Origin of the sequence: Kitasatospora sp. NPDC086791 (assembly GCF_040685975.1) — a bacterium.
Lineage (GTDB): Bacteria > Actinomycetota > Actinomycetes > Streptomycetales > Streptomycetaceae > Kitasatospora.
On sequence record NZ_JBFBOC010000048.1, the window covers coordinates 1 to 42,513 of the forward strand.

At 73.8% G+C, this 42,513-nt stretch carries 31 protein-coding genes and 3 tRNA genes; 3 read left to right on the top strand and 31 right to left on the bottom strand.

Going from position 1 to position 42,513, the window contains the following annotated elements; all coding sequences use genetic code 11:
* Positions 1-168 precede the first annotated feature (168 nt).
* The 8 genes from AB0Q99_RS32720 to AB0Q99_RS32755 form a co-directional block, all read right to left on the bottom strand.
* Positions 169-2,805, bottom strand: coding sequence for a ComEC/Rec2 family competence protein (locus tag AB0Q99_RS32720; RefSeq protein ID WP_363577621.1), 2,637 nt, complete (start codon positions 2,803-2,805; stop codon positions 169-171).
* Positions 2,806-2,877: 72 nt separating this feature from the next.
* The gene (locus AB0Q99_RS32725; RefSeq protein WP_363577623.1) at positions 2,878-3,951 is read right to left on the bottom strand and encodes a helix-hairpin-helix domain-containing protein; all 1,074 of its coding nucleotides are present in this window, start codon (positions 3,949-3,951) and stop codon (positions 2,878-2,880) included.
* Between the two features lie 269 nt (positions 3,952-4,220).
* A complete protein-coding gene (locus AB0Q99_RS32730) occupies positions 4,221-5,066 on the bottom strand; it encodes a DegV family protein (protein ID WP_363577625.1) in 846 nt (281 codons plus the stop codon).
* A 193-nt stretch (positions 5,067-5,259) separates the two neighbouring features.
* A complete protein-coding gene (locus AB0Q99_RS32735) occupies positions 5,260-6,006 on the bottom strand; it encodes a hypothetical protein (protein ID WP_363577627.1) in 747 nt (248 codons plus the stop codon).
* A gap of 349 nt (positions 6,007-6,355) precedes the next feature.
* Positions 6,356-9,244 carry a leucine--tRNA ligase gene (gene leuS / locus AB0Q99_RS32740; RefSeq protein WP_363577629.1) on the bottom strand — a complete coding sequence of 963 codons (2,889 nt, stop codon included), beginning with the start codon at positions 9,242-9,244 and terminating at the stop codon, positions 6,356-6,358.
* Between the two features lie 336 nt (positions 9,245-9,580).
* A complete protein-coding gene (locus AB0Q99_RS32745; RefSeq protein ID WP_363577631.1) occupies positions 9,581-10,879 on the bottom strand; it encodes a hypothetical protein in 1,299 nt (432 codons plus the stop codon).
* A 98-nt stretch (positions 10,880-10,977) separates the two neighbouring features.
* Positions 10,978-11,050: transfer RNA gene (locus tag AB0Q99_RS32750), tRNA-Ala, on the bottom strand.
* A 297-nt stretch (positions 11,051-11,347) separates the two neighbouring features.
* Positions 11,348-12,787, bottom strand: a complete 1,440-nt coding sequence (locus AB0Q99_RS32755; RefSeq protein ID WP_363577633.1) for an MFS transporter — start codon at positions 12,785-12,787, stop codon at positions 11,348-11,350.
* Positions 12,788-12,890: 103 nt separating this feature from the next.
* On the opposite strand from AB0Q99_RS32755, the gene AB0Q99_RS32760 reads away from it, so the two are divergent.
* Positions 12,891-13,790: a helix-turn-helix transcriptional regulator gene (locus AB0Q99_RS32760; RefSeq protein ID WP_363577635.1), complete on the top strand. Its 900-nt coding sequence runs from the start codon at positions 12,891-12,893 to the stop codon at positions 13,788-13,790.
* 63 nt (positions 13,791-13,853) lie between these two features.
* Here AB0Q99_RS32760 and AB0Q99_RS32765 read toward each other — a convergent pair.
* The 8 genes from AB0Q99_RS32765 to AB0Q99_RS32800 all read right to left on the bottom strand — a co-directional run bounded on the left by AB0Q99_RS32765 (position 13,854) and on the right by AB0Q99_RS32800 (position 18,882).
* Positions 13,854-13,926 (bottom strand) — tRNA-Ala (locus tag AB0Q99_RS32765).
* A 43-nt stretch (positions 13,927-13,969) separates the two neighbouring features.
* A tRNA-Ala gene (locus AB0Q99_RS32770) sits at positions 13,970-14,042 on the bottom strand.
* A 256-nt stretch (positions 14,043-14,298) separates the two neighbouring features.
* Complete coding sequence (locus tag AB0Q99_RS32775) at positions 14,299-14,949, bottom strand: histidine phosphatase family protein (RefSeq protein WP_363577673.1); 651 nt, start codon at positions 14,947-14,949, stop codon at positions 14,299-14,301.
* Positions 14,946-15,404, bottom strand: coding sequence for a ribosome silencing factor (rsfS, locus tag AB0Q99_RS32780; RefSeq protein ID WP_363577637.1), 459 nt, complete (start codon positions 15,402-15,404; stop codon positions 14,946-14,948). Before rsfS ends, AB0Q99_RS32775 begins: the two co-directional genes overlap by 4 nt.
* A 217-nt stretch (positions 15,405-15,621) precedes the next feature.
* Positions 15,622-17,514: a LytR C-terminal domain-containing protein gene (locus AB0Q99_RS32785; protein ID WP_363577639.1), complete on the bottom strand. Its 1,893-nt coding sequence runs from the start codon at positions 17,512-17,514 to the stop codon at positions 15,622-15,624.
* A gap of 14 nt (positions 17,515-17,528) precedes the next feature.
* Positions 17,529-18,161 carry a nicotinate-nucleotide adenylyltransferase gene (gene nadD / locus AB0Q99_RS32790; protein WP_363577641.1) on the bottom strand — a complete coding sequence of 211 codons (633 nt, stop codon included), beginning with the start codon at positions 18,159-18,161 and terminating at the stop codon, positions 17,529-17,531.
* A gap of 167 nt (positions 18,162-18,328) precedes the next feature.
* Positions 18,329-18,484, bottom strand: coding sequence for a hypothetical protein (locus AB0Q99_RS32795; RefSeq protein ID WP_363577643.1), 156 nt, complete (start codon positions 18,482-18,484; stop codon positions 18,329-18,331).
* Between the two features lie 251 nt (positions 18,485-18,735).
* Positions 18,736-18,882 carry a hypothetical protein gene (locus AB0Q99_RS32800; RefSeq protein ID WP_363577644.1) on the bottom strand — a complete coding sequence of 49 codons (147 nt, stop codon included), beginning with the start codon at positions 18,880-18,882 and terminating at the stop codon, positions 18,736-18,738.
* A gap of 268 nt (positions 18,883-19,150) precedes the next feature.
* Here AB0Q99_RS32800 and AB0Q99_RS32805 point away from each other — a divergent pair, with 268 nt between their 5' ends.
* Positions 19,151-20,257 carry a M48 family metallopeptidase gene (locus AB0Q99_RS32805; protein ID WP_363577646.1) on the top strand — a complete coding sequence of 369 codons (1,107 nt, stop codon included), beginning with the start codon at positions 19,151-19,153 and terminating at the stop codon, positions 20,255-20,257.
* Positions 20,258-20,391: 134 nt separating this feature from the next.
* On the opposite strand, the gene AB0Q99_RS32810 is transcribed toward AB0Q99_RS32805, so the two are convergent.
* The 11 genes from AB0Q99_RS32810 to AB0Q99_RS32860 form a co-directional block, all read right to left on the bottom strand.
* Complete coding sequence (locus AB0Q99_RS32810) at positions 20,392-21,453, bottom strand: hypothetical protein (protein WP_363577648.1); 1,062 nt, start codon at positions 21,451-21,453, stop codon at positions 20,392-20,394.
* Positions 21,454-21,668: 215 nt separating this feature from the next.
* Positions 21,669-22,229, bottom strand: coding sequence for a hypothetical protein (locus tag AB0Q99_RS32815; protein ID WP_363577650.1), 561 nt, complete (start codon positions 22,227-22,229; stop codon positions 21,669-21,671).
* 132 nt (positions 22,230-22,361) lie between these two features.
* On the bottom strand, positions 22,362-23,699 hold the full coding sequence (locus tag AB0Q99_RS32820) for a glutamate-5-semialdehyde dehydrogenase (protein ID WP_363577652.1): 1,338 nt from the start codon (positions 23,697-23,699) through the stop codon (positions 22,362-22,364).
* An 83-nt stretch (positions 23,700-23,782) separates the two neighbouring features.
* Positions 23,783-24,298, bottom strand: a complete 516-nt coding sequence (locus AB0Q99_RS32825; protein WP_363577675.1) for a hypothetical protein — start codon at positions 24,296-24,298, stop codon at positions 23,783-23,785.
* A 182-nt stretch (positions 24,299-24,480) separates the two neighbouring features.
* Positions 24,481-25,617, bottom strand: coding sequence for a glutamate 5-kinase (proB, locus tag AB0Q99_RS32830; protein WP_363577654.1), 1,137 nt, complete (start codon positions 25,615-25,617; stop codon positions 24,481-24,483).
* A gap of 342 nt (positions 25,618-25,959) precedes the next feature.
* Positions 25,960-27,438 carry a GTPase ObgE gene (gene obgE / locus AB0Q99_RS32835; protein WP_363577656.1) on the bottom strand — a complete coding sequence of 493 codons (1,479 nt, stop codon included), beginning with the start codon at positions 27,436-27,438 and terminating at the stop codon, positions 25,960-25,962.
* 118 nt (positions 27,439-27,556) lie between these two features.
* Positions 27,557-27,814 carry a 50S ribosomal protein L27 gene (gene rpmA / locus AB0Q99_RS32840; protein WP_030058248.1) on the bottom strand — a complete coding sequence of 86 codons (258 nt, stop codon included), beginning with the start codon at positions 27,812-27,814 and terminating at the stop codon, positions 27,557-27,559.
* A 14-nt stretch (positions 27,815-27,828) separates the two neighbouring features.
* The gene (gene rplU / locus AB0Q99_RS32845) at positions 27,829-28,146 is read right to left on the bottom strand and encodes a 50S ribosomal protein L21 (protein WP_045696828.1); all 318 of its coding nucleotides are present in this window, start codon (positions 28,144-28,146) and stop codon (positions 27,829-27,831) included.
* Positions 28,147-28,374: 228 nt separating this feature from the next.
* Positions 28,375-31,980: an Rne/Rng family ribonuclease gene (locus tag AB0Q99_RS32850; RefSeq protein ID WP_363577657.1), complete on the bottom strand. Its 3,606-nt coding sequence runs from the start codon at positions 31,978-31,980 to the stop codon at positions 28,375-28,377.
* 396 nt (positions 31,981-32,376) lie between these two features.
* Positions 32,377-33,177: a TIGR03936 family radical SAM-associated protein gene (locus AB0Q99_RS32855; RefSeq protein WP_363577659.1), complete on the bottom strand. Its 801-nt coding sequence runs from the start codon at positions 33,175-33,177 to the stop codon at positions 32,377-32,379.
* 235 nt (positions 33,178-33,412) lie between these two features.
* Positions 33,413-35,341: a TIGR03960 family B12-binding radical SAM protein gene (locus tag AB0Q99_RS32860; RefSeq protein WP_363577661.1), complete on the bottom strand. Its 1,929-nt coding sequence runs from the start codon at positions 35,339-35,341 to the stop codon at positions 33,413-33,415.
* 499 nt (positions 35,342-35,840) lie between these two features.
* Here AB0Q99_RS32860 and AB0Q99_RS32865 point away from each other — a divergent pair, with 499 nt between their 5' ends.
* Positions 35,841-37,142, top strand: a complete 1,302-nt coding sequence (locus AB0Q99_RS32865; protein WP_363577663.1) for a M14 family zinc carboxypeptidase — start codon at positions 35,841-35,843, stop codon at positions 37,140-37,142.
* 101 nt (positions 37,143-37,243) lie between these two features.
* Here the strand turns inward: AB0Q99_RS32865 and rodA are convergent, their stop codons facing one another.
* Genes rodA through mreC form a run of 4 tightly spaced genes read right to left on the bottom strand, consistent with a single transcriptional unit; the run spans position 37,244 to position 42,396 of the window.
* Complete coding sequence (rodA, locus tag AB0Q99_RS32870) at positions 37,244-38,443, bottom strand: rod shape-determining protein RodA (protein ID WP_363577665.1); 1,200 nt, start codon at positions 38,441-38,443, stop codon at positions 37,244-37,246.
* Positions 38,440-40,788, bottom strand: coding sequence for a penicillin-binding protein 2 (gene mrdA, locus AB0Q99_RS32875; protein ID WP_363577667.1), 2,349 nt, complete (start codon positions 40,786-40,788; stop codon positions 38,440-38,442). The genes rodA and mrdA overlap by 4 nt, the downstream gene beginning before the upstream one ends.
* A gap of 51 nt (positions 40,789-40,839) precedes the next feature.
* Entirely contained in the window at positions 40,840-41,478 is a 639-nt protein-coding gene (mreD, locus tag AB0Q99_RS32880) for a rod shape-determining protein MreD (RefSeq protein ID WP_363577669.1), read from the bottom strand.
* Positions 41,479-41,481: 3 nt separating this feature from the next.
* Complete coding sequence (gene mreC / locus AB0Q99_RS32885) at positions 41,482-42,396, bottom strand: rod shape-determining protein MreC (protein ID WP_363577671.1); 915 nt, start codon at positions 42,394-42,396, stop codon at positions 41,482-41,484.
* Positions 42,397-42,513 lie beyond the last annotated feature (117 nt).

Consider the following 42,513-nt stretch of genomic DNA (forward strand, 5'->3'; position numbering starts at 1 on the left):
TTTTGCCAACAATTTTCCTCGTGTTGTACGCGGCCCGCCCGGGGCCGGGCCCGGAGCGCGCCGAAACGTTTCTGCTGGGCCTGCCCCCGCTCCGCCACTCCTCCTCCCAACCCCCAACCCCAACCCCTTCCCTTCCCCACTTGGTGGTTGGGAGGAGGAGAGCGGGGGTCACGCGGGCGGGGCCCGCGGTGTGCCTGGAGCCTGTCCGGGGCGGGTGGGGGTCGTGGAGTCGGCCGAGCCGCGGGGGCGCGGCTTGTGAGCCGCGTGGGCGGGCTGCGGGTGGACGGACACACCGAGGGTGGCCGGGGAATCGCCGGTCACGGCGATGTCGCCCGCCAGGTCGGTCCGCAGCACCGCCGCACCGAGCGCGCGCAGCCGGTCGACCGTCCTCGGCGACGGGTGTCTGTACGCGTTGCCCTCACCGCAGGAGATGAGCGCGAGCCGAGGACGCAGAGCACCGGTCAGGTCCCAGTCCTGGTGCGCCGAACCGTGGTGCGCGACCTTCAGGACGTCGACCCTCCCCACGCGCCCCAACAGGGCCGCTTGGGCCGGCGGTTCGAGATCTCCGAGCAGTGCCATCCGTAGTCCTCCTGTCAGTGTCACCATCAGTGCGACGCTCGCGTTGTTCGCGCCGGGCGCCTCGATGCCCGCCCCGGGAACGGGCCACACCACGTCCCAGGCCAACTCCGCGCCGATCGAGCGTCGTTCGCCGCGGCCGGCCCGCAGCAGCGGAACACCGGCCCCGGCGGCCCAGCCCGCCACCCGGGCCGCCTCGCCCGGTGGCTCCTCCAGCGTCGTCCCCTCGACCGCGCCGACCGTGCGGCCCCGCAACACCCCTGGCACGCCCTCGACATGGTCGGCGTGGAAGTGCGTCAGCAGCAGGAGGGGCACCGTCGTGATGCCGAGGTCGCGCAGGCACCTGTCGGCGGCGTTCGGATCCGGACCGGCGTCGATCACCACCGCGCTGTCCGGCGCACCGGCCGCGAGGGCCAACATGTCCCCCTGGCCCACGTCGCACATCGCCAGCCGCCACCCCGGCGGTGGCCAGCCGGTGGCGATCCGGGTGAGCTGCGGCGGGCGCAGCAGCACGGTCAGCAGGACCGCCAAGAGCGCCCCCGTCAGCAGCGCCCGCACCGCCCGGCGTCGGGGGCGGGCGGGTGCCCGGATTCCGGGCGCCGCGCGCCGGGGCAGCAGGAGCGGTGCCACCCAGCAGACGGCCAGGACCGCTACTGCGACCGTCACCGTCCCGAACCAGCCTCCCGGCCAAGACAGTTGGCCGCCCGGCAGCTCGGCGCCGCGTCGCGCGACCAGGGCGAGCCAGCCGGCCGGCACCCCGGCCGGCACCGCCAGCAGGCAGGCCAGGCCCGGAAGGAACGGTTGCAGAGCCAGCACCCCGAAGCCGAGCAGCGTCGCCGGGGCCACCGCCGGCTCGGCCAGCAGGTTGCACGGGATGCCGACCAGGCTGATGTGCCCGGACAGCACCACCGTCACCGGCGCGCACAGTGCCTGCGCGGCCGCCGTCGCGGCGAGGGCGCCCGCCAGGTGGTGCGGCCAGCGCCGGGCCCGCAGTGCCTCGGCCCAGTGCGGCCCGAGGACGAGCAGTCCGGCTGTGGCGAGCACCGAGAGCAGGAAGCCGAACGAGCGGGCCAGGAACGGATCCAGCAGGACCAGCACCAGTACGGCTCCGGCGAGCGCGGGCACCGCCTGGCGGGGACGGCCGGTGGCCAGGGCCAGCATGCTGATCAGTCCCGTCCCGGCCGCCCGCAGCACACTGGGCTCCGGTCGGCAGACGGTCACGAAGGCCAGCGTCAGCCCCGTGCCGAGCAGGGCGCCGGTGCGCAGCGACAGCCCCAGCACCGCGGCCAGACCGCGCCGTTCCGGGGTGCCGGCCCGGCCGGGCGCGCCCAGCAGCGCGCCGAGGACGATGGCCAGGTTGGCTCCGCTGACCGCCACCAGGTGGACCAGGTCGGTGGCCCGGAAGGCGTCCTGGAGGTCGTCGGGCAGCCGCGAAGTGTCGCCGACGGTCAGGCCCGGAAGCAGCCCACGCGCGTCCGGCGGGAGCCCGTCGGTGGCCGTGCGCAGTCCGGCGCGCAGCCGCCCGGCGATCCGCTGCGGCAGGCTCGGCGGTGCCAGCTGCCGGGGTGGGCCGTGGACGACCAGGAGTGCCGCGGACTCGGTGTCGTGGCCCTCGCCCGCGGGCTGCACCTCGGCCTCCACGGCCAGTCGCTCGGACGGGAGCAGCCGCTGCCAGGCCTCGCTGTCCGCCCCTCGGGCCATGACGGTCACGGGTGTGCGCGTCCGGGTGGTCGGCCCGTCGGGGAGCAGGACGACGTGGTCGGCCACCGCGTCCACGGTGAGCAGTGTCTGCCCGCCGGTGGTGCCGCCCCGGGAGGTGCGGACCTTGGGGTCCCCCGCGATGGTCAGCTCCGCCTCCACCACCCTGGCGGGCGCGTCCGGCGACCGTGGCACGGCGTGCTCGGCCGCGCGGGCGAGTTCGGGCAGCGGGCCCCGGTGCAGGTCGGCGGTGTGCAGCGGGGTCGCGATCGCGGCCGCCGCTCCGGTGAGCAGGACGGCGGCCAGCGTCACCGTGGCCCCGCGCCGGCGCAGGACGCCCGGCCGGATGAGTAGCAGGAGGCCCACGAGTGCGGCGGCACCCGCCACCGCGAGGACGAGGGCCGTGTACCCCGCCTCCAGGCGCAGGAGCGCCGCCGTGACCACCCAGGCCGAGACGGCGGGCAGCAGCAGACGGAAGTCGGCGCCCGAGGAGCGGGCGTGCGGGATCGATGCGGTGGCGGCGGCGGACACGGCGGCACCTCCCTTCGTAGCAAGGGGGACGGAGGGGAACGTGCGGAGACGAACGGAGGAACGGAGGGAGCGTCAGAGGGTGAGCAGCGGACGGAGTTCCTCGTACGTACGGGCGCCGATGCCGCTGACCTGCCGGAGCTGGTCGAGGGAGCGGAAGGAGCCGTGCGAGGTGCGGTAGGCGAGGATGCGCTGGGCGAGGGTCGGGCCGACGCCGGGAAGTGTGTCGAGCTGTTCGAGGGTGGCGCGGTTGAGGCTGACGGCTGGTCGGGGTCCGGAGGGGCCCGGCGGTCCGTTGCCGGTTCCGACCGCCGGAGCGGGGGCGAGGGCGGCGGACTGCTCACCGACCAGGAGCTGTTCACCGTCCGTCAGGACGCGGGCCAGGTTGAGGTTCCGGGTATCCGTCTCCGGCAGCACACCGCCGGCGGCCCGCAGGGCGTCGGCCACCCGCGCGCCGCCGGGCAGGGTGTGCAGTCCGGGGGTGTGGACCCGCCCGCCGATGTCGACCACGACGGCCGCACCGACGCCGGTGCCGGCAGCAGCGCCGACACCGCCTCCAGGTCCGCTGCCAGCACCAGCACCGACGGTGCCGCCTACGGTCGTGCCGCCCCCGGCCCCTGAGGCCGTAGCGCCCGGCGCCGCCACGTCCTGCCCCGACAGCGCCGGGGCAGCCGCCAGCGTGGGAACGGCGACCGTCTCCGGTCTGGCCACCCAGAAGTGCTGGACGGCGTAGCCGACCGCGAACAGCAGCAGGATGACCAGCCCGGCCACCGCACGCCGGTCGAGCACCAGCCTCGAAGCGAAGGAACCGAACCACGGACGCGCCCCGGCACCCGGTGGGTCAAGGGCAGTGCCCGGATCAATGACGGCGTCAGGACCCACGCCGCCGTTCACAGCGGGCGGCAAGGGCGCCGCGCCCGTCGGCGGCCCGGTCGCGGGCCACTCCCCCAGCGCGGTCGAGGCGGCGCCCGCGGTCACCCCCGGGGAACCGCCCCCGCCTCCCCCGGCGCCCCGGCCGCCCACCGGCTCGTGGCCCACCGGCTCGTCGTCCATCGGCTCGTCGTCCATCGGCAGCAGCGCCGACATCCGCAGCCGCACCGTCTCGTTGATCGTTTGGCGCTTCGCCGCGCCCAGGCCCATGGTCGTCATGCCGAGGACGGTAGGAGTTCGCCGGAGAACGCGCGGAAATTACCGAAACCCTGTGGATAACCCGGGGGTTGTGGACAAAAGATGTCACTCACACGAGTGAGCGAGGCCTACGGACGTTGACCAGGCGGCGCCCGGCCACCCTCACCCCAGCCCCGCCCGCCCGACCAGCCGCCCGACCGGCCGACCGACCGACCGCCCGCCCGCCCGCCCGCCCGCAGCCGCACCCGACCACCCGCAGCCCCACCCGACCGGCCCGCCCCCGGTAGCACTCAGCGCGGCGCGACCACCACCGCGAGCAGCCCCGGCCCGACGTGCGCGCCGATCACCGCCCCCACCTCGCCGACGTACAGCTCCCGCAACCCCGGCACCCGCGCCCGCAACCGCTCCGCGAGCGGCTCGGCCCGGTCCTCGGCGGCCAGGTGGTGCACGGTGATGTCGACGTCCCGCTCCCCCGACCGCTCGACCGCGATCTCCTCCAGCCGCGCGATCGCCCGCGACGCCGTCCGCACCTTCTCCAGCGGCTCGATCCGTCCCCCGTCCAGGTGCAGCAGCGGCTTGACCGCCAGCGCCGACCCGAGCAGTGCCCGTGCCGCCCCGATCCGCCCGCCCCGGCGCAGGTACTCAAGCGTGTCGACGTAGAAGAAGCCGCTGGTCTCCGAAGCCCGCCGCCCCGCCGCCTCGGCCGCCTCCGCCAGGCCCTGCCCGGCCGCGATCGCCTCGGCCGCCGCCAGCACCCCGTACCCGAGCGCCATCCCGACCAGCCTGCTGTCCACCACGCGCACCGGTACGGGCGCCTCGGCGGCCGCCAGCCGGGCGGCCTCCACGGTGCCGGACAGCTCGCCCGAGATGTGCACCGAGACGATCCCCTCCGCCCCGGCTTCGGCGGCCGCCCGGTAGGTGGCGGCGAAGGTCTCCGGGTTCGGCCGGGAGGTGGTCACCCGCTGCTTGCCGCGCAGCGCCTCGGCGACGTCCTTCGGGGAGATCTCGACGCCCTCGCTCAGCACCGAGTCACCGACCGCGACGCTCAGCGGGACCACCGTGATCCCGTGCCGGTCGAGGGCTTCCTGGGGCAGATAGGCCGTGGAATCGGTGACAAGTGCGAGGTCGGAGGGCATGAGGCGGAGGTTACTCCCCGTTGGTGCGCGAGGACAGCGCCCGCCGGCGGCGGCCCGCGCCTCGGCCACGAGGTGCCCGCGAGGCAGCCGAGAATCCGGGCGGAACCCGCACGGAGCCCGGAGGGACCGGGCCCGGCGAGCCCCCGTCGTGCCCCTCGGTGTTCCCCGACAAGCCCCCGCCGGGCCCTGGGGGTCAGCCCGCCGAGGACCCCGTCGACGGCTTCCGCAGCCGCTGCGCCAGCTTGGCCAGCGGGTCGGCGAGCCCCAGCAGCTCCTCCGCGCTCGGACGCCCCTTCCCGTCCGTCAGCCCGGCCCGAGCCGACACCCCGGCCGATCCCCCGGTACCCGCACCGCCCCCCGCACCCGCAGAGCCAGAACCGGACCCCTCGACGTCCCAGTGCCGCAGCGCCCCCGCCTCGCTCTCGCACTCCTGGCTGAGCCGGCTCAGCTCGTCGTCCGCGAACCGCTGCATCCGGTCCTGCGCGGCCCAGCGCATGGTCTCCGCCGCGTGCGTGATCCGCTCCGCCCGCTCGCGCAGTTCCGGCAGCTTGGCGGCGATCCGCGCGGTGTCCGGCTCGCGTTCGAGCATCCGCAGCTCGCCGTCGAGCTCCGCCGCGTGGGAGTCGAGCCGGGTCAGCAGGGCAAGCGACTCGCCGAGCTGGCCGTCCTGCTCCAGTCCTCCTTCCAGCACCTGCCGGGTGCCGTCGAGCGAGGTCCGCAGGCCGAGCCGGACAGTGGCGATCTGCGCGGGCGGGCCGATCTTGGTGTAGGTCTTCGCCTTGAGGGTGGCGGTCTCGACGGCGCGGCGGGCGTTGGCCTCGTGCTTCCCGATCGTCGCGCCGACGGCCCTGGCCGCCTTGACCGTGCCGACCACCGCCAGGGCGACCATCGCGATCCCGATGAGCAGGGCCAAGCCGATCATCACGCCGAACACGTCCATCGCGCGCCACCTTCCGCCGCCGTTTCGGCCCCCGCCGGACCCTACGCGGGCCGCATCGCCGTGAGTTCCAAGGTAGCGCCGGATCCCTCCCCGGGGCGGCCCGAACGGGCCCCACCGCCGGAGATCAGGGTCAGATCCGGGATCTCCCCGAGGGCCCTGAGCCCGTCCCCCCGGGCCGCTTTCCCCGCAGAACGCCGAAGCAGGGCACCACGCCAGAACGCCACGCCCAACCGCTGCACCGAACCGCCGCGCCGAACCACCGCAGCAAAAAACCGGGCGGGCGCCCCGAAGGACACCCGCCCGGTCAGCCCGGCCGGCCCGGTCAACCGGGGTCGGCCCCGGCCCGCCATCAGCCCGTGACGATGTTCACCAGCTTCGGAGCCCGCGCGATCACCTTGCGCACCTCCGCGCCGCCGATCGCCGCGACGACCGCCGGCTCCGCCAGCGCCAGCGCCTCCAGCTCGGCGTCCGAGATGCTCGGCGCGACCTCCAGCCGGGCCTTCACCTTGCCCTTGATCTGCACCACGCAGGTCACCGTCTCGTCCACCACGTACGCCGGGTCGGCGACCGGGTAGTCGGTGTGCGCCAGCGACTCGGCGTGGCCCAGGCGGCGCCACAGCTCCTCGGCGATGTGCGGCGCCAGCGGCGCGACCATCAGCACCAGCTGCTCGGCCACCGCCCGCGGCGTCGAGCCGCGCTTGACCAGGTAGTTGTTCAGCTCGATCGCCTTGGCGACGGCCGTGTTGAAGCGCAGCCCGGCCATGTCGCCGCGGATGCCGTCGATCGCCTTGTGCAGGGCACGCAGCGTCGCCTCGTCCGGCACCTCCTCGGTGACGACCAGCTCGCCGGTGGCCTCCGAGACGACGTTGCGCCACAGCCGCTGCAGGAAGCGGTACGAGCCGACGACGGCGCGGGTGTCCCACGGGCGGGAGACGTCCAGCGGGCCCATCGACATCTCGTACAGGCGCAGCGTGTCGGCGCCGTACTCGTCGGCGATGTCGTCCGGCGCGACGGCGTTCTTCAGGGACTTGCCCATCTTCCCGGCTTCGCGCTTGACCGGCTCGCCCTGCCAGGAGTACTTCCCGTCGACCTCCTCGACCTCGGCGGCGGGCACCGGGAAGCCGCGCTCGTCGCGGTAGACGTCGGCGGTGATCATGCCCTGGTTGAACAGCTTGTGGAACGGCTCGACGGACGAGACGTGGCCCAGGTCGTGCAGCACCTTGTGCCAGAAGCGCGCGTACAGCAGGTGCAGCACGGCGTGCTCGGCACCGCCGACGTACAGGTCGGCGCCGCCGGCCGGCTTGGTCTCGGTGGGGCCCAGCCAGTACCGCTCGTTGGCCGGGTCGACGACCGCCGAGGAGTTCGCCGGGTCGACGTAGCGCAGCTCGTACCAGCACGAACCCGCCCAGTTGGGCATGGTGTTGGTCTCGCGGCGGTACTTCTTCGGCCCGTCGCCCAGGTCCAGCTCGACGTGGACCCAGGCGTCGTTGCGCGACAGCGGGGTCTCGGGCGAGGAGGTGGAGTCGTACGCGTCGAAGGTGCGCGGCGAGTAGTCGTCGACCTCGGGGACCTCGACCGGCAGCATCGACTCGGGCAGCGCGTGCATGACGCCGTCCTCGTCGTAGACGATCGGGAAGGGCTCGCCCCAGTACCGCTGGCGGCTGAACAGCCAGTCGCGCAGGCGGTAGTTGACGGTGCCCTCGCCGATGCCGCGCTCGGCCAGCCAGGCGGTGACGTGCGCCTTGGCGTCGACGACGCTCAGCCCGTCCAGGGACAGGTCACCCTGCTCCCGCGCGGAGTTGACGATGACGGAGTCGTACGTGTCGAACGCGTCGTCCCACTGCGCCGGGTCCTCGCCGCGCCCGTCCGTCGGCTCGACGACGCAGCGCATCGGCAGGGCGAAGGCGCGGGCGAAGGCGAAGTCGCGGTGGTCGTGGGCGGGGACGGCCATGATGGCGCCGGTGCCGTAGCCCATCAGGACGTAGTCGGCGATGAAGACGGGGACGGACGCGCCGCTGACCGGGTTGACGGCGTAGGCGCCGGTGAAGACACCGGTCTTGACCTTGGCCTCGACCTGGCGCTCGACGTCCGACTTGGCGGCGGCCGCGGCCCGGTAGGCGGCGACGGCCTCGGCGGGGGTGGCGGCGCCGCCGGTCCACTCGGCGGGCACGTCCTGCGGCCAGGCGGCGGGGACGATCGAGTCGACCAGGCCGTGTTCGGGGGCCAGCACCATGTAGGTGGCGCCGAACAGGGTGTCGGGCCGGGTGGTGAAGACGGTGATCCGCTCGCCGGAGCCGACCGCGAAGTCCACCCGGGCGCCCTCGGAGCGCCCGATCCAGTTGCGCTGCTGCAGCTTGATGGCCTCGGGCCAGTCCAGCAGGTCCAGGTCCTCGATCAGGCGGTCGGAGTACGCGGTGATGCGCATCATCCACTGGCGCAGGTTGGACTTGAACACCGGGAAGTTGCCGCGCTCGGAGCGGCCGTCCGCGGTGACCTCCTCGTTGGCCAGCACGGTGCCCAGGCCGGGGCACCAGTTGACCGGCACCTCCTTGGCGTACGCCAGGCGGTACTCGCCCAGCGTCTCGTCGCGCTCCGCGGCGGACAGCGACGCCCACGGGCGCCCGTCCGGGGTCTGCCGCTCACCGGACGCGAACTCGGCGATCAGCTCGGCGATCGGCCGGGCCTTGCGGGCGGTCTCGTCGTACCAGGAGTCGAAGATCTGCAGGAAGATCCACTGGGTCCAGCGGTAGTAGTCCGGGTCGATCGTGGAGATCGAGCGGCGCGGGTCGTGGCCCAGGCCCAGCCGGCGCAGCTGCTGGCGCATGTTGGCGATGTTGGCCTCGGTGGAGACCCGCGGGTGGGTGCCGGTCTGCACCGCGTACTGCTCGGCGGGCAGGCCGAAGGCGTCGTAGCCCAGCGTGTGCAGCACGTTGTGGCCGGTCATCCGCTGGTAGCGGGCGAAGACGTCGGTGGCGATGTAGCCCAGCGGGTGGCCGACGTGCAGGCCCGCGCCCGAGGGGTACGGGAACATGTCCATGATGAAGCTGTGCGGCTTCGCGGCGACGTCACCGGCCGACGGGTCGGCCAGCGCACCGGTGGGGTTGGGGGCGTGGAAGGTGCCCTCCTTCTCCCAGAGGTCCTGCCAGCGGGACTCGATCTCGGCCGCCAGCGCGGCGCTGTACCGGAACGGCTCGGTCACGGTCTCGGCCGCGCCGGACGCAGGGGTCGTCTCGCTCATGGTCCTTCAAGCTCCATCGATGTCGGTGGGCGAACCGCGCAGGCGCCCGGCCGGTGGACCCCGCCCGGGACGGGGCCGGGGGCGGAAAACAAAAAAGCCCCTCGCAGGAGGGGACGCCACGCCGACTCCGGCACCGCCCGAGGGCGCAGCCGGTCCTGGTCAGCGCGGCCGGCTAAGGAGCAGGCGCACGGTTCGCATGGGCTCAGGGTACCGCAAGCGCATCCGCGCGCTCCCGGGTATACCGCCGGGGCGACCGCGGCCCGACCGGCCCGACGCGCCCGACCGCAGCAGCGGCAGCAGTACCACCACCGTCACGACGACCTCACCGCGACGGCCTCAGCGCGCCGCCCCCGCCCGCCCCGCCGCGTCGAAGTCCCGCAGCGCCTTCGCCAGCCGCTCGGACTGCATCCCCGCCGCGAGCGAGCGCGCCAGCGCCGCGGTGCGGGCCGCCTCCCGCTGGTCGCCGAGCCGCCGGTGGGTCTCGGCGAGGCGCACCATCAGCAGCGCCTTGGAGCGTGCCCGCCCGGGCCCGAGCCCGGCCACGGCCTCGGCGAGCAGGACCTTCGCGGGCCGGTGGCGGCCGAGTGCCAGCCGCGCCTCCCCCACCATCCCGGCGAGGGAGGCGCGGGCCTCCTCGGTGCCGGGCACGCCGTCCAGTTCGGCGAAGGCCCGGGCGGCGGCGGCCTCGGCCCGTTCCGGTTCGTCCCGGCGGCCGTAGGCACGGGCGAGTCTGCCGAGCTGGCGGGCGCGCCCGGTGGGGCCGAGCACGGCGCCGTGGGCCTCCAGGGCGGTCTCCAGCGCGGAGACGGCGTCCAGGCCGCGCCCGCCCGGGCCCTGGGTGGCGAGCACCACCAGCGCGCCGAGCACGGCGACCCCGAGCCGGGGGTCGCCGCTGACGTGGGCGGCGCGCAGCGCGGCGACGAAGGCGCGCTGGGCGGCCGCGTCGTGGCCGAGGTCGTACGCGGCCCAGCCGGCCAGCCGGGCGAGCCGGCTGGCGGTGCCGTACAGCTCGCGACCCAGCCGCTCGTCGTACGCGCCGAGCTCCAACAGCTTGGCCAGCATGGCGAGTTCGGCCCGAGTGGGGCCGAGGACGAGGCCGCCGCCGCAGGCGCGTTCGAGGCGTTGCTTGCTGCGGTAGGACAGGCCGAGCTCGCCGACCAGTGCGGCCTCGACGCGCAGCGCGCCCTCGCCGCCCCCGACGGGCGGTGGCGGCGAGGCGAGCCGGGCGGCGGCCTGGTCGAGGTCGGCGTTGCGGAAGAGGTCGGTGAGGCGGACCGGCCCGGCGTCGGTGGCGGCCTCGCGCAGCGCGGTCTGGGCGGTGTCGGCGGTCCACGGGTCGGTGAGCAGCCGGGGGGAGAGGATCTTGGCGCCGCGGTGGCCGCCCATCCGGCCCCAGAGCTGCTCGTAGGTGACGGCGATGCCGAGGGTGCGGCTGAGCACTTCGCAGACCGCCTGGTCGTGCGGGCTGCGCGGCACCATGCCGCGGTCGCGCCACTTGTACGGGGCGGTGGAGCTGATGGCCAGGCCCGGCGGCAGCGCGAGGCTCACCTCGCGGGCGAGCCGTTCCGGACTCCAGCCGAGCTGGTGGAGTATCCGGGCCAGCTCCTCGTTCCGCCTTCGCTCCAGATCGGCCATGACACGACGGTAGCGGGATTCCGGCCCCTCCGGCCGGTGCCGACGGGTAAACGACGGAGAGCCGCCTCCCGTTTCCGGGAGGCGACTCTCGACTGCTGTGGAGCTATGGGGAATTGAACCCCAGACCTCTTGCATGCCATGCAAGCGCTCTACCAACTGAGCTATAGCCCCTTGACCTGCGATGCCACCGGGTCTTTCGGCCGTTTCCGTCCGGTTTCCCTCGGCGACATCGATTACTTTACACGGTCCGGGGCGTGCTCCCGAAATCCGTTCCGGGGCCCGCGGCGGGGCGCCGGAGGCGGGCCCGCGACGGCACGGGACGGCCGGGGACGGCCGGGGACGGCCGGGGACGGCCGGGGACGGCCGGGGACGGCCGGGGACGGCACGAGAGCCTCCACCGAACCGCCCCCGCCGCCGAACCGCCCCCGCCATCGAACCGCCGCCGGACCCCCACCACCGACCCCTCCGCTACCGCGCCGCCCGCCGGCTGCGCGCGGCGAAGCCCGCGGCGGCCAGCACCGCACCGGCGTCGACCAGCAACGTGATCCACAGCGCGTGCCCGGACCCGGCGGCCGGCGCCGGCAGGTCGACCTGCCCGAGGAACACCGAGCCGAGCACCGCGACCCCGATCACCTGCCCGAGCTGGATGACGGTCACCATCACCCCGCTGGCGTCGGCCGCGTCCCCGGGCGCCACCCCCGCGAGCGCCCGGGCGAACAGCGGTGCGTACGCGCAGCCGGCGACCAGGCCGAGCACGGCCATCTCCGCCAGTGGCCCCGCGCCGATCCCGGCGCCCCCACCGAGGAGCACGCCCAACAGCAGGTAGCCGCCGCCGAGGAACACCCCGGCGAGCATCGGCAGGGCCCCGTGCAGCCGCCCCGGCAGCCGGTGCCAGTACATGCTGGACAGACCGAAGCCGATCGCGACGGGCGCCGAGCAGAGCCCGGCCTTCAGGGCGGTGTGGCCGAGCGCGGCCTGCTGGTGCAGGGCGAAGGCGAACATGAAGCCGGCGAAGGCCGCCATGATCGCGAACAGTCCGGCCGCCGCCGGCCGCAGTCCGGGGGCGTTCAGCACCCGTCCGGAGATCAGCGGCTGCCCGCCGTTCCGGGCGATCCGCCGCTCGACCGCCACGAACAGGCCGAACAGCAGCACGCCACCCGCGATCATCGCCCAGCCCCAGGCGGGCCAGCCGAGTTCGTGGCCGAGGACGAGCGGCACCACCAGCAGGCCGAGCGCCGCGCCGAGCACCACCAGGCCGGGGACGTCGAAGCGGCGTGAGGCGTCGCCGGGCAGCCGGGGCAGCAGCCGGGCGCCGGCCGCCAGCAACAGCACCCCGATCGGCACGTTGACCAGGAAGACCGGCCGCCACCCGCTGCCGAACAGGTCGGCGCTGACCAGCACGCCGCCGAGCACCTGGCCGAGCGCCATGCCGCCGGCCAGCACCGCCGAGTAGAGGCCGAGCGCCCGGGTGCGGGCGGTGCCGGTGAAGGTGCGCTGCAGCAGGCTCATCACCTGGGGCACCATCAGCGCCGAGCCGGCGCCCTGGAGCAGCCGGAAGGCGATCAGCCAGCCGGTGGTCGGGGCGAGGCCGCAGGCCAGCGAGGTGGCGGTGAAGGCGGCCAGGCCGAGCTGGAACAGCCGGCTGTAGCCGTACCGGGCGCCCAGCCGGGCCCCGGTGATGAGCAGCACGGCGTACGCGATGGTGTAGCCGGCGATCACCAGTTGCAGGGCGGCGCCCGAGGCGCCGAGGTCGGTGCGGATGGTGGGGACCGCGACGTTGACGATGGAGACGTCGAGCACGGCCATGAACTGCCCGCACAGGACGAGCGCGAGGAGCAGCCCGGGCCGTACGGCCGGGGCTCCGGTGGTGCGTGCGGCCACCCCGGGCCGGATCTGGAGGTCCGTCATGGCCACCAGCCTGCGGCGGTACCGGTACTGGTGGTTAGAGCCTGCCGATCCTGGTACCGGCAGCACCTGTATCGCCCGCCGGGGCTGCGGCACGATGGTGGCCATGACCGTCCTGGAGGAACTTCCCACGGCCTCGGGCGGGCGCGACCGCCGCCGCACCGAGCTGGCCCGCTTCCTGAAGGCCTGCCGGGCGCGGGTGGCCCCCGAGGAGGTCGGGCTGCCGCCCGGGCTGCGCCGCCGGACGCCGGGGCTGCGGCGGGAGGAGGTCGCGCAGCTGGCCGGGGTGGGGGTCACCTGGTACACGTGGCTGGAGCAGGGGCGGCCGATCAACGCGAGCGAGCAGGTGCTGCTGGCGGTGGCCCGGGCGCTGCGGCTGGACGGCACCGAGCGCGAGCACCTGTTCCGGCTGGCCGGGCTGTCCCCGTCGCCGCACGCGCAGCCGGCCCCGCCGGAGCTGAGCCCGTCGATCCAGGTGATCCTGGACGCGCTCGCCCCGCTGCCGGCGGCGGTCTCCAACACCCGGTTCGACGTGCTGAGCTACAACGGGCCGTACCGGTCGCTGTTCGGTGCCGAGCGGATCCGCCCGTCCCGCGGGGTGGTCTTCAACAGCCTGTGGTGCATGCTGACGGCCCCGCTGTGCTGCAACCCGTGCGAGAACCGCGACGAGGCGCTGCCGCGGATGGTGGCGGTGCTGCGCTCGGCCTACGGCAAGCACGTGGGCGAGCCGGTCTGGGAGGAGCACGTGCAGCGGCTGTCGGCGCGCAGCGAGCTGTTCCGGGAGTTGTGGGACCGGCAGGAGGTGGCGCCGCCGGAGACCTGGCTGCGGATGTTCCGGCACCCGCGGCTCGGGGTGCTGCGGCTGAACGCCACCTACCTGACGATGCCGGGCGTGCCGGAGTGCTACATCGTGGTGTACGTGCCGGCGAGCCCGGAGGACCGGGAGCGGGTGGAGCAGCTCAACTCGCTGCCGCCGGGCGGCTGGACGCACGCCTGCGAGCCGTGAGCGAGACCGGCGCGAAATGCCGCAAGGCCGCCACCCGTTGGGTGACGGCCTTCCGAACTGCTGTGGAGCTATGGGGAATTGAACCCCAGACCTCTTGCATGCCATGCAAGCGCTCTACCAACTGAGCTATAGCCCCGCGACACGGACGACCCTGGCTGACCACGACCGCCGATGCGGAGTGGAGCTATGGGGAATTGAACCCCAGACCTCTTGCATGCCATGCAAGCGCTCTACCAACTGAGCTATAGCCCCGCACTCACCGGATCTCCCGCTTCCCTTCCGGGCCGCGTTCCTTCCCTGCGAACGAGGAAGACTCTAGCTGGTCAGGGCCGGAACTGCGAAATCCGCTCCTTCGGGCCCCCCCGCACGCCCGCACCGCGCCCCCGTCACGCCCCCGCCACACCCCGCGCCGGACGCCCGCACCCGGGCACCCGAGCCGAACGCCCGCACCCGGGCACCCGGGCACCCGAGCCGGCTGCCCGCACCCGGACGCCCGTGCCGGAACCGCTCAGGTGTCGTCGCCGATGACCGGCTGCGGGAGCGTGCCCGCGTTGTGCTCCAGCAGCCGCCAGCCGCGCGTGCCGTGGCCGAGCACCGACCAGCAGCAGTTGGACAGCCCGCCGAAGCGCTCCCACTGGGCCGGCTCCAGGTCGAGCAGCCGCCCCAGCATCGTGCGGATCGTCCCGCCGTGACTGACCACGACCAGGGTGCCGTCGTCCGGCAGCTTGCCGGCGGCCTCCAGCACCACGGGCACCGAGCGGTCGGCGACCTCGGTGGCCAGCTCGCCGCCACCGCCGCGCCGCACCGGCTCGCCGGCCGCCCAGGCCTCGTACTCCTCCGGGAAGCGCGCGCGGATCTCGGCGTTGGTCAGGCCCTGCCAGGAGCCCGCGTAGGTCTCCCGCAGGCCCTCGTGGAGCGTCACGTCGAGCCCGGTGACCTTGACGAGCTCCTCGGCGGTGCGCCGGGCGCGCTTGAGGTCCGAGGAGATGAGCAGGTCGGGGCGGAGCCCGGAGAGCAGCCGGGCCGCCCGCTGGGCCTGCAGGACGCCCTGGCCGGTCAGCTCGATGTCCGTGGTGCCCTGGAAGCGCGATTCGAGGTTCCAGGAGGTCTGGCCGTGCCTCCAGAAGACGATGCGCGGGCCCCGCGCGCCGCGGCTCAGTGCAGGTCCTCGGGCTTGCCGAAGTCGTCGGCCGGGGCGACGGCGTTGCCGGCCGTGTCGGTGTGCGCGTCGGGGCGGTTGCGGGAGGCCAGGGCGTCCTCGGGCAGCGGCAGCTCGGGGCAGTCCTTCCAGAGGCGGTCCAGCGAGTAGAAGGAGCGCTCCTCGGAGTGCTGGACGTGCACGACGATGTCCAGGTAGTCGAGCAGGATCCAGCGGCCCTCGCGCTCGCCCTCGCGGCGCACCGGCTTGATGTCCAGCTGCTCGCGCAGCTGGTCCTCGATCTCCTCGGCGATCGCGCGGACCTGGCGGTCGTTGTTCGCGGAGGCGATCAGGAAGGCGTCGGTGATCGACAGCACCTCGCTGACGTCGAAGGCGATGATGTTGTGCGCGAGCTTGTCGGCCGCCGCCTGCGCGGCGACGTTGATGAGCTGCTGGCTGTGGTCGGTGACGGTCACGGTGTTCTTCCGGCTCGGCGGCTTGGGGCGCGCCCCGGCGCACGGCCGGGGTCGCCTTCCAGGATCTCACGCCGCCGGGGCGGGCCCGGAACGGTTTCCCGGGCCCGCCCCGGCCTCCGGGCCGCCGCGGAGCGGGCCGATCGGCGGGACGGCCCGACCGTCCCGCCGCTCCGGGCCGTCCACCGGCCCGGAGCGGCGCCCCGGCCACCGACCCGGCCTACTGGCTCTTCGGCAGCTGGTAGTCCTTGCCGAGCACGACCAGCAGGTCCGCGTTCTGGGTGTCCCCGGTCACCTTCTTCACCGCCGTGTCCGGCAGACCGAGGCTGGTCGCCAGCGACTTCGCCGCGGCCTGCCGGGCGTCGTCGGTGTAGCGGATCTCACTGGTGGGCTGCGCGGCGGCCTTCGCCCCGCCCGGGATGAAGGTCAGGCCCGAGTTGACGATCTGGACCTGCGCGGCGGCGGCCGCCGCGTCGTTGCCGCTGGCGTCCTGCAGCGCGACCCGGGCCGGGGCGTTACCGGCGGCCGCGGACTTCACGGTGCCGCCGAGCACGTCCTTGACCTGCTTGCCCGCGGTCGCCTCGTCCAGGCTGCCGTCCGGCTTGACGGTCAGCGCGGTGGTGCCGACGTGGCCGTCCTTCGCCTGCTGGGCGAGCTGGGCGAGCACCCCGGCGAGGGCGTCCTCGGGCAGCGAGGGGTCGAGCACCGCGTTCATCCGGTGCACGTCGTCCTTGGCGTCCTTGAACTCGGTCGGCATGGTGCGCACCACCGCCTCCAGGACCTGCCCGAACCGGGCCAGCTGGGTGTCCCGGTTCTCGCCGGCGTTCTGCAGGGTGGCGTACGCGACCGCGGCCTTCCCGCTGAGCATGGTGTTCTTCCCGGCCCCGGACAGCAGCTTGCCGTCCGGCTTGCCACCCTCGTGGGTCTCGGCGTTGGTGTCCACCCGGACGCCGCCGAGCTGGGAGACCAGCAGTTCCAGGTACGGGGTGTCCAACCGCCAGGTGCCGGCCACCGGGGCGCCAAGCACGGTGGCCAGGCCATCCCGGGTCGCCGAGGCACCGATGGTGTCCATGGCCTGGCCGACGGTGGTGACCGGCGGGTCGGCGGGGCCGGGCAGCCGCAGGTTGTCGGGCAGCAGCAGCACGGTGGCCTTCTTGCCGGAGGCGTCGTCGACGAGCAGCGCGCTGGACACCTTGCCCTGCAGGTCGCGCAGGTGGACGACGTTGACCTTGCGCCCGCCGGCCGCGGCGGCCGCGGTCGGCTTGTCGCCGGTGAACCACAGGTAGCCGCCGACGCCGCCCGCCGCGAGTGCCGCCACCACGCCGAGGCCGATCAGCCGGTTGCGCAGCTTGCGGCGGCGCTCGGCGCGCACCTCGCTGCGGGACTCGGCGAACTTCAGCCAGTCGATGACGTCCTCGGTCTCCTCCGCCTCCTCGTCGACGAAGGTGAACTCACCCGTGGTGTAGCCGTCCTTGGGCGCCTTGCCCCCGGCCTTGCCACCGGCCTTGCCACCGCGGGCCCCGGCGACCTGCTCGGACGGCGCCGCGGCCTTGGCCGGCGCCGCCTCGGCGGGCCGGGACACCCGCGGGCGCGGCGTCACGGGAGCGGTCGCGGCGGGCGTGGCGGGCGCAGCGGTCTCGGGCTGTGCCTGCGGCTCGGCGACGACCTGGGCGGCGGCCTGGTACGGCTGCTGGTACCCCTGGTGCCCCTGCTGCTGGTAGCCGTACGGGTCCTGGGAGTACACCGGCTGCCCGTACTGGTCGTACTGCGGCTGCTCGTACGACTGCTGCTGCGGGAACCGCCCGGTCTGCGCGGCCTGCCCGGCCTGCTGGTACCCCTCGTACCCCTGCTGTCCCTGCTGTCCCTGCTGCCCCTGCTGCCCCTGGTACCCCTGCTGCTGGTAGCCGTACGGGTCCTGGGAGTACACCGGCTGCCCGTACTGGTCGTACTGCGGCTGCTCGTACGACTCGTACGGCTCGTACGACTGCTGCTGCGGGTGCTGCGGGTGCTGATACCCCTGGCCCTGGCCCTGGCCCTGCCCCTGGTACGTCTGCTGGTACTGCCCGGTGGACCAGTCCTCCGGCCGCTGCTGGCCGCCGCTGCGATCGGTCATGCGCCGCTCCTGGCTCAGGTCCCGCGCGGCGCGTACAGCGCCCGCTTGTCGATGTAGCGGACCACGCCGTCCGGGACGAGATACCAGACCGGCTCGCCCTTGGCGACCCGGTTGCGGCAGTCCGTGGAGGAGATGGCCAGCGCCGGGACCTCCACCAGGGAGACCCCGCCCACCGGAAGCCCGGCGTCCGAGAGAGTGTGCCCCGGGCGGGTGCATCCGATGAAGTGGGCCAGCGAGAAGAGTTCGTCGGAGTCGCGCCAGGACAGGATCTGGGCGAGCGCGTCGGCGCCGGTGATGAAGAAGAGGTCGGCGTCCGGGTGCAGGGCGTGCAGGTCGCGCAGGGTGTCCACGGTGTAGGTGGGGCCCTCGCGGTCGATGTCGATCCGGCTGACGGAGAACTGCGGGTTCTCGGCGGTGGCGATGACCGTCATCAGGTAACGGTCCTCGGCCGGGGTGACCTGGCGGTCGCTCTTCTGCCACGGCTGCCCGGTCGGCACGAAGATCACCTCGTCCAGGTGGAACGCGCTCGCGACCTCACTGGCGGCGACGAGGTGGCCGTGGTGGATCGGGTCGAAGGTGCCGCCCATCACGCCGAGGCGCTTCTTCACCGGTTCCGGTCCGCCGGGATTCCCGGCCTGCTCTCCCATGCCGCCACACCTTACGCGACGCCCGTTACGGTGCGGGAACGCCCGGGTGGGGGTTGCCCGCGGACCCCGTGAGGGTCGCCCGGGGACGCGTGCGGAAGCGGCCGCAGATGCGTGAGGGAGCGTCCGGCCGACGGCCGGACACTCCCCTGGCGGTCCGCGGAGCGGGCTCAGCGGTCCCGGTTGAAGCGGGTGGTGACGAAGAGCAGGAGCAGCAGGATCACCAGGGCGGAGCCACCCGTCAGGAGCGGGTTCAGGCTGTCGTGGTTGCCCCCCTCGCCCTCGGCGAGCAGGTTCAGAACGGGGAGTGCGGCGGCAGTGCTCATGGTCGGCGGGACCTTCTCGGCTCGGTGAACGGACCTGGGGGTGGTGCCGGGCCGGTGAGGGCCCACCCGTCATCGTACGGGGGGTTACACGGCAACCGCTCGGCGGCCCACCGCCACTGACCGGCCGTGAGCCCGCACGGGCCCGGCCCGGCCCGGGGCCGGGTCGGAGGCCTGATCAGCGGCCTGCCGGGGCCGGACCGGGGTCCGATCGGCGGCCTGGCCGAAGGCGCGGTCAGCGGCCGGACCGGGGCCTAGTTGCCGCGGAAGGCGCGAGCCATCAGCCAGACCAGCAGGCCGACGCCCACGAAGGACGCGACCACGATGATCCGCAGGAAGAGGCCCGGGCCGGCCTCGTCCGAGATGGGTGCGGCCAGGCTGACAAGCGTGTCGGTGGACATCTGCGGGGCTCCTCGAACTGCTCGGTACCGCGGCCGGGTCCGGTCTCGGTGGTCCAGGGCATTCAGGGTAAACCGGCCTCACACCGGCGCCGCCCACCGGCCCCTACGGCGCGGCCGGCCCCTACGACGCCGCCGGGCCCGCGCGTACGCTGCTCCCCGGGGACGAGTACGCAACCACGGACGTTGCACAGGCAGTCGTTTCAGGCGAAGACCAGCGGGGGGCCGGCCAGCGGGCCGCAGCCGCCGTCGACCAGGAGGTACTCAGACCATGACCGACACGACCGCGAAGACCCCGAGCCGCCGCCGCGAGCGCTTCCCCGGGATCTCCACCCGGGCCTGGGAGCACCCGGCGGACCGCTCGGCGCTGGTCGCCCTGCGCAAGCTGACGGGCTTCGACGACGTCCTGAAGAAGCTCGCCGGGCTGGTCTCCGAGCGCGCGATCCGGCTGATGTTCCTGGCCACCGCGGTCAAGACGTCCGAGCGGCAGTTCCCCGAGCTGTACGACATGGTGCGCGACACCGCCTACGTGCTGGACCTGCAGCAGGTCCCCGACCTGTACGTCACCCAGGACCCGACGGTCAACGCGTACACCATCGGCATCGACACCCCGATCATCGTGGTCACCAGCGGCCTGGTCGAGCTGCTCGACGAGGAGGAGCTGCGCTCGGTCATCGGCCACGAGGTCGGCCACGCGATGTCCGGCCACGCCGTCTACCGGACGATGCTGATGGTCCTCACCAACATCGCCTCCCGGATCACCTGGGTGCCGCTCGGCAACCTGGCGATCATGGCCATCATCACGGCGCTCAAGGAGTGGTTCCGCAAGGCGGAACTGTCCAGCGACCGGGCCGGTCTGCTCGCCGGGCAGGACCTCCAGGCGTCCATGCGGGCCCTGATGAAGCTGGCCGGCGGGCACAACCTGGCCGAGATGAACGTCGACGCCTTCCTGGAGCAGGCCGAGGAGTACGAGAAGGCCGGCGACCTGCGCGACGGCGTGCTCAAGCTGCTCCAGGTGCTGCCGCAGACCCACCCCTTCGCGGTGGTCCGGGTCGCCCAGCTGAAGAAGTGGGCCGAGGGCGACGAGTACCGCTCGATCATGACGGGCGCCTACCCCCGCCGCACGGACGACCCGGACACCTCGGTCGGCGAGCAGTGGAAGGCCGCCGCCGACCACTACACGACCTCGGTGAAGGAGAGCAAGGACCCGCTGATGGGCCTGATCCGGGACGTCGCCGGCGGCGCCGCGACCGTGGGCGGCAAGCTCCGCGACACCTTCACCGGCGCCACCCGCGGCAGCTCCAACGGGTCCAGCGGCTCGAACGGCTCGAACGGCTCCAACGCCTCCACCGGCTCGACCGATCGCGGCGACAGCTGAGCCCCGGGCCCTGACCACCGGACCCTGAGCCCCGCAACACCGCAACACCGCAACACCGAGCACCGAGCACCGAGCACCGCCGACGGCCGGCGACCCACCCGGGTCACCGGCCGTCCGCCTGCCGCCCGCGGGCCTCAGCTTCCCGCCAGCACCCCGCACACCTGCCACGCCGGCCTGGCGTGGTTGCCCGGGTCGACCGCCGTCGGCGGCGTGACCGCCGTGCCCTGCGCGGTGGCCAGCACCGGCTGCAGGAAGCCCGCCATCGAGGTGCCGCAGGGCTCCGGCCCGGCCTGCAGCACCGAGTCCACCAGCCGCAGCTGCGCCGAGGCCAGGTCGACCCGGTCGAACTGGAAGGTCAGCTGCCGCCGCACGCTCTCCAGGGTGACCGGCGCTCCGGCCGGGGCGCCGGCCGGCTTCAGCGCGTAGACGAAGGTGTGGTCGGTGGTGATCTCCAGCGTCCCGCTGTCCGCCTCGTCGATCCGCATCGCGCCGACCACCTTCACGGTGTCCGAGGCCAGCGCGACCTGCGCCGGGTCGAAACGGACCATCCAACCGGTCACCGCGTGGTGCCGGTCGTCCACCGGCTGGGTCACGCTCGCGTCGAACTCCGCCTGCTCACCGGGCGTGACGAAGGCCCGGACGTCCGCGGTGGCGCCCTGGACCAGGGCGTTCGGAGCCAGCGAGGAGGCGACCAGGTAACGCTGGACGGTGTCGAGCGCCTTGGTGACCTCGACCCGGCTGAAGTTCTCGGTGGCCGCCCCGGTCGGGGTGTTCAGCCCGATCGTGCCGTCCCCGTACCCGCCCGGCAGCGCGGCGAACGGGTTCGTCGGGTCGGCCACCGGGTGGACGGCCGAGACCGGGCTCAACGCAACCAGGCTGACGGTCAGTTGACTGCCCTCCGGCCGGGCCGGGATGCCCCGCGGCGAGGTGACCCCGAAGTACACCGCGGCGCCGAAGGCGACCAGGATGAGCAGCAGCAGGGCGAGCGCCTGGCGCGGTACGGAGCCCAGCGGGCCGAGCCGCACCCGCTGCCGGGTGGCCTTGCCGAAGGTGCCCGCCAGCCGCTCCCGGGCGGACAGTTCCTGGATCCGGGCAGCCCGGATGAACGATTCGTCGAAGACGACGGACCGGAATTCGTCCTCATTGCCGGAACCGCCCTCGGGCGGACCCTCAGGAGGCTCTCGCGGGTCACCCATAACAACAAGGGTAGGCGGACACCCGCGCCGCCACGAGGGCCCCTGCGCAGATTCCCGGGGACGCTCCGTGATCACCGCCCCGGGGCGTGCGCCGCCCCGGCCGCGGCGCCCGAACAGCGGCCTCCCGGCCGACGACGGCGCGGCCGACGAGGCCCCGGTCGACGACCTCCCGGCCGACGGCGCCCCGGCCGCCGACGCTCCGACCGGCCGCCCGACTAGCCCGCAGGCGCGGTGACCACCAGCGACGGCTCGGCCGGCGCGGGTCGCGGCTCCACGCCCGCGCTGCTACTCCCGGACTCCGGCCTGCGCGGCGTGCCCGACGACCCCGTGCCCTGGTAGATCGCCGCGACCGCCACCGCGACCAGGCTCACGCCCATGATCACGGCGAGCACCCAGGCCACCGGCCGGTGCCAGCGCTGCTGGGCCACGTACCGGCCGCGGGCGCGCACCGGGTCGTAGCCGCGCCGCCACCGGCGCCGGCCCCGGCGGTCGGCCGCCCGGCCCGGCCCCGACCAGGGGTCGGGGTAGAGGTGGTCCGCGTCGAGTCCACTCGGGTACGGGCGCAGCTCCAGTGGGAGCCCGTCTCCGGCCGAAACGTCATAGCCCCAGCCCGAGCCCGCGGTGTCCGGCTCGAACCGGGCCTCGGCAGCGGCGAGTTGCCGCTCCTTGGCGGTCGGCTCGTGCACGGCGGCGGACCGGACGAAGGCCTCATCGAAGACCACGGTGGCGAACTCGTCGTCCGCACCACCGTGGTCGGCGCCGTCGGGGTACGGCAAGCCCCCCACATCCTCAGCCACGGATTCAGCGTATTACCGGGCGGGCGTTTTGTCTGTGGCTCCCGGCAGTTGGTCCGTCACACGTGTGACGGCCACCGCCCGTGCACCGCCCGTGCCACGCCCGCGCCCCGCTCAGCGGGCGCCCGCGACCCCACCGACGGCCTGCCCGCCGACGGTCTGCGTCGCCTCGCCCCGGACGTGCCCGTCACCGGTGACGATGTACTTGGTGCTGGTCAGCTCGGGCAGGCCCATCGGACCGCGGGCGTGCAGCTTCTGGGTGGAGATGCCGATCTCCGCACCGAAGCCGAACTCGCCGCCGTCGGTGAAGCGGGTGGAGGCGTTGACGGCCACCGTGGTCGAGTCGACCAGCTGGGTGAAGCGCCGGGCGGCGGCCTGCGAGGTGGTGACGATCGCCTCGGTGTGGCCGGAGGACCAGCGGCGGATGTGCTCGACGGCGGCCTCCAGCGAGGGCACCACGGCCGCGGCCAGGTCCAGCGAGAGGTACTCGGCGCCCCAGTCCTCGTCGGTCGCGGGCACCGCGGTGGCCGGGCCGCCCTCGGCGGCCTTGAGCACCGCCTCGTCGCCGTGCACGGTCACCCCGGCCTCGGCCAGCGCGGCCAGCGCGAGCGGCAGGAAGGCGTCCGCGACGTCCTGGTGGACCAGCAGCGTCTCGGCCGAGTTGCAGACGCTGACCCGCTGTGCCTTGGAGTTCAGCAGGATGCCGACGGCCATCGCCAGGTCGGTCTCGGCGTCCACGTAGACGTGGCAGTTGCCGGTGCCGGTCTCGATCACGGGCACGGTCGAGTTCTCGACGACGGTCCGGATCAGCGAGGCGCCGCCGCGCGGGATCAGCACGTCGACCAGGCCGCGGGCGCGCATCAGCTCCTGCACGGAGTCCCGGCTCTCCCCCGGCACCAGCTGGATCACGTCGGCGGGCAGCCCGGCCGCGACGACGGCGTCGCGCAGGACGGCGACCAGCGCGGTGTTGGAGCGGTAGGCCGAGGCCGAGCCGCGCAGCAGCACCGCGTTGCCCGACTTGAGGCAGAGCGCGGCGGCGTCGGCGGTGACGTTCGGACGGGCCTCGTAGATGATGCCGACCACGCCGAGCGGCACCCGCACCTGCCGCACGTCCAGGCCGTTCGGCAAGGTGTAGCCGCGCACCACCTCGCCGACCGGGTCGGGCAGGCCGGCCACGTCGCGCACGTCGGAGGCGATCGCGGCGATCCGCTCGTCGGTCAGGGTCAGCCGGTCGACGACCGACTCGGCCGTCCCGGCCTCCCGGGCCCGGGCGACGTCCTCGGCGTTGGCCGCGACGATCTCCGCGCTGCGGGCCACCAGCGCGTCCGCGATCGCCAGCAGCGCCGTGTCCTTGGCCCGGCGCGGCAGCGGGGCGAGCGCGGCGGCGGCCTCCCGGGCTCGGCGCGCTACGGCGAGGACGGGGCTGTCGGCGGTGGCGAGGTCGCTGGTCATGCCGCCAAGGGTAGCGACTGCGCCCGCCCCGCCCGCCCGAATTTCGCCCGGTGAGACGCCGGCCGGTGACCCGGCCGGGAACCTCAGTACGGGTGGACGCCGCCCAGGTGCGGCGACGGTTCGCCGAAGCCCTCCGCGACCCGCTTGTGGTACGTCGTCCGGTCGACCACCTCCAGCCCGACGATCTCCCACGGCGGGAGGTTCGCGGTGACCTTGTGCTCCCCCCAGAGCCGCAGCGCGATCGCCGCCGCGTCGTGCAGGTCCCGGGCCTGCTCCCAGTACCGGATCTCGGCGTGATCCGCCGCGTAGCGGGCGGTCAGGAAGAAGGCGTGGTCGTGCGCCAGCCGCTCCAGCGAGACCCGCAGCGAGGACAGCGGGGTGACCTGCCCGGCCACGCTCAGCACCACGTGCCACAACCGCGCCTGCTCGGGCACGGCGGGCGGCTCCGCCGCGTCGGTGCGCTGGGGCCGCAGCCCGCGCATCCCGCCGGGCCCCTGCGGCGGCGGACCGGCCGGCTCGGCGGGGCCGTCCCCGCGTCCGCCGTCGATGCTGGTCAGCCGTCGGCCCGCCGCCCCTCCGGTCAGCGCTGCCTCACGCATGCGTTCCACCGGCGGCCTCCTGTTCGGCGATCTCGTGTCGTCCCCACCGGCCCCGTCGGCCTTCGGCCGACCGGTACGGCTGCGCCCCTCCTCGCCCGCGGCCGGGCCGCTCCCGGTACGGAGCGGCCCTCCGTCCGCACTGCGCCGATCGGCCGGCGGGCCGGTGCCGGCCCGCCGACCGGTCAGCCGCGCAGAACGACCAGGTCGTCGCGGTGGACGACCTCGCGCTCGTACGCGGCGCCGAACTCCTGGGCCAGGTCGCGGGTGGACCGGCCGAGCAGGCGGGGCAACTCCCTCGCATCAAAGTTGACCAGTCCGCGAGCCACGATGTGGCCGTTTTCGGCAAGAAGGTCCACCGGATCACCCGCGGCGAACTCCCCGTCGACCTTGGTGACCCCGGCCGGCAGCAACGACGCACCGGCGGAGAGGACCGCCTCGACGGCGCCGGCGTCCAGGTGCAGGGCACCGCGCGGGCTGCTCGCGTGGGCCAGCCAGAGCATCCGGTCGGAGGTGCGGGCGCCGGTGCGCAGGAAGAGCGTGCCGGTGGGGCGCCCGGCCAGCGCGTCGGCGGCGTGGCTGGCCGCGGTGAGCACGACCGGGATGCCCGCGCCGGTGGCGATCCGGGCCGCCTCGACCTTGGTGACCATGCCGCCGGTGCCGACGCCGGCCTTGCCCGCGCTGCCGATCTCGATGCCGTCGAGGTCGTGCGGGCCGCCCACCCGGGCGATCCGGCTGGTGCCGGGGCGGGACGGGTCGCCGTCGTAGAGGCCGTCCACGTCGGAGAGCAGCACCAGCAGGTCGGCCCGGACCAGGTGGGCGACCAGCGCGGCCAGCCGGTCGTTGTCGCCGAACTTGATTTCGGCGGTGGCGACGGTGTCGTTCTCGTTGACGATCGGCATCGCGCCCATCGCCAGCAACTGGTCCAGGGTGCGGTAGGCGTTGCGGTAGTGGGCGCGACGGCTGGCGTCCTCGGCGGTGAGCAGCACCTGGCCGACCCGGATGCCGTACCGGGCGAAGGAGGCGGTGTAGCGGGCGACCAGGAGTCCCTGGCCGACGCTGGCGGCGGCCTGCTGGCGGGCCAGGTCCTTGGGCCGCTTGTCCAGGCCGAGCGGGGCGAGTCCGGCGGCGATGGCGCCGGAGGAGACGAGGACGACCTCCGGGGCGTCCGGGCGGCTGCGCGCCTTGGCGAGCGCGTCCACCAGGGCGTCGACGCGGTCGGCGTCCAGGCCGCCGGCCGCCGTGGTGAGTGAGGAGGAGCCGACCTTGACCACGATCCGCCGTGCGGTCAGCACCTCCTCCCGCAGAGAGTCCTCGCTCATCTCGCTGTACGCCCTTCCGGTGTGGTGCGGGTACGGCGGGCCCGGGCCCGGCCGTCACCCCCGAAATCTACGCGATTCGCGCAGGTCCCCCGCCCGCTGTTCCACCGGCTGGACCCGGCCCGGCCACGGGCCCGCCACAGCCCGTTCGCCGATCCGGGCGGCCGGTAAGGCCCCTGACCAACGGTCAGATCGGCGGACGGTTCCTTGCCCGCTGTACCCATTCGCCTTCGTCCCTTCCTCGTCACGACAGGGCGGTGACGCCGCGCCACCCGTGCGCACGGGAGCGGCCCCCGCCACCTCGACAGGTGGCGGGGGCCGCTCGCGTCAGCCGGTCGGACCGGCTCAGGACTCGTCGTCGCCCTCGTCGATGGCGGCCTGGCGGCCGCTGGACAGCGCCTCGAAGGCGAGGAACTCGGCCTCGGCCGCGTCGCGGCCCTTCTGCTTCTCGCGGCGGCGGTCGACCGCCGGGCGCTGGGTCTCCATCCGGTGGTCCTCACCGCGGCGGCCGAGCATCTCGGCGCCGGCGGCCATGGTCGGCTCCCAGTCGAAGACGACGGCGTTCTCGTCCGGGCCGATGATGACGGTGTCGCCCTCGTGCGCCCCGACCTTCCAGAGCTTCTCCTCGACGCCGAGGCGGGCCAGCCGGTCGGCGAGGTAGCCGACGGCCTCGTCGTTGCTGAAGTCGGTCTGGCGGACCCAGCGCTCCGGCTTGACGCCGCGGATGCGGTACGCGCCGTCCTCCTCGGTGATGGTGAAGCCCGCGTCGTCGACGGCCGCCGGCCGCAGCACGATCCGGGTGGACTCCTCGGCCGGCTTGGCGGCGCGCGCCTCGGCGACGATCCGCGCCACCGCGAAGCTCAGCTCGCGCAGGCCCTTGCGGGAGGCGGCGGAGACCTCGAAGACCTGGTAGCCGCGCTCCTCAAGGGAGGCGCGGGTCAGGTCGGCGATGTCCTGGCCGTCCGGCACGTCCACCTTGTTGAGCGCGACCAGGCGCGGACGGTCCTCCAGGCCGCCGTACTCGGCGAGCTCGGCCTCGATGGTCTCCAGGTCGCTCAGCGGGTCGCGGCCGGGCTCCAGGGTGGCGCAGTCCAGCACGTGGACCAGCACCGAACAGCGCTCGACGTGCCGCAGGAACTCCAGGCCCAGTCCCCGGCCCTGGCTGGCGCCCGGGATCAGGCCGGGGACGTCGGCGATGGTGTAGACGGTCTCGCCCGCGGTGACCACGCCGAGGTTGGGGATCAGGGTGGTGAACGGATAGTCCGCGATCTTCGGCTTGGCGGCGGAGAGCACCGAGATCAGCGAGGACTTGCCGGCGCTCGGGTAACCCACGAGGGCCACGTCGGCGACGGACTTGAGCTCCATGACGATGTCACGGGCCTCGCCGGGCTCGCCGAGCAGCGCGAAGCCGGGCGCCTTGCGGCGGGCCGAGGCCAGCGCGGCGTTGCCGAGGCCGCCGCGACCGCCCTGGGCGGCGACGAAGCTGGTGCCGTGCCCGACCAGGTCGGCCAGCACGTTGCCCTGGCGGTCCAGCACCACGGTGCCGTCCGGCACCAGGAGGACGAGGTCCTCGCCGTCCGCGCCGGTGCGGTTGCCGCCCGCGCCCGGCTTGCCGTTGGTGGCCTTGCGCTTGGGCGAGTGGTGGTACTCCAGCAGGGTGGTGACCTGCGAGTCCACGGTGAGGATGACGCTGCCGCCCTCACCGCCGTTGCCGCCGTCCGGGCCGCCGAGCGGCTTGAACTTCTCGCGGTGCACGGAGGCGCAGCCGTGGCCCCCGTTACCCGCGGCGACATGAAGTTCGACGCGGTCCACGAAGGTGGTCATGGGTGTGCCTCCAGTGCGCGAGAGTCTGCTTGCTACCTGCGTAAAGCGTGAAGGGTGGACCGGAGAATTCCGGCCCACCCTTCACTGTGAGTCATGCGACTCGGGAGTCCGTTCGGACTCAGGCCTCGACGGCCACGATGTTGACGACCTTGCGGCCGCGGCGGTTGCCGAACTGCACGGCACCGGCGGTCAGCGCGAACAGGGTGTCGTCGCCACCGCGACCGACGCCCGCACCCGGGTGGAAGTGGGTGCCGCGCTGGCGGACGAGGATCTCGCCGGCCGAGACGACCTGGCCGCCGAAGCGCTTCACGCCGAGGCGCTGGGCGTTCGAGTCACGGCCGTTACGGGTAGAGCTTGCGCCCTTCTTGTGTGCCATATCTCGCTATCCCCTTACTTGCTGACCGAGTCGATGCTGGTGATGCGCACCGCGGTGTGCTGCTGGCGGTGGCCCTGACGGCGGCGGTAGCCGGTCTTGTTCTTGTAACGCAGGATGACGATCTTGTCACCCTTGGTCTGGTCGACCACCTCGGCGTGAGCCTTCACGCCGGCCAGGACCCACGGGTCGGAGGTGACGGCGTCACCGTCGACGACGAGGATGGTCGAGAGCTCGACCGAGTCACCCGGCTTGGCCTCGATACGGTCGATCTCCAGCACGTCGCCCACGGCGACCTTGTGCTGGCGGCCGCCAGCGCGAACGATCGCGTACATGCGGTACCTGCTTTCCTTACTCGGTCGGAACCCCCGACGCCAGCTACCTGGGTACGGACACAGGAGCCTCTCCCCGACCCTCCGCGCGAACGCGGCGACCCCGGGAAGGTGATGTGCTCGGGAGCATGGCGTAGACACGCCGATGGTCAAGAATACGGACCGGCCGCCCAAGGGGCAAACCGGCCCGTACGGCCCGGGGCGGGAAGACTCCCGCCCCGGGCGTGGGCACTACTCGGACGCCGTATCACCCTCGGCGGCCGCGGCCTTCTTGGCCGCCGCGCTGGTCCGCTTGGTGGCGGTCTTGCGGGCGGTGGTCTTCTTGGCCGCCGTGGTCGTCTTCTTGGCGGCGGTCTTCTTCGCGGCGGTCTTCTTCGCGGCGGTCTTGCGGGCGGCCCGCTTCTTCGGCGCCGGTGCCTCCTCGGCGGCGGCCTCCTCGGCCGGAGTCTCGACCGGGGCCTCCTCGACCGGGGCGGCGGGAGCCTCGGCGGCCTCCGCCTCCGGGGTCCCGGCGACCACGGCCTCCTCGACCACGACTGGCTCCGCGGCAGCCGGGGATGCGGCCTCCAGGGCCGCCTCCAGCGCCGCCTCGGCCTTCGCCTGCAGCACCACGATCTCGGCGGTGTCCGGCGAACCGGCCGGAGCCGTCGCCTTGCGCACCGCACGGCGGCGCGGACGGCCCGCCGGAGCGGCCACCGGGGCCTCGACCACCGGCGCCTCGACGACCGCGGCCTCGGCGGCCTCGACGCCCGGGACCTCCAGGGCCAGCTGGCCCTCGATCTCCTCGCGCACCGGCTCGCCCGACAGCTCGGCGACCCCCGCCGCGGCGACCTGCTCGGCGGCCTCGGCCACCGCCTCGGTCACGACGGCCTCGACGGCCTGCGGCTCCTCCTGGCCCGCACCGCCCTTGCCCCGGCGGCGGCGCTTGCCGCCGCCCGTGGCGACCTCGCCCGCCGGGGCGGCCGGGGCGTGCACGTGGGTGCTCGGCTGCTCCATGTGGACGATCACACCGCGGCCGTTGCAGTGCACGCAGGCCTCGGAGAAGGACTCCAGCAGGCCCTGGCCGACCCGCTTGCGGGTCATCTGGACCAGGCCCAGCGAGGTGACCTCGGCCACCTGGTGCTTGGTCCGGTCCCGGCCCAGGCACTCCAGCAGGCGGCGCAGGACGAGGTCGCGGTTGGACTCCAGCACCATGTCGATGAAGTCGATCACGATGATGCCGCCGAGGTCGCGCAGCCGCAGCTGGCGCACGATCTCCTCGGCCGCCTCGATGTTGTTCCGGGTGACCGTCTCCTCCAGGTTGCCGCCCTGGCCGACGAACTTCCCGGTGTTGACGTCGATGACGACCATCGCCTCGGTGCGGTCGATCACCAGCGAACCGCCGCTGGGCAGCCAGACCTTGCGGTCCAGGGCCTTCATCAGCTGCTCGTCGATCCGGTAGGTGGCGAACACGTCCACCTCGGAGGTCCACCGCTGGAGCCGCCCGGCGAGGTCCGGAGCGACGTTGGAGACGTACTCGTGGATGGTCTTCCACGCCTCGTCACCGGAGACGATGACCTTGGTGAAGTCCTCGTTGAAGATGTCGCGGACGACCCGGACGGTCATGTCCGGCTCGCCGTACAGCAGCGCCGGGGCGTTGCCGGTCGCGGCCTTCTTCCGGATGTCCTCCCACTGCTGCTGGAGGCGCTGGACGTCGCGGGTCAGCTCCTCCTCGGAGGCGCCCTCGGCGGCGGTGCGCACGATGACGCCCGCGTCGTCCGGGACGATCTTCTTGAGGATCTGCTTCAGACGGGCGCGCTCGTTCTCGGGCAGCTTGCGCGAGATGCCGGTCATCGAGCCCTCGGGCACGTACACCAGGTAGCGGCCGGGCAGCGAGATCTGGCTGGTCAGGCGGGCGCCCTTGTGGCCGATCGGGTCCTTGGAGACCTGCACCAGCACGGACTGGCCGGACTTCAGCACCGACTCGATCCGGCGCGGGCCGCCGTGGCCCAGCGCGCCGAAGTTGACCTCACCGGCGTACAGCACCGCGTTGCGGCCCTTGCCGATGTCGACGAAGGCGGCCTCCATCGACGGCAGCACGTTCTGGACCTTGCCCAGGTACACGTTGCCGACGTACGAGGTGGCCTGCTCCTTGTTGACGTAGTGCTCGACCAGCACGCCGTCCTCGAGGACGCCGATCTGGGTGCGCTGGCCGTTCTGGCGCACCACCATGACGCGCTCGACCGACTCGCGGCGGGCCAGGAACTCGGCCTCGGTGATGATCGGCACCCGGCGGCGGCCCAGCTCGCGGCCCTCGCGGCGGCGCTGCTTCTTGGCCTCCAGACGGGTCGAGCCCTTGATGGACTGCACCTCGTCCGGGTCGAAGGACGGCTCGGTGGAGCGACGGCGCGGCTCGCGCACCTTCACCACCGTGCGGACGCCGTCCTCGGTGGTCTCGGCGGTCTCCACCGCACCGGCCTCACCACTGCGGCGGCGACGGCGACGGCGACGGCGCGACGAGGACAGGCCGGCGGCGAGGTCGTCATCGTCCTCCTCCTCGTCCTCCTCCTCGACGGCGGCCCGGGCCGGCTCCTCGGCGGCGGGCTGCTCGGCCTCGGCGGCCTCGAACTCCTCGGCCTCGCCACGGCGACGGCGGCGGCCGCCCCGACGGCGACGGCGCGACGGACGGCCGTCGTCCTCCCACTCGCCCTCGGTCTCCGGACCGGCGACGGGGGCCTCCTCGACGGGCTCCTCCACGGCCTGCGGCTCGACCGGGGCGGCGGCGACCGGCGCCGGGGCGGGCTGCGCCACGGCGGCCTGGGCCGCGGCGGCGGGCGCCTTCGCGGCCGGTGCCTTGGCTCCCGACTTGCGGCGGCCCGGCTCGACCCGGGCGCGGACCCGGCGACGGCGGCCGACGCCGCTGTACTCGAACTCGTCCTCCTCGTCGCGCTCGGCGACGGCCGGGGCCTCGACCGGCGCCGGGGCGGCGGCGGGCTGCTGCGGCGCGACCGGCGCGGCCGGAGCGACGTAGGGGGCCGGCTCCTGGAACACCGGGGCCTGGAAGACCGCGGTGGCCGGGCGGACGGCGCGGCGGCGCACCCGGTGGTGCGGCTCGGCCTCGGCGGCCGGGGCGGGGGCCACGGGCTCGGCCGCCGGCGCGGCGGCGGCCTCCTCCTCCGGCTCCTCCGCGACGGCGGGCTCCTCGACCTGCGGCTCCTCGGCGACCGGCTCCTCGACCGGGGCCTCGACCACCGGCGCGGCCTCGACCACGCGACGGCGGCGGGCGCGGCGGGCCGGAGCGGCGGGGGCCTCCTCGGCCGCCGGCTCGGCGACCACGGGCGCGGGGGCCTCGACGGCGGGGGCCACCACGGCGGGGGCCTCGACAGCGGTCGTCTCGGCGGCGGGCGCCCCGGCCGGAGCCTCGGCCCGCTTGCGGGTCCGGCGAGCCCGAACGGGCTTCTCCGCCTTCTCCGCCTTCTCGTCCTTGTTCCCGGCCTGCGCCTCGACGGCGGTCTCCGCCACCGGGGCCTCGCCGGCCTCGGGCGCGGTGACCACGATCGCGGACGCCTCCGGCGTCCCGGCCGGAGCCTCGGCGCGCTTGCGGGTCCGGCGGGCCCGGACCGGCTTCTCGGCGACGGGCTCGGCGGCCGGAGCCGGAGCGGCCTCGGCCGTCGGCGCCTCGGCCGGCAGAACCGTCTCGGCCGCCTCGGCGGCCGCGCCCTGCGGGGTGCCCGCCGGGCGGGAGACCGCGCGGCGACGACGGCGCGGCGGCGCGGCGGACGCGCCCTCGCTGCCGGTCCCGGCGGTTTCGTTCGGTTCCGTCGCCGCGGTCTGCTGCGGATCGGTGTTATCGAGCATGCGGGTGGATCTCCCGTCAGGCCCCCGGGCTCCGCATCCGGGCACGGCACGGCACCGGTGGGCGGCCGGCATCGCGAGGATGCTCGGGCCGGACCCATTCACGGTGCCGCCGCGCGGACGCGAGGCCGCACAGGGGCTCGTAGTCTCGCTCGGCGCCCCACGCTCGGCGGGGTGTCGAAAGTCTTCTGGTCTGACCAGTCTTCTGAGGTTTTCCCAAGCTGCGCCGTCCCCCAACCCCGGGTGGCTCCCGGACCGGGTCCCGGGCCCACCGGCCGTCCTGGCCGGCAGGCCCCGGTTGGCAGGCCTGTGCTGCGACGACGCTCGCTCCCCTGGGGAGCCGCGGGAACCCTGGAGGACCATCGGGCCCAGTGAGTCACTGGACCCGGCCTCCGCCCGCTAGGCGGGCGCGGTAGCGCGCGGCCCGGCGCCCGGCTCCGAGCCGGCCTGGGCCGCGGCGCGGTCGAGCGCCAGCGGGTCGGTCACCGTGCCGGTCCCCTCGTCGAGCGGCCCCTGCGCCAGCCTGGTCACCTCTGCGGGGACCGGCGGCGCCAGGTCGGCCGTCGCACGGAGACCGGACAATACGTCGTCGGGTCGTACGGCGGGTGTGGCGTGTCGTACTACCAGGCGCAGTATCGCACAGGGACGGCCGGTCCGAACATCGCGGTCGGTTCCGGCCCCCGTGTCCGCACCGCCGTCGACCTGGGGCGGGACGACTTCGAGCGCCGCCACCGCGCCGCGCGCGTCGAAGACCCGCACGCCGTTCTTGGTGAGGCGTTCGACCTCGACCCGTTCCTCGGCCAGGAACCGCGCCGCCGCGCCGGCCGCCTGGTCCGGCTCGACGCCGTCCAGCCGGACCAGCCACTCGGAGGCCTCCAGGCGCTCCACGAAGTTCGGCGTGCGCACCTCGACCGCGTCGATCACGTCCAGACCGGCCGGCAGCGACTCGTCCAGCTGCGCCCGCAGCTGCTCGGGGTCGCGGACGGCGGCCAGGCCGATCTCCAGGTACTCCGCCTCGCTCGCCACCCCGGTGGGGGCCGCGTTGGCGTAGGAGACCTTCGGGTGCGGGGTGAAGCCGGCCGAATAGGCCATCGGAACGGCGGACCGGCGCAGGGCGCGCTCGAAGGCGCGCTGGAAGTCGCGGTGGCTGGTGAAGCGGAGCCGGCCGCGCTTGGTGTAGCGGAGACGAATCCGCTGCACCGTCGGCGCGGGCGGCGGACCGTCGGGCGTACGGCGTGCCAGGGTCGCTCAGTCCTTAGTCAGTTGTCCCCGTCCGACGTGGCGTGTTCCCGCCACTGTCCGGACTCTGTCACCTCAAAGGGTACGCGCCCCGCCGGCCCGCTCGCTCCGCCCCTGGTCAGCCGCACACAGACGACCCCCGACCGGAGCGTTCCGGCCGGGGGTCGCGGATGTGGCAACCGTCACGCGACGGCGACTACTTGTTGACGACCGTCAGCGGCAGCAGCTTCTTGCCGGTGGGGCCGATCTGGATGTCGAGGCCGAGCTGCGGACACACCCCGCAGTCGAAGCACGGCGTCCAGCGGCAGTCGTCGACCTCGACCTCCTCCAGCGCGTCCTGCCAGTCCTCCCAGAGCCAGTCCTTGTCGAGGCCGCTGTCCAGGTGGTCCCAGGGCAGCACCTCCTCGTAGGTGCGCTCGCGAGTGGTGTACCAGTCGACGTCGACGCCGGTGCCGGACAGGCCCTTGTCGGCGCAGGCGATCCAGCGGTCGTACGAGAAGTACTCGCGCCAACCGTCGAAGCGGCCGCCGTCCTCGTAGACCGCGCGGATGACCGCTCCGACCCGGCGGTCGCCGCGGGAGAGCAGGCCCTCGATGATGCCCGGCTTGCCGTCGTGGTAGCGGTAGCCGATGTTCTTGCCGTACTTGCGGTCGCCGCGGATGGAGTCGCGCAGCTTGGCCAGGCGGGCGTCGGTGGCCTCGGCGGACAGCTGCGGGGCCCACTGGAACGGGGTGTGCGGCTTGGGCACGAACCCGCCGATGGAGACGGTGCAGCGGATGTCGTTCTGACCGGTGACCTCGCGGCCCTTCTGGATGACGTTCTTCGCCATCTCGCCGATCTGGAGCACGTCCTCGTCGGTCTCGGTCGGCAGGCCGCACATGAAGTACAGCTTCACCTGGCGCCAGCCGTTGCCGTACGCGGTGGCGACGGTGCGGATCAGGTCCTCCTCCGACACCATCTTGTTGATCACCTTGCGCATGCGCTCGCTGCCGCCCTCGGGGGCGAAGGTGAGGCCCGAGCGGCGCCCGTTGCGGGACAGCTCGTTGGCGAGGTCGATGTTGAAGGCGTCGACGCGGGTGGACGGCAGCGACAGGCCGATCTTGTCCTCGGTGTAGCGGTCCGCCAGGCCCTTGGCGATCTCGCCGATCTCGGTGTGGTCGGCGCTGGACAGCGACAGCAGGCCGACCTCCTCGAAGCCGGTCGCCTTCAGTCCGCGGTCGACCATCTCGCCGATGCCGGTGATGCTTCGCTCCCGCACGGGGCGCGTGATCATGCCGGCCTGGCAGAAGCGGCAGCCGCGGGTGCAGCCGCGGAAGATCTCCACGGACATCCGCTCGTGGACCGTCTCCGCGAGCGGGACCAGCGGCTGCTTGGGGTACGGCCACTCGTCCAGGTCCATCACGGTGTGCTTGGACACCCGCCACGGCACGCCCGGGGCGTTCGGCACGACGCGGCCGATCCGGCCGTCGGCCAGGTACTCCACGTCGTAGAACTTCGGGACGTACACCCCGCCGGTGCGGGCCAGCCGCAGCAGCACCTCGTCGCGCCCGCCCGGGCGGCCCTCGGCCTTCCAGGCGCGGACGATCTCGGTGATGTCGAGCACGGCCTGCTCGCCGTCGCCGACCACCGCGCAGTCCAGGAAGTCCGCGATCGGCTCGGGGTTGAAGGCCGCGTGGCCGCCGGCCAGGACGATCGGGTCCTCGTCGGTGCGGTCCTTGGCCTCCAGCGGGATGCCGGCCAGGTCGAGCGCGGTCAGCATGTTGGTGTAGCCGAGCTCGGTGGAGAACGACAGGCCGAACACGTCGAAGGCCTTCACCGGGCGGTGGGCGTCGACGGTGAACTGCGGGACGCGGTGCTCGCGCATCAGCGCCTCGAGGTCCGGCCAGACGCTGTAGGTGCGCTCGGCGAGCACACCCTCGCGCTCGTTCAGCACCTCGTAGAGGATCATGACGCCCTGGTTGGGCAGGCCGACCTCGTAGGCGTCGGGGTACATCAGCGCCCAGCGGACGTCGCAGGCGTCCCAGTCCTTGACGGTCGAGTTGAGCTCGCCGCCGACGTACTGGATCGGCTTCTGGACGTGCGGGAGGAGGGCCTCCAGGCGTGGGAAGACCGATTCGACAGTCATGTACTAGGAACCCTTACGACGTGATTCGGTGCCGCGAGTCGGCACGGGAGGGGTGACCCTCAAGGGTAGCCCAATCCGGGGATCGGGCCGCCTGCCCCGGAGCACGGGCCCTCCGCGCTCCGGCGCGACCCGGTCGTCCGGCACCCGCCCCGGTACGCGCAGTGCGCGCCCGCCGCCCGGTGCCGTCCGCCGTTGACACGCCCGGACGGCCCGTGCGCTACTGACAGGGCTCCGCCAAGAACCCCTGTGCCCCTTCCGGACAAGGGAGTTGGGTCGTACGCTCGGCCCTCGTCGGAGTTCCCCCGGCGATGCCCTCTCCCGCCCCTCCCACACGGCCCCGTCCACCCTCACCAGGCCTGTCCCGTGTCCGCCCGGCCGCCGTCCCCGGCCCGCGGTGCCCCGTCCTCCGCCCGCACTCCGTGCCCGGCGGCGCACTCGCGCACCCGCGCGCCCGCGCCCCGGCGGCCGTACGAGCCCTACGACCGGCGCAAGGAGAACCATGACCGACACCGGTCGGCGGATCCGCCCCCTCCGGACCCTCGACGCCCGGCCGGCCCGCTACCCCTCGCCCGCCCAGGCCGAGTGCGCCGCCCGGCGGCTCGCCCTGCGCCACCCGGACCGCTGCCGGCTGCGCGAGGTGGGCCGTTCCCGGGCCGGACGCCCGCTGCTGCTGCTCTCCGTCGACCGCGGCCCGCGCACCGCGCTGGTGGTCGGCGGCCCGCACCCGAACGAACCGATCGGCACGGCCGGGGCGGTCCGGCTGGCCGAGCTGCTGCTGGACCGCCCGGCCCGCCCCGGTCTGTCCTGGCACCTGCTGCTCTGCCTGGACCCGGACGGCGCGGCGCTCAACGCCGGCTGGTTGGACGGACCGCTCACCATGCACCGCCACTACGAGCACTTCTTCCGCCCCGCCTTCGAGGAGCAGCCCGAGCTGCTGCCCGCCCCCGGCTCCGGCCGCCCGCCGATGCCGGAGAGCCTGGCGCTGACCGGTCTGATCGACGAGCTGCGCCCGTTCCTGCAGTGTTCGCTGCACGGGGTGGACTTCGGCGGGTCCTTCGTCCAGCTCACCGGCCCGGTCCCCGGGTTGTCCGAGCGCTTCGCCCGTTCCGCCGAGCGGGCCGGTCTCCCGCTCGACGTGGACTCCTACGACGCGATCGGCTGGGCCAGCCCCGCCCCCGGCACCTATCTGATGCCGACCCCGGGCAGCTCGGAGGCCTCCCGGGCGCTGCCGGACGAGCCTGAGCTGTCCACCTGGTCCTACGCGGCCCGGCACGGTGCGGTCAGCGCCGTCCTGGAGGTCCCGATGTGGGCCGTGGACGCGGTCGGCGACGCCCGCCCGCACCCGGCCGGGCCGCAGGCCCTCACCGCCGCCGCCCGTGACCTCACCGCGCGCGCCGAGGAACTGACCGCCCTGCTCGCCCGCGTCCCCGCGCACGGCCACGAGGCGTACGGCCCGCTGGTGCGCACCGCCGAGTTCAACCTGGCGGTGGCCCCGCGGGTGGCCGAGGAGTGGTTGGACCGCTGGCGCCCCGGGCCGCTCTCCTCCTCGCGGGTGACCACCGCCGGGCTGGTGGCGGCCCGGCTGCCTCTGCGGGTCGCGTCGATCCTGCTGCGTCTGCTCGCGGACGCCCGCGGCCCGGGTGCGGAGGCCGCCCGCGAGCGTGCCCGTGCCGTCGTCACGGACAGCCTGGACCGGCTGCGGCACCGTTTCGGGGCCCGCTGGGTGCCGGTGCAGGAGCAGCTGGCCCACCAGACCCGCGCCGTCCTCACCGCCGCCGACTGCCTGCTCCAGGCGAACTGACGCTTCGTCAGAAATGCTTCCGGGAAAGGAGATCAGCCCAGGCCCGGGCATGCGAAGGGGCCGGCCCGGGATTCCCCGGACCGGCCCCTTCGCACCGCTTCTCAGGCCGCTATCGGCCGCTGGCTCCGCACCGCCTGGAGCAGCCCGACCGCGACCCAGTTCGCGAACATCGAGGACCCGCCGTACGAGACGAACGGCAGCGGGATGCCGGCGACCGGCATGATCCCCAGGCACATCCCTATGTTCTCGAAGGCCTGGAAGGACAGCCAGGCGATGATCCCGGCCGCCACGATCGTGCCGTACAGGTCGGTCGCCTGCCGGGCGATCCGACAGGCCCGCCAGAGCACCACGCCGACCAGCAGGATGATCGCCAGTGCCCCGACGAAGCCGAGTTCCTCGCCCGCGACGGTGAACACGAAGTCGGTCTGCTGCTCCGGCACGAACTGCCCGGTGGTCTGCGTCCCGTGGAACAGTCCCTTGCCGGTCAGCCCGCCCGAGCCGATCGCGATCCGGGCCTGCGCGGTGTTGTAGCCGACGCCGTTCGGGTCCAGCTGCGGGTTGGCGAACGCGGCGAAGCGGTCGATCTGGTACTTGCTCAGCAGTCCGAACTTCCAGATCGCCACGCACCCGGCGGCGCCGGTCACCAGCAGCCCGAGGACCCAGCGGTTGGCGGCGCCCGAGCCGAGCAGGATGCCCAGCACGATGGCGGCCATCACCATCACCGAGCCGGCGTCGGGCATCAGCAGCACTATGCACATCGGCATCCCGGCCCAGACCAGGCCGCGGAACACGGCCCGGTGCGAGGGGAACTCCCGCTCCCCCGCGTCCACCTGGTCCGACAGCACGACCGCCATCGCCAGCACGATCGCGAGCTTGGCGAACTCGGCGGGCTGGATCGAGAAGCCGCCGCCGAGCTGGATCCAGGAGTGCGCGCCGTTGATGGTCGAGCCCAGCGGGCTGAGCGTCGCCAGCAGCAGCAGGATCACGCCGACGTACAGGAACGGCACGATGGTGCGGAAGCGGCGGCTCCCTATCGCTATCACCACGGAGCACAGCACCAGCCCGACCACGAAGTTGGTCAGGTGCCGGTACAGGAAGTACTGCGGGTCCCCGTGAGTGAGCGAGTCGCGCCCCCGGGTGGCCGACCAGACCAGCAGCGAGCTGCCGGCCGAGAGGGCCAGTGCGGCCAGCAGCAGTATCCAGTCCAGCCGCCAGAGCGGGGAGTCCTTGGCGAGGGCCTTGGGGACCCCGCCGCGCTGCGGGGCCAGCCGCAGCTGCCGGTAGGAGCCGTAGGAGGTCATGCCCGTCCCCTTCCCGGGCCGCGGCCGGGTTCGAGAGCGGCGTCGGCCGCGGTGTACGACGCCGGGCGGTCGGTCGGAGGTGTCTCGTCGAGGAAGGCCACCGCCGGGCCCGGGCCCGCGTCGAGCAGTGCCGGAGCCACGACGGGAACCGGAGCCGAAGCGGAAGCGGCCGTCTGGGCCGGCGCGGAAGTCGGCGCGGGCGCCGTGGCGCCCGGCACCGCCTGGTCGACGGAGTACGCGGCCGGCTTGATGATCGCGGTGCCGTCCGGGTTGAACTTCGGCAGCTCCGCCTGCGGGGCGGGCAGCAGCGCCTTGCCGTTGTCGATGGTGCCCTTGTCGTCCACGCCGTACAGCGCCTGGTAGATCCGGCGGACGGAGTCACCGGACCCGCCGGAGCCGGTGCCGCCCTGGCTGATCGTCATGATGATCGCGTAGTCCTTGCTGTACGTGGCCAGCCAGGAGGTGGTCTGCTTGCCCTCGACCTCGGCGGTGCCGGTCTTGGCGTGCAGCGCGATCTTGTCCTGCGGCCAGCCGGCCTGCGAGAACTTCCAGGCGGCGGTGCCGCTCTTGACGACGCCCTCGGTGGCCTGGTTGATGTAGCTCAGCAGCTTCTGGTCGCCGGGGAACTGGGCGTCCGCCTGCGGGGCGATCTCGCGGACGAGGTCCCCGCCCGGGCTTATCACCGCCTTGGCGATGGTCGGGCGGTAGAAGGTGCCGCCGTTGGCCAGCGCCGAGTAGATCCGGGCCATCTGGACCGGGGTGACGAGGGTGTCGCCCTGGCCGATCGCGAAGTTGACGGCGTCACCGGCGCGCATCTGGTAGCCGTCGACGCAGTTCTCCTTGGCGATCTGGTCGGAGAAGCTGTTGCCGCCCTTCTTCGCCTGGGCGCACCAGGCGTCCTTGTTGTTGTCGTAGAAGGACTGCTTCCACTGCCGGTCCGGCACCCGGCCGGTCACCTCGGACGGCAGGTCGATGCCGGTCTTGGCGCCGAGGCCGAACTGGTGGGCGGTCTTGAAGAACCAGTCGGCCGGGTCCTTCTTCGGCTTGATGCCGCCGTCCTTCACCCACTGATCGTTCGCCAGGCCGTAGAAGACGGTGTCGCAGGAGACTTCGAGCGCCTTCTCCAGCGAGATGGAGCCGAAGCTCTCGCTCTCGAAGTTCTTGAACTCGCGACCGCCGATGGTCATGCTCTTCGGGCACGGGTAGGTGCCGTCCAGCGAGTAGCCGGCCTGCACGGCGGCGGTGGTGGAGATGACCTTGAAGGTCGAGCCGGGGGCGGACTGACCCTGTATGGCGCGGTTGAGCAGCGGGAAGTTGGAGTCCTTGCTGGTCAGCGACTGGTAGTCCTTACCGCTGATGCCGCCCACCCAGAGGTTCGGGTCGTAGGTGGGGGCGCTCGCCATGGCGATGATCCGGCCGGTGTGCACGTCCATCACCACGGCGGCGCCGGAGTCGGCCTCGTAGTTGCGGTTGGTGACCTTGTCGAAGGTCTTCCGGGCGTCGGCGATGGCCTGCGCGAGGTTGTCCTCGACCACCTTCTGCACCCGGGCGTCGATGCTGGTGACCAGGTTGTCGCCGGTCTGCGGGGCGACGGCGCCGGCGGTGCCGATCACCCGGCCGAGGTTGTCCACCTCCAGCTTGGTGATGCCGGCGGTGCCGCGCAGGTCGCGGTCGTACACCGACTCCAGGCCGGCCCGGCCGATCTGGTCGGCCGGCAGGTAGCGGTCCAGGCCGGTCTTGCCGGCGGTCTTGCTGACCTCCTCGTCGGTGACCGGCGAGAGGTAGCCGAGGACCTGGGCCATGTTGGCGCCCTCGGCGCCGGTGTAGCGGCGTACGGCGGTGGGCTGCGCGGTGACCCCGGGGAAGTCCTCGCGGCGCTCCATCATCTGCATCGCCTGCTGGGTGGTCGCCTCCTTGGTGACCGGGATCGGCTGGTAGGGCGAACCGTTCCAGCAGGGCTGCGGCGTCTTGGCGTCGCAGAGCCGGACCTTCTCCTGCACGTCCTTGGCGGGCATCCCCAGCACGTCGGCCAGCCGGGTCAGCACCGCCTTGCCGCCGTCCTTCTGCTGCAGCAGGGAGGTGCGGCTGACCGAGACCACCAGCCGGGTCTCGTTGCCGGCCAGCACCCGCCCGGAGGCGTCCAGGATCTCGCCGCGGACGGCCGGCTCGACCACCTCGCGGATGTGGTTGCCGGTCGCCTTGGCGGTGTACTCCTTGGCGTTGCGGATCTGCAGGTACCACAGCCGCCCGCCGAGGGTGGCGAGCAGCGACAGCACCAGGATCTGCAGCACCACCAGACGGATCGTCACCCGCCGGGTACGGCCGGTCTCGGGGATGTTGCTCACGTCTCGTGCGCTCCAGGATGCGGGGAGGTCGGGAGGTCGGGGCCGGGCCGGTTACGGGCGGCGGGCGAAGCCGGGCACGCGCCGCTTCTTGTAGGACGGGCCGGAGGAGACCTCGCGGGTGGTGCGGTAGCGGGCCAGCGTGCCCAGGCCCGGGCCGCCCTGGTCGTCGTCGGCGGCGGCCACCGGGTCGCGTCCGAAGCGGCGGCCGAGCAGCATCACCAGCGGCACCACGAACGGGGCCAGCAGCAGGTCGTAGAGCAGGGCGCTGACCACCAGGCCGCCGAGGCCGACGTGCCGGGCGGCGGTGTCGCCGACCAGGGCGCCGACCATGGCGTAGAGCAGGGTGGAGGCGATCGCCGCGGCGCCCACCACGAGCAGCGCGCCGGCGACGGAGCGCTGGCGGCCGTGGTCGGGGCGCAGCAGTCCGGCGGCGTAACCCATCAGGCAGAGCACCAGGGCGTAGCGGCCGATCGCGTGGTCGGAGGGCGGTGCGAGGTCGGCGAGCAGGCCGGCCGCGAAGCCGACCAGGCAGCCGCCGGTGGGCCCGTAGACCATGGCCAGGCCGACCACGACGAGCAGCAGTATGTCCGGGGTGGCTCCCGGGAGCTGGAGCCGGCCGAAGACGCTGACCTGGAGGATCAGGCCGAGCAGGATCAGGCAGGCGGAGACGGGGATGCGGGCGAGGCGCATGGCTCAGTTCCCCCCAGTGGGCTTGGCGGGCGGGGCGGCGGGGGTCTGGCCCGGTCCCGGGGGCGGCGGCAGGACGGCGTCGCGCGGGTCGGCGCGGGGCGGTACGACCACCACGCCGATCAGGTCCAGCCGGGTGAACTGGACGAAGGGCTCGACCAGGACGGTCTTGGTCAGCTGTCCGGCGTTGGCCTGGACCTCGGTGACCTTGCCGACCGGGACGCCGGGTACGAACGGGCGGCCGCTCTGCGAGCCGAAGGTGACCAGCCGGTCACCGGCCTTGACCTGGGCCTTGCCGTTGAGCAGGGAGACCTTCATCGGGCTGTCGCCGCCGCCGGAGGCGAAGCCGATCTCGCCGCTGCCCTCCAGGCGGGTGCCGGCCGAGAAGCCGGGGTCGGAGGCGAGCAGCACGGTGGCGGTGGTGGGGGCGACGGTGGTGATCCGGCCGACCAGGCCCTGACCGTTGATCACGGTCATGTCGCGGGTGAGGCCGTCGTCGCTGCCGGCGTCGATGGTGATGGTCCAGGAGAAGCCCTGGGCCGGGCCGATCGCGATGACCTGGGCGGCCTTGACGGTGTATCCGCCGGCACCGGCGGTGCGCAGCAGGTCGTCCAGCTGCTTGGTGCGTCCGGCGGCCATGTCGGAGGAGGCGAGCTTCTGCCGCAGTTCCGTGTTCTCGCGGGCGAGCTGGTCGGTGCGGCCGCTGTGGGTGGCGGTGTCCCGGAAGGCCCGGACGGTGTCGGCGACCGGGTCGACGGCGGTGGCGGCGGCGCGTTCGACGGGTCCGAGGACGTCGGCGGCCGCGTGCCGGGCGGGGCCGAGCGGGGAATCCTCACCGCCCTTGATGTCCACGGTGATCAGCGCGAAGGCGACGGCCACCAGCAGGATGAGCAGTAGCCGGCTCTCTCGTGTGTCCCTCACGGTGCTGGTACTGCCCCTTCGTACCTGGCGGCCGCCCGGGCCGTGGGTACCGCTACTACGACGTCCTCGGTGAGGTCGGCGGCCCCGTCTGGACCCCCGAGCGGGAGACCCTCCGGT

Coding starts and splice junctions, on each gene's coding strand:
- AB0Q99_RS32725 (WP_363577623.1), bottom strand. CDS start 3,951: ATGACGACCATGGGCCTGGGCGCGGCGAAGCGCCAAACGATCAACGAG.
- AB0Q99_RS32730 (WP_363577625.1), bottom strand. CDS start 5,066: ATGCCCTCCGACCTCGCACTTGTCACCGATTCCACGGCCTATCTGCCC.
- AB0Q99_RS32735 (WP_363577627.1), bottom strand. CDS start 6,006: ATGGACGTGTTCGGCGTGATGATCGGCTTGGCCCTGCTCATCGGGATC.
- leuS (WP_363577629.1), bottom strand. CDS start 9,244: ATGAGCGAGACGACCCCTGCGTCCGGCGCGGCCGAGACCGTGACCGAG.
- AB0Q99_RS32745 (WP_363577631.1), bottom strand. CDS start 10,879: ATGGCCGATCTGGAGCGAAGGCGGAACGAGGAGCTGGCCCGGATACTC.
- AB0Q99_RS32755 (WP_363577633.1), bottom strand. CDS start 12,787: ATGACGGACCTCCAGATCCGGCCCGGGGTGGCCGCACGCACCACCGGA.
- AB0Q99_RS32760 (WP_363577635.1), top strand. CDS start 12,891: ATGACCGTCCTGGAGGAACTTCCCACGGCCTCGGGCGGGCGCGACCGC.
- AB0Q99_RS32785 (WP_363577639.1), bottom strand. CDS start 17,514: ATGACCGATCGCAGCGGCGGCCAGCAGCGGCCGGAGGACTGGTCCACC.
- nadD (WP_363577641.1), bottom strand. CDS start 18,161: ATGGGAGAGCAGGCCGGGAATCCCGGCGGACCGGAACCGGTGAAGAAG.
- AB0Q99_RS32795 (WP_363577643.1), bottom strand. CDS start 18,484: ATGAGCACTGCCGCCGCACTCCCCGTTCTGAACCTGCTCGCCGAGGGC.
- AB0Q99_RS32800 (WP_363577644.1), bottom strand. CDS start 18,882: ATGTCCACCGACACGCTTGTCAGCCTGGCCGCACCCATCTCGGACGAG.
- AB0Q99_RS32805 (WP_363577646.1), top strand. CDS start 19,151: ATGACCGACACGACCGCGAAGACCCCGAGCCGCCGCCGCGAGCGCTTC.
- AB0Q99_RS32810 (WP_363577648.1), bottom strand. CDS start 21,453: ATGGGTGACCCGCGAGAGCCTCCTGAGGGTCCGCCCGAGGGCGGTTCC.
- AB0Q99_RS32820 (WP_363577652.1), bottom strand. CDS start 23,699: ATGACCAGCGACCTCGCCACCGCCGACAGCCCCGTCCTCGCCGTAGCG.
- AB0Q99_RS32825 (WP_363577675.1), bottom strand. CDS start 24,298: ATGCGTGAGGCAGCGCTGACCGGAGGGGCGGCGGGCCGACGGCTGACC.
- proB (WP_363577654.1), bottom strand. CDS start 25,617: ATGAGCGAGGACTCTCTGCGGGAGGAGGTGCTGACCGCACGGCGGATC.
- obgE (WP_363577656.1), bottom strand. CDS start 27,438: ATGACCACCTTCGTGGACCGCGTCGAACTTCATGTCGCCGCGGGTAAC.
- rpmA (WP_030058248.1), bottom strand. CDS start 27,814: ATGGCACACAAGAAGGGCGCAAGCTCTACCCGTAACGGCCGTGACTCG.
- rplU (WP_045696828.1), bottom strand. CDS start 28,146: ATGTACGCGATCGTTCGCGCTGGCGGCCGCCAGCACAAGGTCGCCGTG.
- AB0Q99_RS32850 (WP_363577657.1), bottom strand. CDS start 31,980: ATGCTCGATAACACCGATCCGCAGCAGACCGCGGCGACGGAACCGAAC.
- AB0Q99_RS32860 (WP_363577661.1), bottom strand. CDS start 35,341: ATGACTGTCGAATCGGTCTTCCCACGCCTGGAGGCCCTCCTCCCGCAC.
- AB0Q99_RS32865 (WP_363577663.1), top strand. CDS start 35,841: ATGACCGACACCGGTCGGCGGATCCGCCCCCTCCGGACCCTCGACGCC.
- rodA (WP_363577665.1), bottom strand. CDS start 38,443: ATGACCTCCTACGGCTCCTACCGGCAGCTGCGGCTGGCCCCGCAGCGC.
- mreD (WP_363577669.1), bottom strand. CDS start 41,478: ATGCGCCTCGCCCGCATCCCCGTCTCCGCCTGCCTGATCCTGCTCGGC.